Consider the following 55349-nt stretch of genomic DNA (forward strand, 5'->3'; position numbering starts at 1 on the left):
ACGGGAAGTAGTCCTGGCCACCGAGGTTCACGCCGTTGTGGCAGCTCACGCAGCCCGTATCCATGAACAGGCGGAGGCCCTCCTTCTCCTGGTCGTTCATCGCGACCTCGTTGCCGTCCAGGAACTGGTCGAAGCGGGCCGCCGGCGTGATCAGCGTCACCTCGAAGGCTTCGATCGCACGCGTGACGTTGTCGAAGGCCATGAGCGGCACCGCGAGCGGGAAGGCCGCGATGTCCTCTGGATGGTCTTCCTGGACGGAACGCTCGGCCGAGCCGCTCTTCCTCGCCTGCCGCTTCTCGAAGACCATCTCGGTCGGGATCCAGAACAGGAGCAGTCCCCCGGCGATGCGGAAGGCGGGAAGGGTTATGCCCAGCGCCTCCAGCATCGGCTGGCCGATGGCCGCGAAGGCGACGAGCACGACGGCGGCGATCAAGACGGAGCGCATGGCGACGCGACGCCGCTCCGCGGGCGCCATGCCGTGCGTCAGGCTGACGAAAATCGGCGCGATCCCGATCGGATCGATCACCACGAACAGCGTCACGAGCGCCGAGACGAGCGCCTCCGCCATCCCGTGTTCCTCACCCCGAAACCACGACGTCCTCGTGAAAACTGTTGCGTCATGATATTCCGATGCAAAATATCCCGCTAATGCACTGACAAGAATGAGGATTGTGCGCCACGCCACTGATTGCCGCACCTTGCGTATCGCAAGCGAATCCCCTACCTAGTCGATAGTCCAATCATCCCACGAGACCGTCTTGTCCGACACCGATCTGCCGCCCGGCGGCGGTACGCCCCCCGAGGACCCTTCCGGCGTCCGCCCCATCTCGATCGCCGAGGAGATGCGGCGGTCCTATCTCGACTACGCGATGAGCGTCATCGTGAGCCGCGCGCTGCCAGACGTGCGCGACGGCCTGAAGCCCGTTCATCGCCGCATCCTCTACTCGATGCACGAGAACGGCTACGACTGGAACAAGCCCTACCGCAAGTCGGCCCGCGTCGTCGGCGACGTCATGGGTAAGTACCATCCGCACGGCGACAGCGCGATCTACGACGCGCTCGTGCGGATGGCGCAGGACTTCTCGATGCGCCTGCCCCTCGCGGACGGGCAGGGGAATTTCGGCTCTGTCGACGGCGATCCGCCCGCGGCGATGCGCTACACGGAGGTGCGGCTCGCCAAGCCCGCGCATCTCCTGCTCGACGATCTCGACAAGGAGACCGTCGACTTCGTGCCGAACTACGACGGCGCCGAGCGCGAGCCGAGCGTGCTGCCGACGAAGTTTCCAAACCTCCTCGTCAACGGTGCCGGCGGCATCGCCGTCGGCATGGCGACCAACGTGCCGCCGCACAATCTCGTCGAGGTATGCGACGCCTGCATCGCGCTGATGGAGGATCCGGGACTGTCGGCGGAGCAGCTGATGGAGATCATCCCGGGGCCCGACTTCCCGACCGGCGCCACGATTCTCGGACGCGCCGGCATTCGCTCGGCCTACACGACCGGCCGCGGCTCCGTCGTCATGCGCGGCAAGGTGCACACCGAGACGGTGCGCAAGGAGCGCGAGGCGCTGATCGTCACCGAGATTCCCTACCAGGTGAACAAGGCGGCGATGATCGAGAAGATCGCCGACCTCGTCCGGGACAAGCGGGTCGAAGGCATCGCCGACATCCGCGACGAGTCCGACCGGCAGGGCATGCGCGTCGTCATCGAGCTGAAGCGGGACGCCGTGGCCGACGTCGTGCTGAACCAGCTCTACCGCTTCTCGCCGCTCCAGACGAGCTTCGGCGCCAACATGGTGGCGCTGAACGGCGGCAAGCCGGAGCAGCTGACGCTGCACGACATGCTGACCGCCTTTCTCTCCTTCCGGGAGGAGGTCGTTAGCCGGCGCACCAAGTTTCTCCTGCGCAAGGCGCGCGACCGGGCCCACGTGCTCGTCGGCCTGGCGATCGCCGTCGCGAATATCGACGAGGTCATCAGCCTCATCCGGAACGCGCCGAACCCGCAGACGGCGCGCGAGCAGCTGATGGAGCGCCACTGGCCGGCGAAGGAGATGGCGCCGTTCATCACGCTGATCGCCGATCCGCGCCACACGCTCGACGAGGACGGCAACTACCGTCTCTCCGAGACCCAGGCCCGCGCGATTCTGGACCTGCGCCTGCACCGCCTGACGGCGCTGGGGCGCGAGGAGGTCGGCGACGAGCTGACGAAGCTCGGCGAGGAGATCGCGGACTACCTCGACATCCTGCGCTCGCGCGCCCGCATCCAGGGCATCGTGCGCGAGGAGCTGATAGCCGCGAAGACCGAGTTCGGCACGCCCCGGCGCACCGAGATCAGCGAGGCCGAGGGCGACTTCGAGGACGAGGACCTGATCCAGCGCGAGGACATGGTCGTCACCGTCTCGCATGCCGGCTACATCAAGCGTGTGCCGCTCTCGACCTACCGGGCGCAGCGGCGGGGCGGCAAGGGCCGCTCCGGCATGTCGATGCGCGACGACGATTTCGTTAGCCGGCTGTTCGTCGCCTCGACGCACACGCCGGTGCTGTTCTTCTCGTCGCGCGGCTTGGTCTACAAGATGAAGGTCTGGCGCCTGCCCGTGGCGGCGCCGCAGGCGCGCGGCAAGGCGCTCGTCAACCTTCTGCCGCTACAGGAGAACGAGCGGATCACGACGATCATGCCGCTGCCGGAGGACGAGGAGAGCTGGGGCTCGCTCGACGCGATCTTCGCCACCACGCGCGGCACCGTCCGCCGCAACAAGCTGTCCGACTTCACGCAGGTCAACCGCAACGGCAAGATCGCGATGAAGCTCGACGCCGACGATGACGGCATTGTCGGGGTGGAGACGGCGACGGAATCCGACGACATCCTGCTGACGACGGCGTCGGGCCAGTGCATCCGATTCCCGGTCGTGGACGTGCGCGTCTTCAAGGGGCGCGACTCCATGGGCGTCCGCGGCATCTCGCTCGGCGCGGCCGACCGGGTGATCTCGCTCTGCATCCTCAGGCATTTCGAGGCGACGCCGGCGGAGCGGCTTCTCTATCTCAAGCAGTCCTCCGCCTTCCGCCGCGCGGCGACGGGCGAGGAGCAGGACGAGATCGCCGAGACGGACGACGTCGCCGAGGAGGTCGAGGCGAACGGCGAGGGGCAGCTGTCGCCCGAGCGCTACGCCGAGATGGGCGCGGCCGAGCAGTTCGTGCTCACCGTCAACCAGCGCGGCTACGGCAAGCGGTCGTCCTCCTTCGACTTCCGTGTCTCCGGCCGCGGCGGCAAGGGCATCAAGGCGACCGACCAGACGAAGCTCGACGAGATCGGCGCGCTCGTGGCGGCCTTCCCCGTGGAGGCGGGAGACCAGATCATGCTCGTGTCGGACGGCGGGACGCTGATCCGCGTTCCCGTCGAAGGCATCCGTTTCACGAGCCGCGCGTCGAAGGGCGTGCGCATCTTCCACACGGCGGCCGGCGAGAAGGTCGTCTCGGTCGAGCGGATCGGCGAGGAGAGCGCCGCGGAGGCGGAGGAGATCGAGAGCGGGGACGGCGGAGAGCTGCCGGATGCTCCCGAGGGGCCCGAAGGCGGGCCCGACAGCCCCGAGAGCTGACCGCCAGCGTTCCGTCGGCTCGCGCGACGGCGAGGCGGCGCGGAAGACGTGAAGGGTCGGTGGTCTGTCAGGACCCCGACCCTTCGTCGTTCATCGCTCCGCTTCGAGAGAGACGCGGGCGGCTCGTCAGTGACCTTCAGCGCGCCACCACCTCGACCTCCCGCCGCCGGTCGGGCTCGACGGTGAACTCGCTGTTGAAGATGCGGCCCTCGTGGCGCGCGACGACCGCGTAGGTTCCGGCGGCCAGCACGTGCTCGGGAAACGCGCCGAAACTCTCCTTCACCACGTCGCCGCCCGGCGAGAGGATGCTCCACGCCGTGTTGGCGAGGGCCTCGCCGCCCGGCTCGTTCACGAGCTTCAACGTGACGGCGGCTGCCTTGTGGGTCACCGCGGCCTCCGTGAGCTGCCCCGGCCTGACCCGCACGTCGGCGCGCACGATCGCATTGGCATCGCCGTAGCGGCTGACGATGTGATAGGTGCCCGGATTGAGGCGGATCGTGCGGTCGAGGGGGGCGTTCGCGAGGATCTGCTTGCGCTGGCCGTACTCATCGAGCTCCGAGGAGTAGATCGCGAGCGATATCCCGTTGGCCAGCGCGCCGCCGTCGGTGCTGACGGCCTTCACCCGCAGGCCTCCCGCCTCGAGCACGACCGCCTCATCCCGCGCCGTCTCGTGCAGTTCCACCTGGCGCGCCGTGAAGGCACGGCCATAGGCCGCGTGCACGATGTAATCGCCCTCCGGCAGGAAGAAGACGGGCTCGGGAACCTCGCTGCGCTCTAGCTCCGGGAAGCTGCCGTCCGGCATCGGACGCGCGTTGAAGACGCGCCAGATGACGCCGCCCGGCACCGCCGGCCCGTCGGCCGTGAGGTGAGCGGTCAGGCGCAGGGGCAGTCTCTTGCGGACCGCCTTGTCCTGCTTGTCTGGCTGGATCTGCAGGGGCCCGAGCGACAGCACCGTGGAAGGTTCGGCCGCCGCCGTCTCCGGATCCGGCCGGGGAGGCGGCATGGGGATCCCCGGCTGAGCCGTCTCCACCTCCGCCCCGGCGTCGTCGGCCGCCGACGCGCCGTCCGCGCCGCCGGCAGGATCGGCGGCTTCTTCTTCCGAAGAGGAAAGAGCGTCGCTGGCGGCCTCTTCCGACGCCGCCTCTGCCTCCGCGTCAGCGTCCGGCGCCGCGTCCGTCTCCGCTGGCCCATCCGGCTCCGCCTCCCCCGGCGCCGGGAGCACCTTCGCGATCTCGCTCCTGAAGGCCGCAGGGCTCGTGGCCACGGCGAAGCTGCCGCCGCCGGCCTCTGCCACGGAACCGAGCGGCCTCACCTTCTCCGGCTGGGTCGCGACGAAACCGATCACGTCGACCTTGCCGCCCGCGGCCTTCACCTTCGCGGCCGCGGCCGCCGCATCGCCGTTGCAGGTGTCCGTGCCGTCGGCGATGACCACCAGATGCAGCGGCTGGCGGTCGCGCCAGTCCTCGAGCGCGGATTCCATCGACGCGGCGAGCGGGGTCTGGCCCTTCGGGGCGATGCCGGTTATCGCCGCGTCCCGCGCCGCCTCGTCCATCTCGCCGTCAGGCGGCACGATCGTGGCGATGTCCTCGCAGGAGCTGGAGGAGGCGCCGCCGTAGACGACCAGGCCCAGCCGTTCCGCCCGCCCTTCGAACGCCTCCTTCATCGCCTCCTGGACGGTGGCGATCTTGCTGCGTCCGCCGACCTGCGAGCGCATGCTCGCGCTGCCATCGAGGATCACGATCGTCGCAGGCTCCGCCGAGGCCACGCCCGCGGTGCATATGGCAAGCAGCGCGACGAGGAGGGATCGGATGGAGACCGCGAGGTGGTTCATGAATATGGTCGTTCCGCTCTTGGCGCCCGAGGGATTCGCGATGCCGCGCATCATGCCATGCAATGTGGCGGCGTCGCGGCTGCCGGTGGTGCCACGTCATCTTGACCTCCACGAGACATGGATTGAAGTGAAATGCCGCGCTCCGAACCCGTTCTCGACCATCTGCGCGCGAGGCGCTCAGTGGCGGCCGTCACCCTCGTCGGTCCCGGGCCGTCTGCGGAGGAACTGCGCGACATCCTGACGATAGCGGCACGCGTCCCCGACCACGGGAAGCTCGCGCCGTGGCGCTTCATCCGGATCGAAGGCGAGGCGCTCGCGGCGTTCAGGCAGCGCCTCATGGAGCTCTGGCGATCGGATCATCCCGAGGCGAGCGAGGAGGCCGCGGAGGTCGAGGCGGGAAAGCGGCCGCAGGCGCCGCTCCTCCTGGTGCTCGTGTCGCGGGCGGGCGAGCATGCGAAGATCCCCGTCTGGGAACAGGAGCTTTCGGTCGGCGCCGCGGGCATGAACCTGCTCCACGCGCTCCACGCGCACGGCTATGCGGGTCAGTGGCTGTCCGGCTGGCCGGCCTATGACGGGCGTGTGGGGCGGCTCCTGGGGCTGCAGGAGGGCGAACGCGTGGCCGGCTTCGTCTATGCGGGCACCCCCGCCACGCCCCCGAGCGATCGCGACAGGCCCGACGTCGCGACCCTGCTCACCGACTGGCGGCCCGCCTGATCCCGAAACTCCGTCCCGAGGCGTTGGACATTCCGGGGCGCGATGGCATATCGGGCGGAGGCACCGACAGGAGACGGCATGTTCTACGACGCCCGCAGCAACGACCACGGACTGCCGCACGACCCCATGAAGGCGCTGATCGTGCCGCGCCCTGTCGGGTGGATCTCGAGCCTCGACGAAGGGGGCCGCGTCAACCTCGCCCCCTACAGCTTCTTCAACGCGGTCGGGGAGAGGCCATACATCGTCGTGATCGGCAGCACCGGCTGGAAGCACACCGCCGGCAACCTCGCCGCCACCGGCGAGTTCGTCTGCAACCTCGCGACCTACGACCTGCGGGACGCCGTCAACAGAAGCTCGGCGCCGGTGCCGGCCGGGGTGGACGAGATGGCGCTCGCCGGGCTGACGCCCGCTGCCTCGCGCCTCGTCAAGCCGCCGCGCGTCGGCGAGTCGCCGGTGGCGCTCGAGTGCAAGGTGCTCGAGGTGAAGCGCCTGGTCGATCTGGAGGGGACCGAAACAGCCAGCACGCTGCTGCTCGGTCAGGTCGTGGGCGTGCACATCGACGAAGGCCTGATCGTGGACGGTCTGGTCGACATCACGCGGGCGCGACCGATCTCCCGCCTCGGCTACATGGATTACGCCGTGATCGACGAGGTCTTCCAGATGCGGCGGCCGCAGAGCTAGCCGGTGAGGAGAGCGGGACCCATGGCCGTGCACATCATCAAGCTCTGCGTCGGGGCCGAGTCGATCGAGGACCTGCAAGGCTGGATCGCCGAGCGACTCGAGCAGCGCCGGCGCCAGGGGCAGCCGGCCGAGCAGGTGCACGTCACGCGCATGACGCCGAAGCGGGCGGACGAGATCCTCGCCGGCGGCTCGCTCTACTGGGTGATCCGGGGGCTCGTGCAGTGCCGCCAGCGGCTCCTGGATCTGCGGGCGGTGACCGGCGAGGACGGGATCACACGCTGCGCCTTCGTGCTCGAGCCGACGATCGTCCCCGTCGAGCCGCGCCCGCGCGCACCGTTCCAGGGCTGGCGCTATCTCAAGGCCGAGGAGGCGCCGCTCGACCTGGGCGATGGGAGCGGGGACGGGGGAATGCCGCCCGAGATGCGGCGGGAACTGCTCGAACTCGGGCTTCTCTGATCGACCCCGGCTTTGCAACAGGGCTGTGAGAGGCCATCTTTCCACCATGAGCGACGACAAGAAAGCACCGGTGCGGACGGAGGGGCTCGCGCCCGCGGAAGCGAGCTCGCGTGCCGAGATAGACCTCTTTCTCGAGCTGGTTCGGCGCGCGCCCGCAACTCCGCCAGCCGGCGAGCGGGGGCGGCTCGTCTTCGCCCTCGACGCGACCATGAGCCGCCAGCCGACCTGGGACCGCGCCTGCCGCCTGCAGGCGGAGATGTTCCAGGAGACCGCCTCCATCGGTGGTCTGTCGGTCCAGCTCGTCTATTTCCGCGGCTTCAACGAGTGCCGCGCCAGCAAGTGGACGGAGGATGCGACGCGGCTCGCCGATCTCATGTCCCGCATCGACTGCCGGGGCGGCACGACGCAGATCCGGAAGGTCCTGCGCCACGCTCGTGACGAGGCCGGACGCAAGCCCGTCCAGGCACTCGTCTATGTCGGCGACTGCATGGAGGAGAACGTCGACGAGCTCTGTGCGCTCGCCGGAGAGCTGGGCATGTTGCGCGTCCCCGCCTTCATGTTCCACGAGGGTCGGGAGCCCACCGCCGAACGGGCGTTCCGCGAGATCGCCCGCCTCACCTCCGGCGCCTATTGCTCGTTCGACAGCAGCTCTTCCGGCCAGCTGCGCGAGCTCCTGAGGGCGGTCGCCGTCTACGCTGCGGGCGGCCGCAAGGCGCTCGCCCGTTACGGCGACCGAGGAGCGCAACTCCTCCTCGAGCAGTTGAAGTAGCGGCGATGGGTGCGTTTCTGCTGGGGCTGATCGGCCTCGTCCTGCTCCTGGCCGGCCTTCAGGCCTTCGCCAACTCCGACCCCGCGAAGGTCGCGAAATGGGTGAAGATCGTCGGCGGGGTCGTTCTGCTCGCCGTGGCGGCGGTGCTCGGCGTGACGGGCCGCTGGGGCTTCGCGATCCCCCTGGGGATCGCAGGCATCAGCCTGCTGGGCCTCCGTGTTCCCTTCCAACCTCACCGGGGCACGAGTCGGCGAAGCGCGGGCAGCTCCTCGTCCGTGCGCTCGCCGTGGGTCGAGATGCGGCTCGATCACGACACGGGCCGCATGAGCGGCGAGGTGCTCGACGGCCGCTGGGCGGGACAGGCGCTCGACGATCTGTCGTTCGACGACGTCGTCGAGCTCCTCGCGGAGGTCGACGACGCGCAGAGCCGCCAGCTACTCGAAGCGTATCTCGACCGCCGGGAGCCCGGCTGGCGTGAAGACGGAGAGGCGGACGCGGCGGCGGGGCAGTCCCGACCGCGCCACACCGGCGAAATGACGGCGCAGGAGGCCTATGAGATACTGGGCGTTGCGCCGGGGGCCGACGCGGCCGCCATACGCCGCGCCCACCGGGATCTCATGATGAAGCTCCACCCGGACCGGGGTGGGTCCACCTACCTTGCCGCCAAGATCAACGAGGCCAAGGAGCTTCTGCTTCGCAAACATGGTCAGGCCTGAGGGGCTTTGATCAGTTGCGGGCCGGGAAGCAGCCGAAGGAGGCGCGCTTGAGCGCCGTGCACGCTGCTTCCGCGCCGCCGCGGTCGAAGCCGGCGAAGCGGGCTCGCCAGTACGTCTCGCCGTCGAGCTTCACGGTTTCGGTGTAGGCGGAGGCGTTGCGGAGGACGCTCGGCGCGCGCTCCTGAGCCCGGGAGAGGGCGGACATCGCGAGAGCCTCGCCGTTGAAGGCGCCGACCTGGATCACCCAGCTGTCGCTTCCCGGCGAGAGGGAGGCGGTGGTCACCTCGTCCAAGGGCGACGCGTCGCCCTGGCCGCTCACGGCCTCTTCGGAGAGGGCGATCTCGATCTTCTGCCCGATGGGATCGCCCGAGGCGGGGAAGTAGGGCATGGGCGCGGCGCTCGCGGAGACCATCGTGCCGGGCACGGTGGTCGACGGCACGTACATCGTCGTCACCGGGCGCTCCGGCCGCACGGGGGGAAGCGGCGCGTTGGAGGCGAGGAGAGGTGCGGCCGACGGCGTCGACCTCTTGATGTGGGCCTCGAGGAGCTCGCGCATATGCGCGTCGCGGCTGCTGCCGCTCTGGCCGCCCATGACCACGCCGATGATGCGGCGGTCGCCGCGCTGCATCGTGGCGAGCAGGTTGAAGCCCGAGGCGCGGATATAGCCGGTCTTGAAGCCGTCGACGCCGGCCACGCGGCCGAGAAGCTTGTTGTGGTTGCCGTAGGTCTGCCCCTTGTACGTGAAGGAGCGGATCGAGAAGTAGCCGAAGTAGTTCGGGAAGCGGCGCATGGTCACCTGGCCCAGGATGGCGAGGTCGCGCGCCGTGGAGATGTTGTTGGAGTTCGGCAGGCCGTGCGGGTTGGCGAAGGTCGTCTTCGTCATGCCGATCGACCGGGCGGTCCGCGTCATGCGCTGCGCGAAGGCGGGGACGCTGCCCCCGATGTTCTCCGCGACGACATGGGCCACGTCGTTCGCCGACTTCGTCAGCATGGCCTTGATGGCGTCCTCGACCGTGATCGTGGAGCCGGGCTTCACGCCGATCTTCGACGGCGGCTCGGCCGCCGCCGCGGCCGAGACCTTGAGCGGCGTGTCGAGCCGCAACCGGCCCGCTTCGAGCTCCTCGAAGACGATGAAGAGCGTCATGACCTTCGTGATCGAGGCGGGGTAGCGGGGAACATCGCCGTTGCGCGAGAACAGCACCTCGTTGGTGTTCGCGTCGATGATGTAGGCCGCATAGCGCTCGTTTGCATCGGCAGGCGCCGCCGCGATGCTGAGCAGCGCGACGAGAACCATGAGAGCGCGGAAAATATTGAGCCGGTGGATGGGGTTCCACACCGGGAGAACGCCGATCATGTGACCGATCTCCGACTAGCCTTGGCCGAACGGCGAGCAAGGTCGGGCGCTGACGATCCACTCGGGATCCATGCGTTGCCCCCCCCGTTGCGCCCCATCGGCATCTGCCAACAACACTTGGACGACACGACACAGTTCAAGCTCTCGCCCCAAATGTGGCCGTGTTCATCTCACTGATGGGGAGAATATGTCCGACGCGGTTAGGAAACGGTAAAGCCTGCCGGTGTGACCGAAGTGCGGCGGCAGCCATTGTGCGTCGCAGCAATCCCTTGACATCGATGGTGCGGTGCAGTATGTAGGGTGCATCGCAGTCGTGTGATGCGCCAAGGACGCTCCTGATAAGACGTCGCTATGCGCATGACGGAAACCCGAAGGAGCATCGACATGATCGGCAATGCAGACGAATTCCAGAAGCTGGCCAAGGACAACGTGGACGTGGCCATGCGCAGCTTCGGCACGCTCAGCCGCAACTTCCAGGGCATCGCCCTCGACACCGCGGACTACAGCAAGAAGTCCTACGAGGACGGCGCGGCGGCTCTCGAGAAGCTGATGTCCGCGAAGTCGCTCGACAAGGCTTTCGAGATCCAGGCCGACTATCTCCGCACGAGCTATGAGGGCTTCATCGCCCACGCCACGAAGCTCGGCGAGTACTACGTCGACATGACGAAGGACGCCTACAAGCCGTTCGAGAACCTCGCCGCCAAGGCGAAGTAAGCTCCGGCCCATAAGCCTCGGACGCCGAAGCCCCGGTCGCAAGACCGGGGCTTTTTGTGTTTGCGCCGGGGTGGCAGCGCCCGTCCCGCGGGCCTATCTTATTGTCTGGTGAAGAACACGCATACGACCTATCATCACGCTCGAGAGGCCGTGCGTCGGCCCGGCTCCGGGCTGAGCATCAAGGCGAACGTGAGGTTCGAGGAGGCCACTGGGAGCATGAGAGGGCAACTGTGGAATGCGCGGCCGAAGCCGCTGTCCACGACCGCTCAGTCGAACTCGGACGGGGACGGCGGTGACGGGGCCGGTACCGGCATCGTCACCCGGACCCGAACGAGAACCAAACGTCCGAGCCTTTACCGCGTCCTTATCCTCAACGACGACTACACTCCGATGGAGTTCGTGGTGCTCGTTCTGGAAAGGTTCTTCAACAAGGCCCGGGAAGATGCCACCCGCATCATGCTGCACGTACACCACCACGGGGTGGGAGAGTGTGGGATCTACACCTACGAGATCGCCGAGACGAAGGTGACGCAGGTGATGGACTTCGCTCGCAAGCACCAGCATCCGCTGCAGTGCGTCATGGAGAAGAAGTAGGAACCCCGATTTGCCATCATTCTCGAGAAGTCTGGAACAGGCGCTTCATCGCGCGCTCGCGCTCGCGAATGAACGTCATCACGAGTACGCCACGCTTGAACATCTGCTTCTCGCCCTGATCGACGATCAGGACGCGGCCGCCGTCATGCGGGCGTGCAATGTCGATCTGGACGTCCTGCGTCAGACGGTATCGGACTACGTCGACAGCGAGCTTGAGAACCTCGTCACGCAGACGGGGGAGGATTCCAAGCCGACGGCCGGTTTCCAGCGCGTCATCCAGCGCGCCGTGATCCATGTGCAGTCCTCCGGTCGCGAGGAAGTGACCGGCGCCAACGTCCTCGTCGCGATCTTCGCGGAGAGGGAGAGTCATGCCGCGTTTTTCCTGCAGGAGCAGGACATGACGCGCTATGATGCTGTCAATTACATCAGCCATGGCATCGCGAAGCGGCCTGGCTTCTCGGAGACACGTACCGTGCGGGGAGCCGAAGAGGAAGCAGCCGAAGGCGAGGACGCCGACAAGAAGAAGTCGGACGCGCTCGAGGCCTACTGCATCAACCTGAATCAGAAGGCCCGCGAGGGTCGCGTGGACCCGCTCATCGGCCGCGACGCCGAACTGCGCCGTACGGTGCAGGTCCTCTGCCGCCGCTCCAAGAACAACCCGCTCTTCGTGGGCGATCCCGGGGTGGGCAAGACGGCCATCGCCGAAGGCCTGGCGCGCCGGATCGTGCACGGCGAGGTGCCGGAGGTCCTGAAGAAGGCGACGATCTTCCAGCTCGACATGGGGACGCTGCTCGCCGGCACCCGCTATCGCGGGGACTTCGAGGAGCGCCTGAAGGCGGTCGTGAAGGAGATCGAGAAGTACGACGGCGCGATCCTGTTCATCGACGAGATCCACACCGTCATCGGCGCCGGGGCGACGTCCGGAGGCGCGATGGACGCCTCGAACCTCCTGAAGCCCGCGCTCCAGTCGGGCGAGCTTCGTTGCATGGGCTCGACCACCTACAAGGAGTACCGCCAGTACTTCGAGAAGGACCGGGCGCTGGTGCGCCGCTTCCAGAAGATCGACGTGAACGAGCCGACGGTGCCCGACGCGGTCAAGATCCTGAAGGGGCTGAAGCCGTACTTCGAGGAGTTCCACGGCCTGCGCTACACGAACGACGCCATCAAGACGGCGGTCGAGCTGTCGGCGAAGCACATTCACGACCGGAAGCTGCCGGACAAGGCGATCGACGTGATCGACGAGACCGGCGCCTCCCAGATGCTGCTCCCGCCCTCCAAGCGCAAGCGGGTGATCGGCGTGAAGGAGGTCGAGGCGACGGTCGCGACGATGGCGCGCATCCCGCCGAAGAGCGTCTCGAGGTCGGACTCCGAGGTGCTGTCGCATCTCGAGGAGAACCTGAAGCGCACCGTCTTCGGCCAGCAGGCCGCGATCGAGGCGCTCGCCGCGTCGATCAAGCTCGCGCGGGCCGGCCTTCGGGAGCCGGAGAAGCCGATCGGCAACTACCTGTTCTCGGGGCCGACGGGCGTCGGCAAGACCGAGGTCGCCCGCCAGCTCGCCTCGCTCCTAGGGGTCGAGCTCCTGCGCTTCGACATGTCGGAGTACATGGAGCGGCACACCGTGTCGCGGCTCATCGGCGCGCCGCCGGGCTATGTCGGCTTCGACCAGGGCGGCCTGCTGACCGACGGCGTCGACCAGCATCCGCACTGCGTGCTCCTGCTCGACGAGATCGAGAAGGCGCATCCGGACCTGTTCAACGTCCTCCTGCAGGTCATGGACCACGGCAAGCTCACCGACCATAACGGCAAGCGGGTCGACTTCAGGAACGTGATCCTGATCATGACGACGAATGCCGGTGCGGCGGAGATGGCGAAGCCGGCGATCGGCTTCGGCAGCTCGAGGCGGACGGGCGACGACGAGGAGGCGATCAACCGCATGTTCTCGCCGGAGTTCCGCAACCGTCTCGACGCGACGATCGCCTTCGGCAACCTGCCGCCCGAGGTCGTGGCGCGCGTGGTCGAGAAGTTCGTCCTGCAGCTCGAGGCGCAGCTCGCCGACCGCGGGGTGACGATCGAGCTGACCGAGGAGGCGAACGCGTGGATCGCCGATCGCGGCTACGACGAGCGCATGGGCGCCCGCCCGCTCGCCCGCGTGATCCAGGACCACATCAAGAAGCCGCTGGCCGACGAGGTGCTGTTCGGCAGGCTGAAGGCCGGTGGCGTGGTGCGCGTCGTGGTCGAGACGCCGGACGGAGAGCCGTCGAAGCTCGCCTTCGAGTTCCCCGAGCCCGCCGGTCGCCCGGACGCCGAACCGGCTCCGGCCAAGGGGGCGAAGAAGGGCTCCGGCAAGCGCTCAGTGCGTAAGAGCGAAGCCAAGGTGCCGCAGCCGAGCGAGTAGTGCCGATTTCTCCTGAAACCGACCACCGGCGCCCCGCGGGGCGCCGGTGACGTCTGGACGGCATTGGCGGACAGGCTACTCGGCCGGGGCGCGACGAGCGGTGTCGCTTCCCGGCCTCGTGCTGTTCTGCTCGTTCTTCGGCTTCGGCGCCTTCGCGCGCGCGATGGGCTTCTCCATGGGCGAGGCCGTGTTCACGAGCGGCGTCGTGTGGGCGCTTCCGGGGCAGGTGGTCCTGTTCAGCGGCCTGGCGGACGGGGCGCATCTGGCGGCGGCCTTCGTCGCCGTGACGCTGACCGCCGTACGCCTTCTGCCACTGACCGTGGCGATCCTGCCGCTGATGCGGCGTGACCGGCAGTCGTGGATCTCGCAGTACTTCCTTGCCCACTTCGTCGCGGTCACGGTGTGGGTGGAATCCATGCGCCGCTTCAACGACATGGAGCACGCGGAGCGCATACCGTTCTTCCTCGGCCTGTCGCTGACCGTGGTGCCGCTCAACCTCCTCGCCACGGCGCTCGGCCATGCGGCGTCCGCCACCGTGCCGCCCGCGGCGTCGGCGGCGTTGCTCTTCCTGACCCCGATCTACTTCATCCTCTCGATGACATCGGCCGCCAGGGCCCGGGCCGACCATCTCGCGATGGGGCTGGGGCTTGCGCTCGGGCCCGTCTTCTACCGCCTCGCCCCGGGTCTCGACCTTCTCTGGACCGGCCTCGTCGGCGGCACGCTCGCATGGCTCGCCGGACGCGCGATGGAGCGCCGGCGGTGACAGGCGGGCTCTCGACCTACCTCGTGATCCTGATCGCGGGATGGATGGCGACCGATGTCTGGCGTCTGCTCGGCGTCGCCTTCTCGGTCAGGCTCAACGCGGAGAGCCCGGTCCTGAAATGGGTGAGGGCGGTGTCTACGGCGCTGGTGGCCGGCCTCATCGCGAAGCTCGTGATCTATGCGCCGGGAGAGCTCGCCGACGTGGCGCTGTGGGTCCGCCTGTCGGCCGTGGCGGCCGGATGCGCGGCCTATCTCGCGGCGGGCGGCAACGTCTTCGCCGGAGTGGTGGCCGCCGAGGCGATGCTGCTCGGCGGCATCCTGTTCCTCACCTGACGCTCAGCCTTCGAGCGCCGCCCGGATGCGGTCGCCGTGACGGGCGATCTCGTCCATGTCGCCCATCTGGCCCGGCGGCTTCAGCTCCACACCCTCGAAGCGCGGCAGGATGTGGAAATGGGTGTGGTAGACCACCTGGCCGCTCGCCGGCTCGCTGAACTGCTGGATCATGACGCCGTCGGCCCGCATCGCCTCCATCGCCGCCCGCGCGACCTTCTGCACCGTCCCGATGACGGCCGCGAGATCTTGCGGGTCGATGTCGAGGAGGTTGCGCGACGGCGCCTTCGGGATGACGAGGCAGTGCCCGTCCCCACGCGGCATGATGTCCATGAAGGCGAGCGTCTGGTCGTCCTCGTAGATCCGGCTGCAGGGTATCTCGCCCCGCAGGATCTTCGCGAAGACGTTCTGGTCGTCATAGGCCGCCATTCGAACTCTCCCGGCAGTTCGTTCCAAGCCTTCTAGCTCTCAGAGCGGCGCGGGGGCGTCAAGCGGGGCCGCCGCGACGGTAGGGTGCGTGTTCGGCGAGGGCGCGGCCTTCCTCCTCGACATAGAGGCGCTCGTTCTCGAGATAGTCGGCGACGGCGCGCCGCAGTCCGGGGTGGGCGATGTGGTGCGCCGAGTGCGTGGTCACCGGCACGTAGCCGCGCGCGAGCTTGTGCTGCCCCTGCGCGCCGGCCTCGACCCAGGAGAGGCCGCGCTCGATCGCGAACTCGATCGCCTGGTAGTAGCAGACCTCGAAATGCAGGAACGGGTGGTCCTCGATGCAGCCCCAGTTCCGGCCGTAAAGCGCGCTGTCGCCGACGAGGTTGAGGGCACCGGCGATGTAGTCGCCCTCCCGTTTCGCCATGACGAGCAGGATCCGGTCGGTCATGCGCTCGCCGATCAGGCTGAAGAAGCGTCGGTTCAGGTACGGCCGCCCCCATTTGCGCGAGCCGGTGTCCATGTAGAACGCGTAGAACGCGTCCCAGTGGCCCTCCGTGAGGTCGGAGCCGGTGACCCGTTCGATCTCGATGCCCGCTTCGTGTGCCTCCCGCCGCTCCTTGCGGATCGCCTTGCGCTTGCGCGAGGCGAGGGCGCCGAGAAAATCGTCGAAGCTCCCATAGCCGTTGTTCCGCCAGTGAAACTGCTGGTCCGTGCGCTGGAGCATGCCGAGACGCGAGAGCACTTCCCGGTCCGGAGCCGAAAGGAAGGTCCAGTGCGCCGAGGAGATGTCGTGGCGACGGCAGAGCTCCGTCGCGCCGGCAACCAGCGCCTGCTTCAGCCTCTCGGTGTCCTCGCCCGCGCGCACGAGCAGGCGAGGGCCCGGCACCGGCGTGAAGGGGACCGAGATCTGGAGCTTCGGGTAATAGCGCCCGCCCGCCCGCTCGAACGCGTCGGCCCAGCCATAGTCGAACACGTATTCGCCCTGGCTGTGGCTCTTCAGGTAGGCGGGCATCGCGGCGACGAGCCGCCCCTCGCGCCGGATCGTCAGGTGCTGGGGCAGCCAGCCCGTCTCGGCGCGCACGCAGCCGCTCTCCTCGAGGGAGGAGAGGAAGGCGTGGCTGACGAAGGGGTTGTGCGTCTCGGCCTTCAGGCCGGACGCGTCCTCGAAGCCCGGCGTCACCGGCTCGCCGAAGGCGCAGGCATCCCATTCCGCCGGGTCCAGGGCCGAAAGCCGGTCCTCGACGCGGATCTCGATCGTGTCCTGATCCACGGGCCTCATCGTCCCTATTGCTGCGGGGCCGGCCGCCCGGTCAGGGCACGAACCCCTCGAAGATCATCTGGTCGGCGTGCTCCGCCGCCCGCATGCGTTGCTCCTCGGTCCTCACCGTCCATGTCAGCAAGGGGATCCCGAAGAGGCGGCGCATCACCGTGGGCGCGAGAGCCGGAAGGTCGTCGACCGAATATGCTACGAAATGTGGCCGTGACCGGACCGCATGGGCGAGATAGCGCATCGCCGCCCGGCCGCCCCGCGAGGTGTTCCTGGGCTTCCACGTGCGGTAGCCCTCAGCCGTGATGCCGCGCAGGACCGCCGGCGCAGCCAGGCGGACGGCGGTGACCGCACCCGGATCGAAGGACATGAGGGCGGCCCGCCCGCGATAGCGGGCGACGCGTTCGGCCACGCGCGCGCTGTAGGCGGCCTTGCCGGTGAAGTCGGTCTTGATCTCGATGACGAGCGGAGCCCGGTCGTCCACCTGTTCCAGCAACTCGTCGAGTGTCTGTATCCGGTCGGCGGTCTCCCGGAAGACCGCGGCCTTGAGCTCGGACGGATCGAGTGCCGCAACCGGGCCGCTGGCGTGTGTCAGTCGCTCGAGCGTGTCGTCGTGGAAGACGACGGGGGTCCCGTCCGCCGCTTCCTGGACGTCGACTTCGATGGCGAAGCCACCGGCGATCGCGGCCTCGACCGCGCTCGCCGTGTTCTCGACGATGCCGCGCGCCCGGTCGTGCAGCCCCCGGTGTGCCACCGGGCGTTCCGTCAGCCAGCCGGGCGCCGGCATCGAGCTCACTCGATCTCGAAGATGCCCTCGACCTCGACCGCCACGCCGAAGGGCAGTGCGGCGACGCCGACGGCGGAGCGGGAGTGGCGGCCGGCCTCGCCCAGCACGTCGACCATCAGGTCGGAGGCGCCGTTGACGACCTTCGGCTGGTCGCCGAAATCGGGAGCGGAATTGACGAAGCCGGTCAGCTTCACGCAGCGCAAAACCTGATCGAGGCTGCCCGCCGCCGCCTTGGCCTGGGCGAGCAGGTTGATCGCGCAGAGGCGTGCCGCGCGCTGGCCCTCCTCGACCTCCATGCCGGCGCCCAGCTTGCCCACGAACTCGATCCCGTTCCTGCCCATCGGGACCTGGCCCGAGATGAAGAGCAGGTTGCCGCTCTTGACGAAGGGCACGTAGTTCGCCGCGGGTGCGGCCGGGGTGGGGAGCTCGATTCCCAGTTCCTGCAGGCGTTGTTCGATGGCGGACGGCATGGTTTCTCTCCGGTCGGACAAGGTCGAGCCCGTTTGTGCCTTCTTCGATGGCGGGATGGCAAGTCGCCTTCTCCGGCGTCGCGCGCGGCGGCGGAACGTGCGATGGTCGCCCGGAACCCGAACGACGTGGGATCGATGATCAGCTCAGCCAAGTCGGCCGCCGCCTCCTGTCTCGCCGTGTTTCTTGCCGTGCCGGCCGCGGCGGCATCTTCCGTCGAAGTGGAGCTCGCACCGCACCTGGCGGTCTACGATGTGGGGCTCGAGCGCTCGACCGCGGCCTCCGGTGTGGAGGATTTCCGGGGGCGGCTGGTTTTCAGGATCGCCGGGTCGTCCTGCGCCGGATACGAGACGGAGACGCGGTTTCTCGGAGAGGTCTCGGGCGAGACCGGCGCGGCCGTCACCGACACCCGTTCCACGACGTCCGAATCGGCCGACGGGCGGCGCTTCTCCTTCCATTCCGAGCGCTACACGGGCGACGAGCTCCTCGAGGAGACGGAAGGGGTGGCGCGCCGAACGGGCGAGGGGGTTGCAGTGGAGCTGGAACGGCCCGACGGCGAGAGCTTCGCCCTTCCTGCGGACGTCGCCTTCCCGTCGCAACACATGGTGATGATCCTCGAGGCGGCGCTCGAAGGGCGCAGGATCGTCGTCTCCCAGGTCTATGACGGGTCGGAGTCGGGGCACTTCGCCTACGACACGACGACGACGATCGGCCGGAAGAAGTCGCCCATGCCGGAGGATCAGCCGAGAGATCTGCAGGGCAATGCGGGGTCGGCGATGTCCCGATGGACGAGCTGGCCCGTCACCATCGCCTATTTCGACCCGACCTCCGAGGACCCTTACCTTCCGGCCTACGAATTCACCTACGACCTGTTCGCGAACGGCATCAGCCGGTCGATCCGGCTCGACTATGGCGACTTCGTGCTGTCGGGCCGACTTGCGAGCCTCGAATTGGGCGATGCGCCGGACTGCGACCTCTAGATCACGATGATGTTCACTCGCCCTGAGTCTCGCGCTTGCGCGGCCGCGGGACGAAGGCGATGCCCCGCTGCACGAGGTCGCTGCCGAAGCGCTCGCGCAGGCGGTCTATGGCGGCTTCGGCGGCGCCGAGCTTCACCGGCCGCTGGTCGAGGAGATCCGGCAGATCGGCGCGGTCTCCCGTCACGAGGTCGGTCGCGCCGATGCCGAGAAGGCGGAACGCCCGGCGCCCGTCGGCCTCCGCGAGCAGCATGCGGCAGCCCTCCTCGAAGAGCCGATGGGCGAGCCGCGTCGGGTTGTCGAGGCGATGCGACCGCGTGATCGTGCGGAAGTCGGGCGTCTTCAGCTTCAGCGTGACGCTTCGACCCGACAGGCCGGCAGCCTTGAGGCGCGCGGAGACCTTCTCGCAGAGACGCCAGAGCGTCTGCATGAGAAGCTGCACGTCCGCCACGTCCTCCTCGAAGGTCGTCTCGCTGGAGATGCTCTTGGCTGGCCTGTCCGGCGTGACGCGCCGCCGGTCCTCTCCGTGCGAAAGTTCAGCGAGGCGCAAGCCCATTCGCGCCGTAGCGCCGGGCGAGATCGCCCCGGTCGGCACGCTGCAGGTCCGCGATCGTGCGCAGGCCGTCGGCCAAGAGGCGGTTGTGCAGCGACGGCCCGACACCCCAGATCGCGGAGACGGGCCGCGCGGCGAGGAAGGACCGCGCCTCCGCCCGCCCGACGACCGAGAAGCCGCGCGGCTTGTCGAGGTCGGAGGCCATCTTCGCAAGGAACTTGTTCGGCGCGAGGCCGATCGAGGCGGAGATGCCGACCTCCCGGTCGAGCCTGAGGATGAGCCGTGCCAGCGTCCGGGCTGGGGGCGCCCGGTGGAGGGACTGCGTGCCCGACAGGTCCATGAACGCTTCGTCGATCGAGAGCGGCTCGACGAGCGGCGTGAGCTCCAGCATCATCGCGCGGATCTGCCGGCCCACTTCGGCGTATTTCCTCATGTCCGGCGGCAGGACGACGGCATCCGGGCAGAGCTTCATCGCCTGGAACATGGGCATCGCCGAGCGGACGCCGCGGATCCTCGCGATGTAGCAGGCGGTGGAGACGACGCCGCGGCGGCCGCCGCCGATGATCAGCGGCCGGTCGGCGAGCGACGGATCGTCGCGCTTCTCGATCGCGGCGTAGAAGGCGTCGCAGTCGAGATGCGCGACCGACAGCTCGTTCAGCTCGGCATGGCGGACGAGGCGGGGGCTGCCGCAGCTTCGGCAGCGAGCGCCCGCTCCCGGATCGGACGCGCAGTCGAGGCACAGGCCCGGCAGGGCCGCGCCGACCGTGTCGCCCTGGGTCAAGTCTTCTCCCACAGCCGCGCGGCGCCGCGAACGCCGCTGGCGTCGCCGTAGCGTGGCGGCACGATCCTGACCTTCGGCTCGTCGGCGAACACCCACTTCTCCATGAGGGGCGGCACCTCCTCGTAGAGATGCGGCATCTGCGAGAGGCCGCCTCCGAGGACGATCATGTCAGGGTCGAAAATGTTCGTCATCATCGAAAGGCCGCGGGCGAGCCTGGAGACGTGGCGGTCGAGCGTCGCGCGGGCGGCCGCGTCGGTCGGAGCCTTGCGGGCGACCTCGATGGCGGGGAGGTTCTCGCCGGTGCGGTTCAGGTGGTCGAGCGCGAGGCCCGTGCCGGAGAGCCACAATTCCATGCAGCCGGGCCTGCCGCACCAGCAGGTCGGGCCCGGAAACTCGTCTTCGGAGGGCCAGGGCAGGGGCGTGTGGCCCCATTCGCCGCCGCAGCGATTGGGCCCCTCGACGATTTGCCCGTTGAACACGAGGCCGCCGCCGCAGCCTGTGCCCAGAATGACGCCGAAGACGCCGCGCGCACCGGCCGCGGCACCGTCGACGGCCTCCGAAAGGGCGAAGCAGTTCGCGTCGTTCGAGAAGCGCAGCGGCCGGCCGATCACCCGCTCCGCGTCCTGGGCCAGGGGCTTCTGGTTCAGCCAGACCGAGTTCGAGTTCTGCACGAGGCCGGAGACGGGCGAGAGGGACCCCGGCATGCCGATCCCGACCGTCCCGGAGGCGCCTGCCATACGCTCGACCTCGGCGATCACGATGGCGATCGTCTCGACCGTCTGCTCGTAGTGGTCGCGGGGCGTGGGGGCGCGGAACTCCGACAGGATCTCGTCGTCGGCTCCGAGCATGACGCCGGCGATCTTCGTGCCGCCCATGTCGATGCCGACGCGGCAGCCCGGTTTCAGCTCCATGTTCCGATCACTCCCTGGAAACTCGCTGTGGTGGGGGCGTCGATCCCGGTGCGCGGCTCAGGCTCCGCCGCCCCGGGCGGCGAGGCGCTGTCTCAGAACGGGGAGCCGGATCGGATCGATCCTCTCCTCCTCGCAGAAGACGAGGAGGAGCGCTTCGTCGGCCATCACGTGGTCGAGCACGGCCCGAAGGAATCCCGGCTCGCCGGCCACCTCCCTGATCGCCTCCGGCTCGATTCCCGTGAGCCTGAGGAAACGCAAGATGCGCTCCTGGTCGCGCGCGAGGAACGCGAACGCCAGAAGGCCGATCTCCTCGGCCTCCCGATCGGGCCCGGACCCCTGCGAGTCTGCGATCGAATTTGCTTTTCTGTAAGTTTTCACTTCTAGGTTCTCGAGCAGGACGCAAGGGCATTTGGCGCGGATCGCGAGCCCTCCCAACGGAAGCCGTTCAGAAGGCCCAAGGCCAGCCATAATGACCAAGACAGTTATGATCGTGGAGGACAACGAGCTCAATATGAAGCTCTTCAACGACCTCCTCATGGCCAACGGCTACACGACCGTCCAGACCCGGAGCGGGAGCGAGGTGATGGATCTCGCGCGCCAGCACAGGCCGGACCTGATCCTGATGGACATCCAGCTTCCGGAGATCTCGGGCCTCGACGTGACCCGCTGGCTGAAGGAGGACGAGGACCTCCACCGCATACCCGTCGTCGCCGTCACCGCCTTCGCCATGAAGGGCGACGAGGAGCGGATCCGCTCCGGAGGCTGCGAGGCCTATATCTCCAAGCCTATCTCGGTGACGAAGTTCCTGGAGACCGTCCGCTATTACCTTGGCGAAGAGGCTGGCAGATGACTGCGCGCGTGCTGGTGGTCGATGACATTCCGGCGAATGTCAGGCTCCTCGAGGCTCGGCTGAGCGCCGAGTATTTCGAGGTGGTCACCGCCTTCAACGGGCCGGACGCCCTGGAGATCATCGAGCGCGGCGAGTGCGACATCGTCCTCCTCGACATCATGATGCCCGGCATGGACGGTTTCGAGGTCTGCCGCCGCATCAAGGAGAACCCCGCGACCTTCCACATTCCGGTCGTGATCGTGACGGCCCTCGACGCGCAGGAGGACCGGGTGCGCGGCCTCGAGGCCGGGGCGGACGATTTCCTGACGAAACCGGTGAACGACATCGCGCTCCTTGCCCGCGTGAAGAGCCTCGTGCGGCTCAAGTTCCTCACCGACGAGCTGCGGATGCGGGCGACGACGAGCCGCGGCATGGGCATGGATGAGCAGGCGGTGATGCCGCTGGCGGTTCATTCCGACGGAGCCCGGGTGCTCCTCGTCGACGGCCGACGCAACTCCTCCGAGCGCATCCTGGCCGCGCTCGAGCCGCGCCATCACGTCGAGGTCGAGGCCGACCCGCGCGAGGCGCTCTTCCGGATCGCCGACGGCGGCTTCGACGTTGCCCTGATCAGCCTGGACTTCGACGATTTCGACGGGTTGCGGCTCTGTTCGCAGATCCGCTCGCTCGAGCGCACCCGCAACATCCCGATCCTGATGATCTCCAGTCCCGACGACGATGCGCGCCTGATGCGCGGGCTCGATCTCGGTGTGAACGACTACATCACTCGGCCGATCGACTACAACGAGCTCGTGGCCAGGGTGGCGACGCAGGTGCGCCGCAAGCGGTTCGCCGACAGGCTGCGCGACAACGTCCAGATGACCGTCGCGATGGCCCTCACCGACCCGCTGACGGGCCTGCACAACCGGCGCTACATGGAAAGCCACCTGGCCACCCTCATCGGCCAGGCGAAGGACCGGGGGCGCAGCCTCTCGGTGCTCGTGCTCGATATCGACTACTTCAAGGCCGTAAACGACGAGTACGGCCACGATGTCGGGGACGAGGTGCTCCGCGAGTTCTCGATGCGGCTGCGCAAGGCGATTCGCGGTATCGACCTGTGCTGCCGGCTCGGCGGAGAGGAATTCGTCGTGGTGATGCCGGAGACCGAGCTGCCCCAGGCGCTCCTCGTCGGCGAGCGGATCCGCCAGCGGATCGGCACGCAGCCGTTCCTCGTCGGTGGCCGGAAGCTCGAAATCACGGTGAGCGTGGGGGTCGCGGCGCTGGAGCGGAGCAGCGAAGATGGCGCGTCGATCCTGAAGCGCGCCGACCAGGCGGTCTACAGCGCCAAGCGGCACGGTCGGAACCGGGTGGTGTCGGAGGCCGCCTGACGCGTTCGTGATCGCGTTCGACCTTCCTGTCATAAATCTTTACCTTAACGCTTGATTAAAAGCGGTAATCCTTAAATTTGGATTGATTCTCTCGGGCGTGAGGATAATCTCACAACCGTGGATTTCGGTCGGGGTCAAGCGGCGGTGCCCGACCGGTAAGAGCTAACCCTGCGGAGTGCTCAGGTCCGCCGCATCTCCTGGGTCCGTAGGGTTCGGCCGGCCGGAGGCGGCTAGAGTGGCCTCCTCGTATAGGTCGTCTTCGGTCGGCCACCTCAGACTAACGGTTCCTGACCTCCTTGCAGGAGCCGGTCGGTGTCCCCGACCGGCTCCTTTTTTCTTTGCGAACGATCCGCAATATCGTCCCGCCTGCGACAATGCGCGCAAAGAAAAAGGGCACCGCCTTGGCGATGCCCTTCCAGAACGCTGGTGCGTCGGCAGGAAGCTACTTGATCTTCGCTTCCTTGAACTCGACGTGCTTGCGCGCGACCGGGTCGTACTTCTTGACCGTCATCTTCTCGGTCATCGTGCGCGAGTTCTTCTTGGTGACGTAGAAATAGCCCGTGTCGGCGGTGCTCACGAGCCGGATCTTGACCGTTGTCGGCTTGGCCATGTCGAAATCGTCCTGTCAGTTGGGTGTGGCGTCGCGCGCGAGAGCGGGCGCAGTCGTTGCCGAGAAACTACCCGCCGGCCGCCGTTTGTCAAGGAATCCCTGTCAGCCCCGACGCACGAAAGACGAGACGAAGCGGGTGAAGGGGACGAGCATGTAGAGACCGAACAGGCTCGCCATCACCCAGGCGAAGCCGTGGGGATCCCAGACGTCCATGGCCGCGCCCGCGCTGATCGGGCCGACGAGCATGCCGAACGAGTAGAGCATCACGAAGAGCGAGTTCGCCGCCGCCAGATCGGCGCCGGAGAATCGTGCAGCCAGATGGGTCAGCCCGATCGTGTAGAGCCCGCCCGTCAGCCCGCCCCAGATGAAGACCAGCGGCAGAACGAGCCAGAGGGAGCCGACGACGAAGGGCAGGAGCAGGGCGCCGATCAGCCCGGCGAGCGCGCAGACCGCCAGCGCCAGGGTGCGGTTCAGCCGGTCGGCCGCGAGCCCGATCGGGATCTGGAACAGCATGTTCCCGATGCCGACCACGGAGATGAGCATCGCGGCCGCGCCTTCGCCGAGGCCATTGCGCAGGCCGTAGAGGGCCGTGAGCGAAAAGGTCGTCTGTTCGAACGCGCCGAAGACGAGCGCGGCGAGCGTCGCCGACGGCGCGACGAAGAGGAGCGCCAGAAATCGAAAGCTCTGGGCGCGATCGACGGCGGGAGCCACGGCGCGGCCGAAGGCGACCGGAAGTGCTGCGGCGAGAAAGGTCGCGGGCACGAGGACGAAGAGGATCGGGTTCTCGCTCCCGAAGACCGCCAGCGCCCCCGGTCCGACCGCGAATCCGAAGGAGAGGACCGTCGCATAGATCCCCATCACGAAGCCGCGGCGGCCTTCGGGCGCGGCGGTCGCGATCCAGAACTCGCTCACGATGAAGAGGATCGTGACGGAGCTCGTGAAGAGGAAGCGGAGCGGGAACCACAGCCAGAAGTCGCTGACCGGGAACAGGGAGAAGGTAACCGCGCCGTTCGCCAGCGCGACGTAGATGAGGCGCTTCGTGCCGAGACGGCGGACGAGGCGGGGCACGAGCGGCGCCGTGACGAGGGAGGCGAAGCCCGCCACCGCCGTGTTCACGCCGATCATGGTGCTCGAGATGCCGCGGCTCTCCAGAAGCAGCGACAGGAGCGGCCCGGAGAGGCTGAGGCCGAAGCCGACGACCGATATGCAGATGATGGCGGCGATGATCCCGCGCCGCCGCATGGCGCTCTCGTCCGCCGCGGACCTCCGTTCGACCGCGACGCCGAACTCACCCTTCAAGACACTGAACCTCCACCGTCCGAGGGCTCCCTGTGCCACGGGGCTGAGGCTTCGGCAAGCTCCTGCGGCAGCGCCGAGGGGCCGCTCTCAGCCGTCAGGAGATCTCTTCGGCCACGTGCTTGCCCCGCACGGTCCGGCGGAACAGGACGGGTCGATGGGAGCGAAGCCCGCCCGGGGCCCCGAGCCGTTCGCGCAGCACCGTCAGCGCGACGCGCGTCACCCCCGGCATCTCCATGCCGAGCGCCCCGTCGATCGGCAGGTAGCGGCGCTCCTCCAGCTCCGCAGTGGGGCAGTCCTCCGGCGGCAGGGCATGGGCGATGCGATCGGCCCCAACGGCGAAGAAGCGGTTGTCGAAGCGGCGCGTCTGGCGTGGCGGCGTGATCGCCCGCATGAAGAGCGAGAGGCCCGAGAGATCGGGCGCGAACCCGTGGCCGAAGAACGCCTCCCAGCCGCGAGGGGGCGTGGCGGAGGCAGGGGCCGCGCCGCCGACGATGATCCCGGTCTCCTCGAAGAGCTCGCGGATCGCGGCACACGCGATGGCGTGCGGGCGGCGGGGCGACATCGGCTGCCGGGTGCGAAGGGTGAGAAGGCGCTCAACGGCCGGATCGAGATGACCGGCGGCCGGGACGGCGAAATCCGTCGGGTCGACCGCCCCGCCCGGAAATGCGAGCGCGCTCGGGAAGAACACGTGCCGTTTGCTCCGCACGCCCATGAGCACGTGCCAGTGCCCGCCTTCGCGCCTGCATACGGCGAGCGACGCGCTGTCGCGGGGGCGCCTGTTGGGTGCGACCGGGGCGTCGTGTTCGTCGGCCGCGAAGCCGCGCGGGTGGTCGTTCACCGAGGCGGCGTCCATGACACGAAGCCGACGCCGTCCCAGTCTTCCGCCCCGCCGGAGCGGGGATCGAAGCCGTGCATGTAATAGGCCCACTGGAGGCCGATCAGGGCGCCCTTGACCGGCGGCAGGAAGAGCAGGCAGAGGAGAATCGTCATCGGCAGGAAGATCGCCGAGTGGATCCAGAGGTCCGGCGCCCAGCCCCGCTCGACGATCAGGAGAAGCGGCACGACGATGTGGGCGACGATCGCGATGGTGAAATAGGGCGGTGCGTCGTCGGCCCGGTGGTGGTGGATCTCCTCTCCGCAATGAGCGCAGGCATCCACCGTCTTCAGGTAGCTGCGGAAGAGCTTTCCTTCACCGCAGGAGGGGCAGCGCCCCTTCATGCCGCGGCGCATGGCCGGCGCGAGCTTCCGCAGCGGCAGCTCGTCCGCGTCCCTCTGCCAGGTGATGGGCTTATCCGTCATCGCGTGATCCTCAGCGCTTGCCGCGCGTCTTGCCCTTGCCGGCGGGGGAGGGGCGCCCTTTCCGCACAGGTTTCCTCGCGCGGGGGCCGCCGGGCGCGGGGCGGTTCCTGCCGGAGAGATAGCGACCCTCGGAGACAAGTTCAAATCGCAGCGCCCCGGCCAGCGGCGCGGCCTCGACGAGTCGCACCGTCACCTCGTCGCCGAGCGTGTGGGCCTCGCCGGTGCGATCGCCCACCATGCGCTGCCTCACCTCGTCGTAGACGTAGTAGTCGTTGCCGATGGTCGACGCCGGAATGAACCCGTCGGCGCCCGTCTCCCTCAGCCGGACGAACAGGCCGGCGCGCGTCACGCCGCCGATCCGGGCGGCGAACGTGGCACCCACCTGGTCGGCCAGGAAGTTCGCGATCAGCCGGTCGACCGTCTCGCGCTCGGCCGCCATCGCGCGCCGTTCGGTCGCAGAGATCTGGGCGCCGATCTCCTCCAGCCGCTGGATCTCCTCGTCGCGCAGCCCGTCGCGTCCGAGGTCGAGGGCACGCACGAGGGCGCGGTGCACCACGAGGTCGGCATATCGGCGGATCGGCGAGGTGAAGTGGGCATAGCGCCTGAGGTTGAGCCCGAAATGCCCGAAATTCCCCGGGGCGTATTCCGCCTGCGCCTGGCTCCGCAGCACGACCTCGTGGACGAGCTGTTCGTTCTCGCTTCCACCGACCTTCTTCAGGATGCCGTTGAAATGCGAAGGCCGCAGAACCCCGGCCTTCGGCAGCTTGAGATCGAGGGAGGCGAGGAAGTCCGACAGCGCGGCGAGCTTCTCCTGTGACGGCGCGTCGTGGGCCCGGTAGAGGAGCGGCGTCCGCTCGCGCTCCAGCGTCTCGGCCGCGGCGACGTTCGCCATGATCATCGAGACCTCGACGAGCTTGTGGGCATCGAGGCGCGGCGGCACGACGACGCGCTCGACCTTGCCGTCCGCGCCGAGCACGAGCTTGCGCTCCGGTATCTCGAGCTCGAGCGGCTCGCGCGCGTCGCGCGCGGCGGCCATGCGCTCGTAGCACTGCCAGAGCGGCTTCAGGACCGGGTCGAGAAGCACGTCCGTGGCGGCATCCGGATGCCCGTCGATCGCCTGCTGCGCCTGGACGTAGTGAACGTTCGCCGCGACCCGGATCATGGCGCGGGTGAAGCGATGCCCGGTCATCCGCCCGTCGCCGCCGATCTTCATGACGGCGACGAGGGCCGGCCGGTCTTCCCTCTCCATGAGCGAGCAGAGGTCGCCGGAGAGGCGCTCGGGCAGCATCGGAACGACGCGGTCCGGGAAATAGACAGAGTTCCCCCGCTTCAGCGCTTCGCGGTCGAGCGCCGAGCCGGGCGTCACGTAGTGGGCGACGTCGGCGATCGCGACATAGAGAACGAAGCCGCCTTCGTTCTCCGGATCCGGTTCCGCGTAGATCGCGTCGTCGTGATCCTTGGCGTCGGGCGGATCGATCGTGACGAGCGGCACGTGCCGCAGGTCCTCGCGGTTCGCGAACGGCGCGGGCTCGGCCTCCTCGGCCTCGCGCAACACGTCGTCTGGGAACTCGATCGGGATGTCGTGGCTCAGGAGGGCGATCAGCGAGACGGCGTGCTCGCTCTGCATGTCGCCGATCCGGTCCGTCACCCGCGCGCGGGGCGGACCGAGCCGCGTGCCGCGCGTCAGCTCGACGGAGACGAGGTCACCGTCCCGCGCGCCACCCATGTCGGCGGGCGCGATGACGAGGTCACGGCGCTCCTTCTTGTCGACCGAGCGAAGGAGCCCGCCGCCGTCCTCCGTCGCGGCGACGACGCCGATCACGGATTTCGGCTTGCGGTCGATGACCTTGATGACGCGTCCGACGAGCGCGAACTCCCCGTGGCGGGCTTCCGCGATCCGTGCGAGCACGCGGTCGCCCACGCCCGGTGCGGGCGCGCGCGGCTTGCCGCGTCCGCCGCGGTCGTGCTCGATCAGGATCCTCGGCGCCGCGCCGTGGTCCTCCTCGTCCCAGTCGGTGGGTTCGGCGACGAGCTCGCCGTCGGCGTCCCGGCCCGTCACGAGGAGCACCTCGACGGGAGCCAGCGAGCCCGGGTGGCGCAGCCGCTTGCCGCGCTTCTCGATCTCCCCGTTCTCAGCCATCTCCCGCAGGAGCCGCTTCAGCGCGATCTTGTCGGCCGGCGCGACGTCGAACGCCTTCGATATCTCCCGCTTGCCGACCTTGCCGGGCTGCGAGCGCACGAACTCCAGGACCTGCTCGCGCGTCGGCAGGGTCGTGGCGACTGACGTCGTGTCGCGGCGCTTCTTCAAGCCTTATCGTCCGATGCGGCAGCGGCGGATTTCGACTTCGACTTCGCCGGGGCTCGCTTCGTCCCCGTCTTGGCGGAGGTCTTGGCGGCGGCCTTCGTCGTCGACTTGGTCGCGGTCTTGCCCGCCCCCTTCGACGCGGCGGTCTTCGACCCCGCGCGCTTCGCGCTCGCCTTCTTCGCCTTGCCCTTGGAGCCGGCCTTGGAGTTCAGAAGCTCGACCGCCTGCTCGACCGTCACCTCCTCGGGGTTGGCGTCCTTCGGCAGCGTCGCGTTGATCTTGCCGTCGGTCACGTAGGGGCCGTAACGGCCTGCACGGACGACGATCGGGCCGGCGAAGCCTTCGTGCTCGCCGAGCTCCTTCAGTGCCTGGGGCGTCGGGCGACGGCCGCCGCGCTCCTGCTTCTCGGCAAGCAGCGAGACCGCGCGATTGATGCCGACACTGAAGATCTCCTCGAAGGACTCAAGGTTCGCGAAGGTCTTCTGGTGCCGCACGAACGGACCGTACCGGCCGAGCCCGGCGACGATCTCCTCGCCCGTTTCGGGATGGAGACCGACGACGCGCGGGAGCGACAGCAGCTGGAGCGCCTTGTCGAGGTCGACATCGGCGGGCGCCAGCCCCTTGGGCAGGGAGGATCGCGGCGGCTTCGTTCCCTCTTCGGCCTCGCCGAGCTGGACGAACGGTCCGAAGCGCCCGGTCCGCAGCGTGACGGGCTTGCCGGTCTCGGGGTCCTGTCCGAGGAGCTTGCCCTCGGCGAGCTCGGGATCGGATTGCTCGGCGTCTATGCCGAGTTGCTTCGTGTAGCGGCACTCCGGGTAGTTCGAACAGCCGACGAAGGCGCCGTAGCGCCCGACCTTCAGGCTGAGGCGCCCATCGGCGCAGGACGGGCAGGCGCGCGGGTCGCCGCCGTCCTCGCGGGCCGGGAACACGGACGGGCCGAGGATCTCGTTCAGCGCCTCGAGCACCTCGGAGACCCGGAGGTCCTTGATCTCGTCGGTCGAGGCGATGAAGTCGCGCCAGAAGTCGCGCAGGACGTCGCGCCACTCGATCTCGCCGGCAGAGATCTCGTCGAGCTTCTCCTCGAGATCGGCCGTGAAGTCGTACTCGACGTAGCGGCGGAAGAAGCTCTCGAGGAACGCCGTGACGAGACGACCCTTCGGGTCGGGGATCAGCCGGCGCTTGTCCAGGCGGACATACTCGCGGTCCTGCAGCACGCCGAGCGTGGCGGAGTAGGTGGAGGGGCGGCCGATCCCGAGCTCCTCCAGCCGCTTGATGAGCGTGGCCTCGGTATAGCGGGGAGGCGGCTCGGTGAAGTGCTGGTCGGCGTCGACCTTCTTCAGGCCCGGCTTGTCGCCCTGCTCGATCGGCGGCAGACGCCGATCCTCCTCGGTTTCCTCGTCGTCGCTGCCTTCCTGGTAGAGCACCAGGAAGCCGTCGAAGACCAGAATGGATCCTGTCGCCCGCAGGCCCAGCACCCGGCCGTCGGCGCCGCGGGCCTCGATCTCGATCGTCGTCCGCTCGAGCTCCGCCGATGCCATCTGGCTCGCCACGGCCCGCTTCCAGATCAGGTCGTAGAGGCGTGCTTGGTCGTCGTCCAGCATCTTGCGGACGCGAGCCGGGTGCCGTGTCATGTCGGTCGGGCGGATCGCCTCGTGCGCCTCCTGGGCGTTTTTAGCCTTCGTCTTGTAGACGCGCGGGCTGTCCGGCAGATATCGCCCGCCGTACTCGCCGGCGACCATGTCGCGTGCCGCACCGATCGCCTCGTCGGCAATCTGCACGCCGTCCGTCCTCATGTATGTGATGAGGCCCATCGTCTCGCCGCCGATATCGACACCTTCGTAGAGGCGCTGCGCGACCTGCATCGTACGCTTCGGCGCGAAGCCGAGCTGGCGCGAGGCATCCTGTTGCAGCGTCGAGGTCGTGAAGGGTGGCTGCGGATTGCGGCGAACGGGTTTCTTCTCGACGGAGACGACGCGGTAGGCCGCACCTTCAAGGCTCGTTTTGAAGGCTGCCGCCTCTGCTTCGTTGCCGACCGACAGCCGGTCGAGTTTCGTGCCGTCGGCGTTGACGAGGCGCGCCTGGAACTCGCCGCCGCGCGCGCCCAGCGTCGCGGCGATCGACCAGTATTCCTGCGCCACGAAGCGCTCGATCTCGGACTCGCGGTCGCAGACGAGCCGCAGCGCGACCGACTGGACGCGCCCCGCCGAACGGGCGCCCGGCAGCTTGCGCCACAGAACCGGAGACAGCGTGAAGCCCACGAGGTAGTCGAGCGCCCGGCGGGCGAGATACGCGTCGACGAGTGGCACGTCGATCTCGCGGGGCTTCTTCATCGCGTCCAGCACGGCGTCCTTCGTCACCGCGTTGAAGACGACGCGCGAGACGGGCTTGTCCTTGAGCGCTCCCTTCCGGCGCAGGAGCTCGAGCACGTGCCAGGAGATCGCCTCGCCCTCGCGGTCGGGGTCGGTCGCGAGTATCAGACGCTCGGCCGACTTCACGGCCTTTGCGATCTCGTCGACGCGCTTCTTCGACTGGGTGTCGACCTCCCAGTCCATCGCGAAGTCCTCGTCGGGACGCACGGAGCCGTCCTTCGAGGGCAGGTCGCGCACATGCCCGTAGGAGGCCAGCACCTGGTAGTTGCTGCCAAGGTACTTGTTGATCGTCTTCGCTTTGGCAGGCGATTCGACGACGACGACGTCCATTGAGAGGAATTCCGGATCTGTTCGGGACTGGGTCGCCTCGGCTGGCGAAGCGCTTGCGGAGGGAATGTGGTGGAGGCCCGCCGTCCTGTCAAACGACGTGCGACCGCATCTGCAATCTTCACGTGTGTTTCCAGAAGAACGCGATTATAAGATGTAGAGGTCGTATCCTCTGGTTGGCTCAGCTTCGATAGTGATGATGATGAGTGGCGATCGCAAAGTCAGTCGGAGGAAAGATGCCCTCCACCCGCCCCTGAACGCTGGCCAGGCGGCGGACTATCTCGCCGATGTTCTTCCCGCCCTTGCGGGCATAGCCGACAGGGCAGGCCTCGGCGAGCTCGCCTTCCTCATCGAGATGGCGATGATCGAGGCGGCGAACCAGCGGCAGCACCGGCGCAAGTCGGGCTAGGTGGACCGGGTCCTTCAGGTCAGCGAGACCCGCTGGCCCGCATGCCGTTCGAGGCGCCCGGCCAGTTCGAGCTCGACGAGGCACATCTGAACTGCCGCCGGCGCGAGCCCCGTCTGCCGGATGATCTCGTCGACCTCGGTCGGCGTGGGCGACAGGGCTTCGAGAACGTCAGCCCGCTCCCGGTCGCCCGGGTCGGCAGGGGCGGCCGAAGGCTCGTCTTCCTCGAGAACCCGAGGCGCGGCACGCACCTCTCCGACGAGCGGCGACACCGCCTCGAGCACGTCTTCCGCCGACCTCGCCAGCGTCGCGCCCTGCCGAATCAGCATGTTCGTGCCTTCGCAGCGCGGGTCGAGCGGCGATCCCGGGACGGCGAGGATCTCGCGCCCCATCTCGCCCGCGAGCCTCGCGGTGATGAGCGAGCCCGACCGCCTGGCCGCCTCGACGACCACCGTCGCGAGCGCGAGGCCGGCGATGATCCTGTTGCGGCGAGGGAAATCCTGCGCACGGGGCACCCAGTTCGGCGGCATCTCTGTGAGCAGCGTGCCTTGCTCGGCGATCTGGCGCGCAAGGTCGGCATGCTCCGGCGGATAGATGTGACCGATCCCGCCGGCGAGAACCGCGACTGTCCCCGTCCGCAGGCTTGCGGCATGTGCGGCACCGTCGACACCGCGCGCGAGACCGGAAACGACGACATGTCCACGCTGGCCGACGCCCGCCGCGATCTCGGCGGCTATCCTTCGGCCACCCGCAGAGGCGTTGCGGGCGCCGACGATCGCGATCATCGGGAGGCGGAGGAGATCGGCTCGCCCGAGAATGTAGAGCAGGGGAGGGGCAGCCTCCACATGGGCGAAGATCGGCGGATAGCCTTCATCGCCCCAGGCGACGAGCTCCGCGCCGAGTGCCTCGGCGGCCGCGAGCTCCCGCTCGGCCTCCTCGTGCGGGGCGAGGCGTATGGGACGGTTGAGGCCGCCGCGTGAGGAGAGCCCGGGAAGGGCGGCGAGGGCCTCGCCGGCGCCACCGTAGCGGTTGATCAGGGCGCGGAAGGTCACCGGCCCGACATTCTCGCTCCGCAGGAGGCGAAGCCAGTCGAGCTTCTGCTCGCGGGAGAGGCCGGGAGCCCGGCTCGCCCCCGCACCGCTCATCCCCGCTGCCCGATCCTGCTCTCCTCGCCCCTGACGAGCTTGGAGATGTTGGTGCGGTGGGCGGCGTAGAGCATCGCGGTGAGCACGAGGAAGAGCGCTGCCCGGTCCGTCGCTCCGGTCGCGAGGAGGAGCGCGGGCGTCGCCCCGCTGGCGACGAGCGCCGAGAGGGAGGAGTAGCGCGTGAGGTAGGCGGTCGCGCCCCACAGGGCCGCGAAGGCGAGCGCGATCGGCCAGGCGAGCGCGATCAGGATGCCGAGATAGGTCGCGACGCCCTTGCCGCCCTTGAACCCGAGCCAGACCGGGAAGAGATGGCCGACGAACGCGCCGAGGCCCGCGGCGAGCGGAGCGCCTTCCGCCCAGAAGGCCGCTATGAAGACCGCGACGGTGGCCTTGAGGGCGTCGCCCAGCAGCGTGAGGGCGGCCAGGTCCTTGCGCCCCGTGCGCAGGACGTTCGTCATCCCGATATTGCCGGAGCCGATCTTCCGGATGTCGCCGAGCCCGGAGAGGCGCGTGACGATCACGCCGAACGGGATGGACCCCATCAGGTAGCCGAAGGCCAGGGCGGCGAACAGCGCGATCACGTGCTCGGAGGTCATCGGCGGCAGCGTACCTCTCCTGCGACTCAGGCCTCAGAGTCGTAGCTGTAGACCGTGCGTCCCGCAACGACCGTGCGCTCGACGCGCCCCTGCATGCGGGCGTTCTCGAAGCAGGTGTTCTTCGAGCGGGAGCAAAGCCGCTCGCGCTCGACGACCCACGGCGCGTCCGGATCGAAGAAGACGAGATCGGCCGGCGCGCCGCGCGACAGTCCTCCCCCCGGCAGCCCGAGCAGCCTGGCCGGGGTGGTCGACATCGTCTCGATCAGGCGCAAGAGCGAGACGTCCTCCGAGTGGTAGAGCCGCAGCGCCGCAGCGAGAAGCGTCTCCACGCCGATGGCACCGTCCGCCGACTCCTCGAACGGCTGGCGCTTCGTCTCGGCATCCTGGGGATCGTGATTCGAGACGATCACGTCGATCGTTCCGTCGGCAATGCCCTGCACGAGAGCCTGCCTGTCGTCCTCGGTGCGCAGCGGCGGCGACAGCTTGTAGAAGGTCCGGTAGGGGCCGATATCGGTCTCGTTCAAAGCGAGGTTCGCGACCGAGACGCTGGCCGTCACGCGGAAGCCGCGCTCCTTGGCGATCCTCAGGAGGGGAAGCGAGGCCCGGCACGAGAGGCAGGCGGCGTGGTAGCGGCCACCCGAGAGGCCGGCGAGGGCGAGGTCGCGCATCAGCATGATCGTTTCCGCCTCGTCCGGGATTCCGGGGAGGCCGAGGCGCGAGGCCATCTCGCTTTCGTTCACGACACCACCGGCCGCGAGGTCGGGATCCTCCGGCTGATGGACCACGAGAGCGTCGAAGTCGCGGGCATAGGTCAGGAGGCGCCGCATCATGCGCGCGCTCGTGATCTTGCGCCGCCCCTCCGTGAACGCGACCGCGCCGGCTTCGGTCAACAGGCCGAACTCCGTCATCTCCCGGCCCTCGAGACGCTTCGAGAGGGCCGCCATCGGCTTCACGTTGACGATGGCCGTGTCCCGGGCGAGCCGCATCACGAAGTCGACGAGCGCGACGTCGTCGATCACCGGATCGGTGTCGGGCATGCAGACGATGGTCGTCACGCCGCCGGCGGCCGCGGCGCGGCTGGCGGACGCGATCGTCTCGCGGTGCTCGTAGCCCGGTTCGCCGACGAAGACGCGCATGTCCACGAGGCCCGGCGCCAGCGCGCGGCCGCGGCCCTCGATGACCTCGGCGCCTTCGGGCAGGCCGTCATTCCCGACGAGCGGGCCCCGGTCCGCGATCTCGCCTCCGACGACGAGCAGGTTGCCGGCCTCGTCCGTGCCGCTCGAGGGGTCGAGCAGGCGCACGTTGCGAAACAGCATCGGCGCATGCGGCCGCGGCTCGAAGCTCTCCGGGGTGGCCCAGGTCGGCATGTCCAGTGTCCTCTCCTTTGGAGATGTCGACCGCGTCTCAGGCGTTCGGCAGATGTGCGGCGAGAGCCTCGAGCACGGCCATCCGGACGGCGACGCCCATCTCGACCTGCTCGGTGATCACGCTCTGCGCACCGTCCGCCACCTCGCTGTCGATCTCGACGCCGCGGTTCATGGGCCCGGGATGCATCACGAGCGCGTCCGGCGCTGCGAGGGCGAGCTTCTCGGCGTCCAGCCCGAAATAGCGGAAGTACTCGCGTACCGAGGGGACATAGGCCCCGTTCATGCGCTCGCGCTGAAGGCGCAGCATCATCACGACATCGGCTCCGCGGATACCCTCCCGCAGGTCGCGATAGACCTCGACGCCGAAGCGGTCGATGCCGGTCGGCAGGAGCGTCGACGGCGCGATCACGCGCACCCTCGCCCCCAGCGCCTGCAGGCAGATGATGTTCGACCGCGCGACCCGGCTGTGCGCCACGTCGCCGCAGATCGCCACCACGAGGTTCTCGAACGAGCCCTTGTGCCGGCGGATCGTCAGGGCATCGAGCAGGGCCTGGGTGGGGTGCTCGTGCGAGCCGTCACCCGCGTTCACTACGGAGCACCCGACCTTGCGGGCGAGGAGGTCGACGGCGCCCGAGGAATGGTGGCGCACGACGAGGATGTCCGGCCGCATCGCGTGCAGCGTCATCGCCGTGTCGAGCAGCGTCTCACCCTTCTTCACGGAGGACGATCCGACCGACATGTTCATGACGTCCGCGCCGAGGCGCTTGCCGGCCAGTTCGAACGAGCTCTGGGTGCGGGTCGACGCCTCGAAGAAGAGGTTGACCTGGGTCCGGCCGCGAAGGGTCGAGAGCTTCTTCTCGACCTGGCGGTTCACCTCGACCGCCTTGTCGGAGAGGTCGAGCAACGCCTCGATGTCGAAACGGGACAGGCCTTCGATGCCCAGGAGGTGGCGATGGGCAAAGCCGATGGGGGAGGTGGCGAGCGCTGAGGTCATCAAAGTCGGTCTCTTACGGAGCTTCTGCGCCGGCGGCAAGTCGGTAGCATTCCCCGCGTCCGGTTGCCCACAATCTGTCAGACGGCGCCGACGAGGGCGATCCAGAGGGGAAGCGTCAGCATGGCGCAGATCGTCTGCAGGGTTATGAGCTCCGCCATCAGCTCGGCATCGCCGCCCATCTGCCGCGCGAGGAGGTAGGACGCCGGCGCCGTCGGGACGGCGAGGGCGATGAGGGCGGCGCCCAGCGCGGTGCCGGACAGGCCGAAGGTCATCGCGAAGGCGAGGCCGACGGCAGGCATCAGCACGAGCCGCAGCGCGCACCCTGCCCAGTGCGCCAGGCGCGGCCGTCTGAGGGCGGAGAGGTCGAGCCCCATGCCGACGGCGAGGAGGCCGACGCCGAGGGCGCCGCGGCCGAATATGTCGAGGGTCGCCCCGATGACGTTGTCGAGGCCGAGCCCGAGCCCGGCCGCCGCAAGCCCGACGACGCAGGCGGCGATGAGCGGGTTTCGCGCGATTTCCCGGCCGAGCGAGGCGAGGGATGGTGTCGTCGATCCGGTGTTCTGCGCGAGGACGGCGACGGCCATCACGTTGAGGACCGGGATCATCGCGACCATCGCGACGGCGATCAGCGCAAGCCCCTCGCCGCCGTAGAGGCTGCCGGCGAGCGCCAGGGCGATGAAGGTGTTCCAGCGCGTCGATCCCTGGAAGATCGAGGTGAAGCCGGGCCCGTCGAGGCGGAGCCGACGCTGCAGCGGCTTCTTCAAGAGAAGGCAGACGCCGGCCATGACCACGACGGAGAGGAAGAGCGTCGCCCCGAGAGCCCGCCACGGCAGCGCGCCGAGCTCGGCGCCGGCGAGGGTGCCGACGATGAGGCAGGGGAAGAGCACGAAATAGGCGAGCTTCTCGATCCCGCCGCGCTGCATCGGCGGAATGATGCCGCTGCGTGTCAGGCCCCAGCCGGTGGCGATGACGAGCAGCACCGGCGCGAGGCCCTGGACGGTGCTCATCATGTCAGTCGGCCCGCCGCGCGGCGATGGCGTCGAGCGCGCCCTGCAGGATGTAGGACGCGGCGATCTTGTCGACGATCTCGGCGCGCTTCCTGCGGCTCGTGTCGGCCTCGATCATGCCGCGCGTCACGGCGGCCGTCGTCAGCCGCTCGTCCCAGAGGAGCACCGGAAGGTCGAGCAGGCCGGCGAGGTTGCGGGCGAAGGAACGGGCGGCCTGCGCGCTCGGCCCCGTCGTGCCGTCCATGTTGAGCGGCAGCCCCACGACGAGGCCCTTCACCCCGTTCCTGCTGACGAGATCGGCGATCTCGGCGCCGTTCCTCGAAAACTTCGCCTTCCTGAGGCCGAGGAGCGGGCTGGCAATCCGCCACTGTGCATCGCAAACCGCAATCCCGATCGTTTTCGAACCGGGATCGAGCCCGAAAAGGGCTCCCCGGGCGGGAAGTGCGGCGCAAAACTCCGCGATATCGGTCGTCACGAGCATCATCGCGCCCGCTCTACCATGTGCACGGCTGTGGCGGCGAGCGGTTGTTGCGGGCACGGCGCCACCTATAGTTCGTTGGCGATCTGAGAGCGCCGCCTCGTCGCGGCTTCACCTGGAAGGGGAGAGGACTCCATGCGCATCACCTGGTTCGGGCATTCCGCCTTTCGCGTCGAGACCGGCGGCAGCGTCGTGCTCATCGACCCGTTCCTGACCGGGAACCAGACCTTCACAGGGACGGTGGACGAGGCGAGTGCCGGCGCCACGCATGTCGTCCTCACGCACGGGCATGACGACCACATCGGCGACACGATCGACATCCTGAAGAAGACGGGGGCGACGCTTGTCGCCAATGCCGAGATCTGCACCTGGATGTCGAGCCAGAAAGGCATCGAGAAGGTGAGTCCCGGGAATCACGGCGGTCGGCAGAGCTTCGAGGACTTCGACGTCGCCTTCGTTCAGGCCTGGCACTCCTCGTCCTTCATGGGAGAGGGAACGCCGGTCTATCTCGGCAATCCCGCCGGCGTCGTCCTGATCCCGAAGGACGGCGGCAGGACGCTCTATCACATGGGCGACACGGACATCTTCTCCGACATGGCGCTGATCAACGAGATCTACAGGCCGAAGATCGGCATCGTGCCCGTGGGCGACCGCTTCACGATGGGCGGCGAGCTAGCGGCGATGGCGTGCCGGAAGTTCTTCGAGTTCGAGACCGTCATCCCGTGCCACTACGGCACCTTCCCGATCATCGACCAGACGCCCGACAAGTTCGTCGAGGCGATGGGCGGCAACACCGTCTTCGTGCCGGAGCCGGGCAAGGCCTTCGACGCCTGAGGGCGCATCCGGTTGCCGCATCGGCGAGGGCGGTGCTATAGGCGCCGGATCAGCCTTCATCGCCTTCGCGAACGGAAAGTCACTCGGACATGTCGGTCGACGTCGCAACCGTCAAGCGCATCGCCCATCTCGCCCGCATCGCGGTCACCGAGGAGGAGGCGGCCGCCCTGCAGGGTGAGCTCAACACGATCCTCGACTGGGTCGAGCAACTCGGCGAGGTGGACGTGGCCGACGTCGAGCCGATGACGAGCGTCGTCGCGACCACGATGCGCAAGCGCAGGGACGAGGTGACGGACGGCGGGCGGGCCACCGATGTCACGGCGAACGCACCCGAGACGGAGGACGGTTACTTCATCGTCCCCAAGGTCGTGGAATGAGGCGTCGATGCCCGTCACGGTCGCCGTCGAGAGCCCGCTCCAGGACGAGGTGCGGGCGCTGATCCGGGAACTGAACGAGACGCTTCTCGAGCTGACGCCGCCGGAGTTCTGCTTCCACATGACCGCCGAGGAGATGGCCGCGCCCGACACGACCGTCTTCGTCGCGGGACGCAGGCGAAGCGGTGGGATGCGGCGCGCTGCGACGGCATGGCGGCGTTGTCGGCGAAGTGAAGCGCATGTACACGAGGCCCGCCCATCGCGGCCGCAATGTCGGCGGCCTGGCCCTCGACGCCATCGAGGCCCGCGCGCGGCAGGACGGGCTCGACCGGCTCGTGCTCGAGACCGGCGACCGGCACCCCGCCGCATGGCGCGTCTACGAGCGCGCGGGCTTCACCCGCTGCGGCGCCGTGCTCGACTACCCCGACTCACCCTATTCGGTCTTCTACGAGAAGGCCCTGGCACCGAACGATCCGGATGGATGCCGTGACTGATCTCACCAGACTGACGATCGCCGAGGCGCGCGAAGGCCTCGACAAGAAGTCGTTCTCCGCGCGCGAGCTCACGCAGGCCTACCTCCAGGCGATGGAGGCCGCGCGCGATCTCAACGCCTACATCGTCGAGACGCCGGAGAGGGCGCTTCAGATGGCGGAGGCGAGCGATCGGCGGATCGCGGAAGGAACGGCCGGGCCGCTCGAGGGCATCCCGCTCGGCATCAAGGATCTCTTCTGCACGGAGGGCGTCCACAGCCAGGCCGCGAGCCACATCCTCGACGGCTTCGAGCCGCGCTACGAGTCGACGGTGACGTCCAATCTCTGGCGCGACGGCGCCGTCATGCTCGGCAAGCTCAACATGGACGAGTTCGCGATGGGCTCGTCGAACGAGACCTCGTATTACGGCCCGGTCAAGAACCCCTGGCGGTCGAAGGAGTCGAACGCCGATCTCGTGCCGGGCGGCTCGTCGGGCGGCTCGGCCTCGGCCGTCGCGGCCTTCCTCTGCGCCGGTGCGACCGCGACCGACACCGGCGGCTCGATCCGGCAGCCGGCCGCCTTCACGGGCACGGTCGGCATCAAGCCGACCTACGGCCGCTGCTCGCGCTGGGGCATCGTGGCATTCGCCTCCTCGCTCGACCAGGCCGGCCCGATCGCGCGCTCGGTGAAAGATGCGGCGATCCTCATGAACTCCATGGCGTCGGTCGATCCGAAGGACACGACGTCCGTCGACGTGCCCGTGCCCGACTACACCGAGGAAATCGGCCTGTCGCTCAAGGGCATGAAGATCGGCCTGCCGAAGGAGTACCGTCTCGACGGGATGCCGGAGGAGATCGAGCGGAAGTGGGCCGAGGGCGCCGCGTGGCTGAAGGACGCCGGCGCCGAGATCGTCGACATCTCGCTGCCCCACACGAAATACGCGCTGCCTGCCTACTACATCGTCGCGCCCGCCGAGGCCTCCTCGAACCTCGCCCGTTACGACGGCGTCCGCTACGGCCTCCGTGTCGACGGCGAGGATATCGCCGGCATGTACGAGAACACGCGCTCGGCAGGTTTCGGCGCGGAGGTGAAGCGGCGTATCCTGATCGGCACCTACGTGCTGTCGGCCGGCTACTACGATGCCTACTACCTCAAGGCGCAGAAGGTCCGCACGCTCATCAAGCGCGACTTCGAGCAGGCCTTCGAGGCGGGCGTCGACGCCATCCTGACGCCTGCCACCCCGAGCGCCGCCTTCGGTCTCGGCTCCATGGCGACCGCCTCGCCCGTCGAGATGTACCTGAACGACATCTTCACCGTGACGGTGAACATGGCGGGCCTGCCCGGCATCGCGGTGCCCGCCGGGCTCAACGCCTCGGGCCTGCCGCTCGGCCTGCAACTCATCGGGCGGCCCTTCGACGAATCGACCCTCTTCCGGGCCGGGCAGGTCATCGAGGACGCCGCGGGGCGCGTCTCGCCCGAAGCCTGGTGGAAGGTCGCCTGATCCCCGTCCGCGCGAGCGGCTCGGTGCGCCGATAGGCCTCATGCGACGAAGGATGTCGCGCCTCTGCCGGCGGCGTCCGGGCGGGTAGGGTAGGGCGCCCGGCACGAGCCGGCGCAGCCGGGACGCCGTGGTCTCGCAAGGGAGAGGTTGAGATGTTCGTACTCGTTCTCGGGCTCGTTCTGTTCCTGGGCGTCCATTCCGAGCGCATCGTCGCGCCGGGCTTCCGCGAGGCCTTCATCGCGCGCCGTGGCGACAATGCCTGGAAGGGCCTCTACTCCCTCCTGTCGCTTCTCGGCATCGTCCTCGTCGTCTGGGGCTACGGCCTCGCGCGCCTCGATCCGGTGGTGATCTACTCGCCGCCCGTCTGGATGCGGCACATCTCGCTCGTGCTCCTGATGCCCGTCTTCGTGCTGATCGTGTCGGCCTATGCGCCGGGGCACATCAAGGCGAAGGCGAAGCACCCGATGCTCGCCGCGGTGAAGCTCTGGGCGTTCGCGCATTTGCTCGCGAACGGCACCCTCGCGGACGTGCTGCTGTTCGGCTCCTTTCTCGCCTGGGCGGTCGTCGACCGCATCTCGCTCAAGCGGCGCCCGGCCTCCAAGCCCGGGCACGAGGTGAAGGGCCAGCCGAACTGGGCGAACGACGTCATCGCTCTGGTCGTCGGCGCGACGATCTACGTCGCGTTCCTGCTTTTTCTGCACGAGTGGCTCATCGGCGTCTCCCCGCTGGCATGACGCGCCGGGAGCCTTGATCTCGCCGCACGGAAAACGTAAGCACGGCAGCAGACTGCGCGGGTTCCTGGAGAGCCGGCGGAAGCTCCTGACTGTCTGAAAGCCCACCACGCCAGCACGGGGATCCGAGGCGCCTCTTCATGTCGGACATTTTTCGTGAAGTCGATGAGGAGGTGCGCCGTGAGCAATATACCGCCCTCTGGAAGCGCTTCGCTCCGTTCATCATCGCCGTCGCCCTCCTGATCGTCGCCGGTGTCGGCGGCTGGCGCGCCTGGGAATGGTACGAGGCTCGCCGCGCGGCGGAGGCGGGAAGCCTCTATTTCGAGGCTGTCGGCCTCGCCACGCAGGGCCAGCACGAGCCGGCGAGCCAGGCCTTCGCGGAGATCGCGCGAGACGGTGGCGCCTACTCCGCCCTCGCGTCGCTCCGCCATGCCTCGGAGCTGGCGGCTGCGGGCGATCGTGACGGTGCGGTCGCGGCCTACGACGCCGTGGCGAACGATGCCTCGGTGCCGCGCCTCATGCGGGGGCTCGCGAGCATCAGAGCCGGCTATCTTCTCGTGGACAGCGCGGAGCCGCTGCAGCTCAGCGAACGTCTCGGCCCCTATCTCGGCGACGACGAGAGCCCCTGGCGCAACTCGGCCCTCGAGATCGTCGGTCTCGCCCAGTACCGGGCCGGCGACTACGATGCGGCATCGTCCTCCTTCGAGCAGGTCCTCGCCGACCCAGCGGCTCCCCCGAGCCTGCTGCAGCGTGCCGAGATGATGTTCACGCTCCTGGCGGCCGGTGCGCCGGACGCGATCACCGCAGCGGAGCCCGCGCCCGAGCCTGTCACGCCGAATGCGTCAGGCGTCCCCCTCACGCCGGCGGCGCCCGGAGCGCTGTCCGTTCCGGGCACGTCCGGCACCTCCGACCCCTTCGAGGTTCCGTCCGCACCTTCTGATCTCGACGAGCGGGCGAACGATCCCGCTCCCGCCGGCGACCCCGAAGGCGAAGCGGCGCCCGAGCCGGCTCCGCTTCCGGCGACGGAAGAGACGCCGACGCCTCAGGCGGAGGAAGCTCTGCCGTCCGAACCGACTTCGCCCGAAGATCCGTCCGCAGCCGGCACAAACGGGGACACGCAATGACGTCTTCAAGATCCTATGCCGCCACGCGCGCCTGTGCAGCAGCCCTTGCCTGCGGGATGCTCCTCTCGGGTTGTTCCGACTCGCTCGAGAACTTCAACCCCGTCAACTTCAACCCCTTCAAGCAGCCGGAGCAGAGGCTTCCGGGGGAGCGGCGCGGCATCCTCGCCGACACGGCCGCGACCGCGCCGGACCAGGCAGCCGGTGGAAACGTCTCGATACCCGGCCCCTCCGGCCTGTCGGCCTGGGCCCAGCCGGGCGGCGTGCCGAGCAATGCGCCGGGCAACGTGTCGCTGACGCCGGGCCAGCCCTGGAGCGCGCGTGTCGCCGAGGTCGAACGGCGGGGCCGGCTCGCCGCGTCTCCGGTCGTCGACGACGGGCGCGCCTATGTGATGGCCACGGACGGGACCGTCTCCGCCTTCTCGATTTCCGGCGGCGGCCGGGCCTGGTCGGTCAGCACCCGCCCCGAGGGCGAGCGCGGCCGGGGCTATGGCGGCGGTCTCGCATCCGGCAGCGGCGTGCTCGTCGTCGCGACGCCCTACAAGTCCGTGGTCGGGCTCGATCCGGCGACCGGCGGCGTCGTGTGGACGTCGAACGTTCCCGCGCCTCCTCGCGGGGCCCCCACGGTGGCAGACGGCACGGCTTATGTCGTGACCTCCGACAACGTCCTCGTCGCGCTGAACGTCGCCGACGGCTCGGAGAAGTGGCGGCATCGCGGGATCGGCGAGGCGACAGGCGTCTTCGGCAGCGCCAGCCCCGCGGTCAGCGGCGGCAAGGTGGTGGTGCCGTACAGCTCCGGCGAGATCATCGTCTTCAACGCGTCCGACGGCACGCCGGCCTGGCTCGACGCGCTGACGGGCGCGAGCCGGCTTACCTCCGTCTCGGGAATCGACGACGTGTCCCGCCCGGTCGTCTTCGACGGCACGGTCTACGCCGTCAGCGTTTCCGGGCGGATGATCGCCACGAGCCTGTCCAACGGCGAGCGCCGGTGGGCCCAGAGCGTCGCGAGCTCCCACACGCCCGCCGTCGCCGGCAACTCGATCTTCGTGGCGACGCTCGAAGGTGCCGTCGTGGCTCTCGACCGGGCCACCGGCAAGATCCGCTGGCGGACGCCCGTCACGAACGACAGGGGCAGCCGCGTCGACCTCGCCGGCCCGCTCCTGGCCGGTAGCCAGCTCTGGGTCGGGACGTCCGACGGCCGGGTGCTGATCATCGATCCTGCGTCGGGCCAGCTGACGGGGGCGCAGAATGTCGGCAACCCGGTCTTCCTCCCGCCGATCGCGGCTGGCGGGCGCGTCCTCGTCCTCGACAATGCCGGCAATCTGTCGGCGGTCAACTGACGGCGTTCAAGGTCGCGAAGGACGTGCCGATGAGGGATGATCCCCGGTTGACGGTCGCCATCGTCGGCCGACCGAACGTCGGCAAGTCGACGCTGTTCAACCGCCTTGTCGGGCGGCGCCTCGCGATCGTCCACGACGAGCCAGGCGTCACGCGCGACCGCCGGGAAGGCGAGGGCCGCATCGGCGACCTGAGGTTTCGCGTCATCGACACGGCGGGACTGGAAGATGCCCCGGCCGACAGCCTCGCCGGCCGGATGCGGACGCAGACCGAGGCGGCGATCGAGGACGCGGACGTCGCGCTCTTCCTCGTCGACGCGCGCTCGGGGCTCATGCCCGACGACCACTATTTCGGCGAGGTGCTGCGCCGCGCTGGCAAGCCGGTCATCCTGATCGCCAACAAGAGCGAGGGCAGTGCCAGCGACGCGGGCTACTACGAGGCCTTCTCGCTCGGGCTCGGCGAGCCGGTGGCGCTCTCGGCGGAACACGGGCTGGGCCTCGCGGATCTCGCCGATGCACTCGAGCGGCAGGCGGAGGAGCACGCGCAGCGCGTCGAGCCCGCCCCCGCCGAGCAGGCAGCGTCGGAGGAGGACGAGACGGGGCCGATCCGCATCGCGATCGTCGGCCGGCCGAACGTGGGCAAGTCCACGCTGATCAACCGCCTGATCGGCTCGGAGCGGCTTCTGACCGGCCCGGAGGCCGGCATCACGCGCGACGCCATCACGCTCGACTGGGAGTGGAAGGGCAGGCCGGTCCAGCTCGTCGACACGGCCGGCATGCGGCGCAAGGCACGCGTGCAGGAGAAGCTCGAGAAGCTGTCGGTCGCCGATACGCTGCGGGCGGTCCGGTTCGCGCATGTGGTCGTCGTCGTGATCGACATCGACCAGCCCTTCGAGAAGCAGGACCTGCAGATCGCCGACCTCGTCGTGCGGGAGGGCAGGGCGCTCGTCATCGCGTTCAACAAGTGGGATCGTGCGGAGGATGCCGACGCGCAGCTGCGCGACCTGCGGCTCGAGGCCGACCGGCTCATCGCGCAGGTGCGGGGCATGCCGACAGTCCCCGTCTCGGGCCTGGCCGGCCGCGGCCTCGACAACCTGATGAAGGCGGTCTTCAAGACCTACGAGCGCTGGAACCGCCGCGTCTCGACGGGCGAGCTCAACCGCTGGTTCGCCGAGCTTCTCGAGCACCACCAGCCGCCGGCCGTGGCGGGTCGCCGGATCCGCCTGCGCTACATCACGCAGGTCTCGTCGCGGCCGCCGACCTTCGTGTGCTTCTGCTCACGGCCCGAAGCCCTGCCCGAATCCTACAAGCGCTACCTCGTGAACGGGCTGCGCGAGACCTTCGACCTCGAGGGAATCCCGGTGAGGCTTCTCCTGCGCAAGCAGGAGAACCCGTACGACAAGTCATAGAGGCGGGCGGAAGGACCGCGGAGGCAGCGCGCGGCCTCAGGCCGCGGGGCCGGGCGACATCCAGCTGCGGCTCGGCCAGTCATAGACCTCGCCGTTGCGGTCGAGTTCCGGCGAGAGCATATCGACGATCGCCGGGGCGAGCTCGCTCGGGTGCGGCAGGCTCTGCGGATCCTCGCCCGGCATGGCCTTCGCGCGCATCGCCGTGCGCACCGGGCCCGGGTTGAAGAGGTTCGCCCTCAGCGGCGTCATCGCCACTTCCTGCGAGTAGATCCGGACCATCATCTCGAGCGCCGCCTTCGACACGCTGTAGGGCCCCCAATAGGCCTTCGCGCGCCGGGCCGCGCCGGAGGTCATGAAGACCGCGCGCCCGGCGTCCGACTTTCTCAGAAGCGGATCGAGCGAGCGCAGGAGCCGCCAGTTGGCCGTGAGGTTCACGGTCATCGTCTGCTCCCAGTCCTTCGCCTTGACCTGCGAGAGCGGCGCGAGGACACCCAGCACCCCGGCATTGGCGATCAGCGCGTCGAGCCGCCCCCAGCGCTCGTGGATCGAGGCGCCGAGCCGGTCGAGGGCCTGCATGTCCGTGATGTCGAGCGGCACGAGGGTCGCGCTGCCCCCGAGAGCGCGAACCTCGTCGTCGAGCTCCTCGAGCCCCCCCACCGTCCGGGCGACGAGCACCTGGTGGATGCCCGTCTTGGCGAGTTCCTTGGCGACGGCGTATCCGATGCCGCGCGAGGCGCCGGTCAGGACGGCGACGCGGTTCTTGAGGTCGAGGGTCATGTGGTCTCGGGCTTAGGCTCTTGGATCAGGCGGTCTCGGCGAGAAGCGACAGCTGCTGCGCGCGTTCGGCTGCGGTGATGTCCCGCAGCGGCGTGGGATAGTCCCCGGTGAAGCAGTGGTCGGTATATTGCGGGCTGTCGTTGTCGCGGCGCTCGTGACCCATCGCGCGGTAGGTCCCGTCGACGGACAGGAAGGAGAGCGAGTCGGCGCCGATGAAGTCGCGCATCTCCTCGAGCGTCATCGTCGCGGCGAGGAGCTTCTCCCGCTCCGGCGTGTCGATACCGTAATAGTCGGAGTGCGTGATCGGCGGGCTCGCAATCCGCATGTGAACTTCGGTTGCGCCGGCCTCCCGCATCATGCGGACGATCTTCACGGACGTCGTCCCGCGCACGAGGCTGTCGTCGATCAGGACGACACGCTTGCCGGCCACCTGTGAGCGGTTGGCGTTGTGCTTCAGGCGGACGCCGAGCGCACGGATCTGCTGGGTCGGCTCGATGAAGGTGCGGCCGACATAGTGGTTGCGGATGATGCCGAGCTCGAAGGGGATACCGGATTCCTGGGCGTAGCCGATGGCGGCGGGGACGCCCGAATCCGGAACGGGCACGATCACGTCGGCATCTGTCGCCGTCTCGCGGGCGAGCTCGACGCCGAGCTTCTTGCGGACCTCGTAGACGCTCTTGCCCCCGACGACGGAGTCGGGCCGGGCGAAGTAGATGTACTCGAAGATGCAGGGGCGCGGGTTGCGCGGGGCGAAGGGCCGGTGGCTCTCGATGCCGTCCTGCGAGATGACGATCACCTCGCCGTTCTCGATGTCGCGGACGAACTTCGCGCCGATGATGTCGAGCGCGCAGCTCTCCGAGGCGAGGATCGGCGTGCCGTCGAGATCGCCGAGGCAGAGCGGGCGGATGCCGAGGGGGTCGCGCGCGCCGATCAGCTTCTTGTTCGTCATCGCGACGAGCGAATAGGCGCCCTCGATCTGCTGGAGCGCGTCGAGGAACTTGTCGACGAGCTTCGCCTTCGGGCTGCGCGCCACGAGGTGGAGGATCACCTCGGTGTCCGACGTCGACTGGCAGATCGCGCCGTCGCGGATCAGCTGCTTCCTGAGCGTGAGCGCGTTCGTCAGGTTGCCGTTGTGGCACACCGCGAAGCCGCCGCCGGCGAGATCGGCGAAGAGCGGCTGCACGTTGCGGAGGATCGTCTCGCCGGTCGTCGAGTAGCGGACATGGCCGATCGCCATCTCGCCCGCCAGCCGCTCGATCACGGAGCGTTTCGAGAAATGATCGCCGACGAGGCCGAGCCGGCGCTCGGACTGGAAGCGCTGGCCGTCGAAGGAGACGATGCCCGCCGCCTCCTGCCCGCGGTGCTGCAGGGCGTGGAGGCCGAGGGCCGTCAGGGCCGAGGCGTCCAGATGCCCGAACACGCCGAAGACGCCGCATTCCTCGCGGAGGCGGTCCTCGTCGGGATCGAACGGTGACGAAAGCTCGTGTGCGTCGCTCGAATGCATCGAGGACTCCTCAGATCAAGAGACAAAACCCTCGCGGCCCGGCGCTACCGGGCGCCGGCCGTGCTGTCGAGGAGCTGGTCGAGGTCGCCGCGCTCGTTCGGCGCGTAGCCCTGCTCGGTCGGCTGTTCCAGGGCCTCCGGATCCTCGCCCGGCTGCGGCGCGCCGGAGGGGGGCACGTCGTCCCCGCGGCCGCGGTTGCGCAGCCGGTCGAGAATGGCCTCCTCCGGATCCTCCGGAAGCAGCGCGATGATCGCGGCGCCGGTGTCCTGCAAGAGGTCCTTCGACCGGGCCTCGACCACCCATCTAGGCTGATTTTCCTCCGGCACAAGCCAGGCGAAGAAAAGATAGCCGATGACGACGATCAGAAGCCCGCGCGCGAGCCCGAAGACGAAGCCGAGGCTGCGGTCGACCGCGCCGATTCGGCTGTCGAGAATGAAATCGGAGATCCGCATCGTGATGAACGACACGATGATCAGCGTCAGCACGAACACGCCGAGCGCGAGCGAGATGTCGGCCAGCCAGTCGGGCTGCAGCTGCTCGCGCACCATGCCCTGGAAGCGCGGGAACGTGTAGAGCGTCACGAGAGCGGCGGCGACCCACGAGGCGATTGACAGCACCTCCCGCGTCAGTCCGCGAACCATAGCCAAGAGCCCGGATATGAGCATCACTATGACGACGATGAAATCCAGGCCGGTGATGACCATAAAGGCGTGTCCCTTCTGTGCGCCCGCTCGTCCCGGGGCGGTGACTAAATAAGCTGAATCCGCACACTACGCAAAGTCATTGCCGCAGCGCTTCCGACCCGGCCGCGATCCGCGCGACGAGCTCCGCCAGCGTCTCCACCGACTCGATCGGCAGATCGCCCTTTTCGCCGTCCTCCGAGTTGCCCTTCGGCGCGACGGCGGCCTCGAAGCCGAGCTTCAGGGCTTCGCGGAGCCTCGCCGGCGCATGTGGCACCGGGCGCACACCGCCCGACAGGCTGATCTCGCCGAAGAAGACCCGCCCCTGCGGCAGGGGCGCCTGGGCGAGCGAGGAAACGAGCGCCGCGGCCGCGGCGAGGTCTGCCGCCGGCTCGGCGATGCGCAGCCCGCCGGCGATGTTCAGGTAGATGTCGTGCCCCCCGAGCTTCAGGCCGCAATGGGCGTCGAGAACGGCGAGCACCATCGACAGGCGGCTCGAATCCCAGCCGACGACCGCCCGCCGAGGCGTCCCGAGCGGCGAGGGCGCGACGAGCGCCTGGATCTCGACGAGCAGCGGGCGGGACCCCTCCATGCCGGCGAAGACCGCGGCCCCGGGTGTCGCTGCGTCGCGCTCGCCGAGGAAGAGCTGCGAGGGATTGCCGACCTCCTCGAGCCCGCCGCCCGTCATCTCGAAGACGCCGATCTCGTCGGTCGGGCCGAAGCGGTTCTTGACCGAGCGCAGGATGCGGAAGCGGTGGGCCGAGTCTCCCTCGAAGTACAGCACCGCGTCGACCATGTGCTCCACGACCCGCGGGCCCGCGATCGTGCCTTCCTTCGTGACGTGCCCGACGAGCACCACCGTCGTCCCGCTCTTCTTGGCGAAGCGGATGAGCGCCTGCGCGACGGCGCGGATCTGGGTCACCGTTCCGGGAGAGGGATCCGCCGCGTCGGTCCACATCGTCTGTATGGAATCGATGACGACGAGGTCCGGCGGGCTGTCCTGGAGGGTCGCCAGGATGTCCTCGATCCGGGTTTCCGCGCCGAGACCCACCTTCGCCTGCGCCAGCCCGACCCTGCTCGCGCGCAAACGGACCTGTCCGATCGCCTCCTCGCCGGAAATGTAGACGACCTTGCCGCCGCGGTCGGCCAGACGCGCCGCCGCCTGGATCAGGAGCGTCGACTTGCCGATGCCGGGATCGCCGCCGATCAGAACCGCCGAGCCGCGCACGAAGCCGCCGCCGGTCACCCGGTCGAGCTCGGCGATGCCCGTCGGCGTGCGCGGCGCGTCCTCGTCCTCGCCGGAGAGGGGCACGAGCTCGAGCACCCTGCCGCGGCCGATCGTCTTGCCGGCCGCCGTCACGGGCGCGGGCGCGTCCTCCTCCACGATCGAGTTCCACGTGCCGCAGGCCTCGCACCGGCCGGCCCAGCGCGGCGTGACGTTGCCGCAGGCCTGGCAGACGAATTGCGGGCTGCGCTTCGCCATCAGGTCGCGGGTCCGCCGGCATACTGGCGAAGGAAGCGCGGGCCGAGACGGGTGAGGATCTCATAGCCGATCGTGCCGCAGAGCCGCGCCACGTCGTCGACCGTGAATTCCTCGCCGATCAGCACGACTTCCCGGCCCGGGGCCACGGCGTCCTCGGGAAGGTCGGTCACGTCGACGGCGACGAGGTCCATCGAGACGCGTCCCACGAGCGGGGCCGGAGTGCCGTCGATGAACGCCGATCCGCCGGCGCGCGCGTCCGATCCGCCGGCCAGCCTGACATAGCCGTCGGCATATCCCGCGGAGAGGATCGCGAGCCGGCTGTCGCGCCTGAGGTGCTGGACCGCGCCGTAGCCGACGGCCTCGCCCGCCTTCGCGTCGCGCAGCTGCACGATGCGAGCCGTCACTGTCACGACGTTGCGCATCGGGTTCTGCGCGCCGTTAACAGCAGCTCCCCCGTAGAGCGCGATGCCGGGTCGGACGAGATCGTAGTGGAACGCAGCATCGCGCAGGGTCGCCGCCGAGTTCGCGAAGGAGGCGGGGGCGGCCGGCAGCAGCGCCCGCGCCTCGTCGAAGCGGCGCCTCTGCGCCTCGGTCGCGGGGTCGGAGAGGTCGTCGGCGCACGCGGGGTGCGTCATCACGAGGGCGATCTCGAACTGGTCGAGCGCTCCCGATCCGGAGAGGGCGCGGCATTGCTCGAGCGAGAGGCCGAGCCTGTTCATGCCTGTATCGGCATGAAGGGCCGCGGCGAGCGGCTTCCCGTGGGAGCGGCAGAACTCCGCCCACTCCTCTATCTCCGGCGGCGATCCGAGCACCGGCCGCACGCGCGCCTCCGCGAAGGCGCCGGCGCAGCCGGGCGCGAGCCCCCCGAGCGCATAGACGGTCGCATCGGGCGCGAGCGCCTTGACGCGCCGCGCCTCGGCGAGGATCGCGGTGAAGAACGTGCGGCAGCCCGCGGCGGAGAGCGCGGGAACCGCCCCCTCGACCCCCGTGCCGTAGGCATCGGCCTTCACGACGGCGGCGGCCTCGGCCGGGCCCGCGCGCGCGGCGAGGGCGCGATAGTTCTCCGCGAGGGCGTCGAGGTCGACGATCAGGCGCCCGGCATGCGCGCTGAGCTCCTCGGGCGATACCCGCGTTGGAGGCAGGCTCATTCGAAGCTCACGGGCATGCGGCTGTCGTGGGCGAGGTTCTCGAATCGGGTGAACTCGCCCTGGAAGGCGAGGTTCACCGTGCCCGTCGGGCCGTGGCGCTGCTTGCTGATGATCACCTCGGCGAGGCCGGCGACGCGCTCCATCTCCTCGCGCCACGTCTCGAACTCGGGCGTGCCCTCCCGCGGCTTCTTGTTCTTGAGGTAGTACTCCTCCCGGTAGACGAAGAGCACGACGTCCGCGTCCTGCTCGATCGAGCCGGATTCGCGGAGGTCGGCGAGCTGCGGACGCTTGTCCTCTCGGGATTCGACCTGGCGGGAGAGCTGCGACAGGGCGAGGATCGGGGTGCTGAGCTCCTTCGCCAGCGCCTTGAGGCCCGTGGTGATCTCGGTGATCTCCTGCACGCGGTTGTCGGAGCGCTTGCCCGAGCCCTGCAGGAGCTGCAGGTAGTCGATGACGAGGAAGTCGAGACCCTTCTGGCGCTTCAGCCGCCTCGCCCGTGCGGCGAGCTGCGCAATCGAGAGGCCGCCGGTCGCGTCGATGAAGAGCGGCACCTGCTGGAGCCGGCCGGCCACCTCCACGAGGCGCTGGAACTCGGCCTCGGTCGTCTTGCCCCGGCGGATGGTCTCCGACGAAACCTCGGCCTGCTCGGAGATGATGCGGGTGGCGAGCTGCTCCGCCGACATCTCGAGGGAGAAGAAGCCGACGATGCCGCCGTTGATCGTCTCCGTCCGCCCGTCCTGCAGCGTCTGCGCCTGGTAATGCTCGGCGACGTGGAAGGCGATGTTGGTGGCGAGCGACGTCTTGCCCATGGCCGGACGGCCGGCGAGGATGATCAGGTCCGAAGGCTGCAGGCCGCCCATCAGGTCGTCGAGATCGGCGAGGCCCGTCGAGATGCCCGAGAGGTGGCCGTCGCGCTGGTAGGCCTTCGACGCCATGTCGATGGCATCCTTCAGAGCGTCGGAGAACCTGAGGAAGCCGGCGCCGTACTTGCCCGTCTCCGCGACCTTGAAGAGGCGCTGCTCGGCAAGCTCGATCTGGTCGCCAGGCGTCGTGTCGACCGGCGCGTCATAGGCGAGGTTCACCATCTCCTCGCCGATCGAGATCAGCTGCCGGCGCATGGCGAGGTCGTAGATCGTCCGGCCGTAATCCTCGGCATTGATGACGGTCGTCGCGTCCGCCGCCAGCCGCGCGAGATATTGCGGCAGCGTGATCTCGCCGATCGGCTCCTCCTTCTCCACGAAGGTCTTGAGCGTGATCGGCGTCGCCGTCTTGTTCGCGCGGACGAGGCGTCCCGCGATATCGAAGATCCGGGCGTGGATCGTCTCGAAGAAGTGCTCCGGAAGCAGGAAGTCCGAGACGCGGTAGAAGGCCTCGTTGTTGACGAGGATCGCGCCCAGCAGAGCCTGCTCGGCCTCGATGTTGGCGGGGGGCGTCCGGTAGTCGGAATCGGGACTCGGCGCGGGACCGCGGAATAGGGGCTCTATGCTCATGGCCGACATGGTGTTCAGAATCTTAACGGCGGCGCATCAGCAGGGCGGTCACAGACCACAGGAATCAGCGCTATGCACAGGCATGCCAGAATCGCCGCCGCCGCGGCTTGACTCCCGGCAGCTTACTCCGCGGCGCGCCCCACCTCCAGAATCGCGGCGTCCTTCAGCCGCAATTGCTGCTCCACGGTCTCCATATATGTGCGGGTGATGGGCAGCGTGTCGACCTTCTTCGAGAGCTGAAGCTGGAAATTCACCATCCCGTCGCGCCGGAACGACATCTCGGACCCTGCGAGATAGAACTCCCACATGCGGCAGAACCGCTCGTCATAGAGGTCCCGGGCGGCGTCCCGATTCGCTTCGAACCGGTCGCGCCAATGGCGGATCGTCTCCGCATAATGGAGGCGCAGCACCTCTATGTCGCTGACGTAGAGGCCCGTCGGCTCGATCGCCTCCATGACCTCGGAGAGGGCGGGGATGTAACCGCCGGGAAAGATGTACTTCGCGATCCACGGGCTCGTGCTGCCGGGCGGCGCGTTGCGGCCGATCGTGTGGATGAGCGCGATCCCGTCTTCGGTCAGGAGATCCCGCACCTTCTCGAAGTATGTGTGGTAGTAGCCTATGCCCACATGCTCGAACATGCCCACCGACACGATGCGGTCGAAGGGCCCTTCGAGGCTGCGATAGTCGGCGAGCTCGAAAGAGACCCGGTTCGAGAGATCCCGCTCCGCCGCCCGGCGTCGGGACAGGTTGAGTTGCTCCTCGCTCAGCGTGATGCCGACGACCTCGGCGCCGAACCGCTCGGCGATGTAGAGGGCGAGACCGCCCCACCCCGATCCGATGTCGAGAACGCGCTGGCCGGGCCGGATGTCGAGTTTCGCCGCGATGTGCCGCTTCTTGGCGAGTTGCGCCTCCTCGAGGCTCGTCTGGGGATCCTCGAAATACGCACACGAATATTGCCGGTCCTCATCGAGGAACAGATCGTAGAGGCGGCCGTCGAGGTCGTAATGGTGGGCGACATTCCGGCGTGCGCGCAATCCCACGTTCAGCTGGTCGAGCCGTCGGCGCAGGAAACGAAGGCCCCGGCGGACCGCGATCAGCGCTGGCATCACCCGCGCGCGGTCCTGTCGCATGAGAATGTCGATCAGGTCGTAGACGGAGCCGTGCTCCATCACGATCCGCCCGTCCATGTAGGCTTCGCCGAAAGCGAGTTCGGGATTGGCGAACAACTTGTATTCGGTGGCGCGGTCGGTGATGCGTGCGGCCACCGGCTCGCCCGTGCCGTCGCCGAAGCGATCGCGCCGCCCCCGAGCGTCGATGATCGTCAGGTCGCCACTCTCAACGAGCCGTGAGAGCGCGGCCCTGAGGATCCTGTTCATGGTCACCTCACGCCTTACACTCTATCGATCGAATATAACCACCATTTCCGGGCGGTCTTCAACGGCGTGTGATGCACGCAACGCATGCTGAGAGCGTGAAGCCTCCTGACAAAGTCCGATGAGCCGTCCGATCACTGGCGAAACCTCCGGAGAAGCTCCTGGTTCGTCTGCCGCGCCGGTGGCTCGACGACGGGCTTCATTGCGCTGCCGGTGCCGGCGCACGGCACAACGAAAAAGGCCCGCCCTCACGGGCGAGCCTTCTCGACCTGGCCGGTGGGCCGGCTTGCTCGTCTCTGGGATCAGCCGCCGCTCGCCACCGGGTTCACCAGCGGCGTGATTCGCCGCACCGTGACGCGTCTGTTCTGGCGCTCGGCCGCCTGCGTGTTGATCTTCAGATACTGCTCGCCGTAGCCCTGCGTCACCAGGTTCTCCGGCGGAATGCCGTAGACCTCCGTGAGGGCGGACGCGACCGACTCGGCCCGCCGGTCCGAAAGGGCGAGGTTCGAGTTGTCACTTCCCACGGCGTCCGTGTGTCCTTCGATGAGGAAGGTCTCGGCCGGGTCGTCGTCGATCATGCGTTCCATCGCGTAGGCGAGATCCGACAGCTTGTCGACTTCGCTCCGCGTGATCTGCGCGCTTCCCGTGTCGAAGTTGATGGTGTTCAGGTCGATGCGCGGCATGAGATCCCGCACCCGCTCCGAATAGCGCACGTCTTCGATGGAGAACGTCCGGTCGACATGCTGCACCGGCTGACGTTCCAGCGTCCTGTAGTACGCGTCGCGGTCGGCGCGTTCGGCCTCGAGGACGTACTCGTTGCGCGGGATCGTCACCTGGATCGGGGGCAGGTCGATCGCGGGATCGCGCCAGCGCGGGCGGTCGCGGCCACGCTCGCGCCGGTCGTAATACTCGCGCGGCGCCGAGAAGAGGACGACCTGCCGACCGTTCCGCTCGATGCGCGTGCGCTCGATCAGGTTGCCGTAGCGGTCCTCGATCGTGACGATCCGCACACCGCCCGGGCGCTCGATCGTGGTGCGCACGAAGCCGTTCGGAAGCCTGTCGTAGTAGACCTCCTCCGCGCGCCGGCGCAGCCGCTCCGTCTCGTCGTGCCGGACGACGATCTCGCCGCCGCCGAGATCGAAGATGACCCGGTTGCGGTCCTGCTCGACCCGGCGGGCATCCGGGGGCGCGTCGAAGCGCGGCTCGCGTTCGAGCCTCTCGCCCCGCTCGCTCAGCCAGCGCTGCATGCGCTCCCGATCGAAGTCTCCGTCCGGTCCACGGCGATCCCGGTCGGCCCGGCGTCGGTCGCGATCACCATCGCGGTCGTCTCCTCTGCGCCGCTCCTCGGCGTTCCGGCGGTCGTCGTCGCGGCGACGTTCACCGGTCCGCCGCTCCTCCTCACGTCGCCGATCCTCGGCGCGTCGCTCCTCCTCGCGGCGGCGTTCCTCGGCCTGCCGCTCGTCCTCGCGGCGCCGGTCGTCGGCCTGCTCCTGCTCGCGCCGACGCTGGTCCTCGGCGCGCTGGCGCTGCTGGTCCTCGGCCTGGCGACGCTCTTCCTCGGCGCGCTGGCGCTGCTGCTCCTCGACCTGGCGGCGCTCTTCCTCGGCGCGCTGGCGCTGCTGCTC

At 68.6% G+C, this 55349-nt stretch carries 51 protein-coding genes and 2 pseudogenes (1 of these 53 running past the window's edge); 23 read left to right on the plus strand and 30 right to left on the minus strand.

Annotated elements, in window-relative coordinates; genetic code table 11:
* Window positions 1-568: the 5' portion of a MarC family protein gene (locus N177_RS22265; protein WP_023433754.1), read on the minus strand. It extends 350 nt beyond the left edge of the window; only the first 568 of its 918 coding nucleotides appear in the window; the start codon lies at window positions 566-568; the stop codon falls past the left edge of the window.
* A 190-nt stretch (window positions 569-758) separates the two neighbouring features.
* On the opposite strand from N177_RS22265, the gene gyrA reads away from it, so the two are divergent.
* Window positions 759-3590 (plus strand): DNA gyrase subunit A, encoded by a 2832-nt coding sequence (gene gyrA / locus N177_RS17595; protein WP_023433755.1) that lies wholly within the window; start codon window positions 759-761, stop codon window positions 3588-3590.
* A gap of 136 nt (window positions 3591-3726) precedes the next feature.
* Here gyrA and N177_RS20750 read toward each other — a convergent pair whose 3' ends face one another.
* Window positions 3727-5421: a vWA domain-containing protein gene (locus N177_RS20750; RefSeq protein WP_160170942.1), complete on the minus strand. Its 1695-nt coding sequence runs from the start codon at window positions 5419-5421 to the stop codon at window positions 3727-3729.
* A gap of 132 nt (window positions 5422-5553) precedes the next feature.
* On the opposite strand from N177_RS20750, the gene N177_RS17605 reads away from it, so the two are divergent.
* The 5 genes from N177_RS17605 (at window position 5554) to N177_RS17625 (ending at window position 8757) form a co-directional block, all read left to right on the plus strand.
* The gene (locus tag N177_RS17605; RefSeq protein WP_023433757.1) at window positions 5554-6135 is read left to right on the plus strand and encodes a nitroreductase family protein; all 582 of its coding nucleotides are present in this window, start codon (window positions 5554-5556) and stop codon (window positions 6133-6135) included.
* 78 nt (window positions 6136-6213) lie between these two features.
* Entirely contained in the window at window positions 6214-6816 is a 603-nt protein-coding gene (locus N177_RS17610) for a flavin reductase family protein (RefSeq protein ID WP_023433758.1), read from the plus strand.
* 21 nt (window positions 6817-6837) lie between these two features.
* Complete coding sequence (locus N177_RS17615; RefSeq protein ID WP_023433759.1) at window positions 6838-7272, plus strand: DUF1489 family protein; 435 nt, start codon at window positions 6838-6840, stop codon at window positions 7270-7272.
* Between the two features lie 46 nt (window positions 7273-7318).
* Window positions 7319-8041, plus strand: coding sequence for a vWA domain-containing protein (locus N177_RS17620; RefSeq protein ID WP_040485982.1), 723 nt, complete (start codon window positions 7319-7321; stop codon window positions 8039-8041).
* 5 nt (window positions 8042-8046) lie between these two features.
* Window positions 8047-8757 carry a DnaJ domain-containing protein gene (locus tag N177_RS17625; RefSeq protein WP_023433761.1) on the plus strand — a complete coding sequence of 237 codons (711 nt, stop codon included), beginning with the start codon at window positions 8047-8049 and terminating at the stop codon, window positions 8755-8757.
* A gap of 10 nt (window positions 8758-8767) precedes the next feature.
* Here the strand turns inward: N177_RS17625 and N177_RS17630 are convergent, their stop codons facing one another.
* The gene (locus N177_RS17630) at window positions 8768-10111 is read right to left on the minus strand and encodes a D-alanyl-D-alanine carboxypeptidase (RefSeq protein WP_023433762.1); all 1344 of its coding nucleotides are present in this window, start codon (window positions 10109-10111) and stop codon (window positions 8768-8770) included.
* A 384-nt stretch (window positions 10112-10495) separates the two neighbouring features.
* Here N177_RS17630 and N177_RS17635 point away from each other — a divergent pair, with 384 nt between their 5' ends.
* From N177_RS17635 to N177_RS17655, 5 genes are all read left to right on the plus strand, one after another.
* Window positions 10496-10825, plus strand: coding sequence for a phasin family protein (locus N177_RS17635; RefSeq protein ID WP_023433763.1), 330 nt, complete (start codon window positions 10496-10498; stop codon window positions 10823-10825).
* Window positions 10826-11041: 216 nt separating this feature from the next.
* Window positions 11042-11419 (plus strand): ATP-dependent Clp protease adapter ClpS, encoded by a 378-nt coding sequence (gene clpS / locus N177_RS17640; RefSeq protein WP_051402475.1) that lies wholly within the window; start codon window positions 11042-11044, stop codon window positions 11417-11419.
* A gap of 10 nt (window positions 11420-11429) precedes the next feature.
* Window positions 11430-13814, plus strand: a complete 2385-nt coding sequence (gene clpA / locus N177_RS17645) for an ATP-dependent Clp protease ATP-binding subunit ClpA (RefSeq protein ID WP_023433765.1) — start codon at window positions 11430-11432, stop codon at window positions 13812-13814.
* 100 nt (window positions 13815-13914) lie between these two features.
* Window positions 13915-14577 carry an AzlC family ABC transporter permease gene (locus N177_RS17650; protein ID WP_023433766.1) on the plus strand — a complete coding sequence of 221 codons (663 nt, stop codon included), beginning with the start codon at window positions 13915-13917 and terminating at the stop codon, window positions 14575-14577.
* Complete coding sequence (locus N177_RS17655; protein WP_023433767.1) at window positions 14574-14909, plus strand: AzlD domain-containing protein; 336 nt, start codon at window positions 14574-14576, stop codon at window positions 14907-14909. Before N177_RS17650 ends, N177_RS17655 begins: the two co-directional genes overlap by 4 nt.
* Window positions 14910-14912: 3 nt before the next feature.
* Here the strand turns inward: N177_RS17655 and N177_RS17660 are convergent, their stop codons facing one another.
* From N177_RS17660 to N177_RS17675, 4 genes are read right to left on the minus strand one after another with little or no spacing between them, the layout of a single operon-like run.
* Window positions 14913-15335: an HIT family protein gene (locus N177_RS17660; RefSeq protein WP_023433768.1), complete on the minus strand. Its 423-nt coding sequence runs from the start codon at window positions 15333-15335 to the stop codon at window positions 14913-14915.
* A gap of 58 nt (window positions 15336-15393) precedes the next feature.
* A complete protein-coding gene (locus N177_RS17665; protein WP_040485984.1) occupies window positions 15394-16611 on the minus strand; it encodes a GNAT family N-acetyltransferase in 1218 nt (405 codons plus the stop codon).
* Window positions 16612-16642: 31 nt separating this feature from the next.
* A complete protein-coding gene (locus N177_RS17670) occupies window positions 16643-17386 on the minus strand; it encodes a glycerophosphodiester phosphodiesterase family protein (protein WP_023433770.1) in 744 nt (247 codons plus the stop codon).
* Between the two features lie 5 nt (window positions 17387-17391).
* Entirely contained in the window at window positions 17392-17856 is a 465-nt protein-coding gene (locus tag N177_RS17675) for a RidA family protein (RefSeq protein ID WP_023433771.1), read from the minus strand.
* A gap of 135 nt (window positions 17857-17991) precedes the next feature.
* On the opposite strand from N177_RS17675, the gene N177_RS17680 reads away from it, so the two are divergent.
* The gene (locus N177_RS17680; protein ID WP_160170943.1) at window positions 17992-18834 is read left to right on the plus strand and encodes a cell envelope integrity EipB family protein; all 843 of its coding nucleotides are present in this window, start codon (window positions 17992-17994) and stop codon (window positions 18832-18834) included.
* A 13-nt stretch (window positions 18835-18847) separates the two neighbouring features.
* On the opposite strand, the pseudogene N177_RS17685 reads toward N177_RS17680, so the two are convergent.
* The 3 genes and pseudogenes from N177_RS17685 to N177_RS17695 all read right to left on the minus strand — a co-directional run bounded on the left by N177_RS17685 (window position 18848) and on the right by N177_RS17695 (window position 21454).
* Window positions 18848-20135: pseudogene (locus tag N177_RS17685) on the minus strand (DNA polymerase IV).
* 26 nt (window positions 20136-20161) lie between these two features.
* Window positions 20162-21076, minus strand: a complete 915-nt coding sequence (locus tag N177_RS17690; protein WP_023433775.1) for an ROK family protein — start codon at window positions 21074-21076, stop codon at window positions 20162-20164.
* A 57-nt stretch (window positions 21077-21133) separates the two neighbouring features.
* Window positions 21134-21454 carry a DUF3572 domain-containing protein gene (locus tag N177_RS17695; protein WP_023433776.1) on the minus strand — a complete coding sequence of 107 codons (321 nt, stop codon included), beginning with the start codon at window positions 21452-21454 and terminating at the stop codon, window positions 21134-21136.
* A 91-nt stretch (window positions 21455-21545) separates the two neighbouring features.
* Between N177_RS17695 and N177_RS17700 the strand changes: the two genes are divergently transcribed.
* Together N177_RS17700 and N177_RS17705 are read left to right on the plus strand one after the other, a co-directional pair.
* The gene (locus tag N177_RS17700; RefSeq protein ID WP_040485985.1) at window positions 21546-21926 is read left to right on the plus strand and encodes a response regulator; all 381 of its coding nucleotides are present in this window, start codon (window positions 21546-21548) and stop codon (window positions 21924-21926) included.
* Window positions 21923-23290: a PleD family two-component system response regulator gene (locus N177_RS17705; protein ID WP_023433778.1), complete on the plus strand. Its 1368-nt coding sequence runs from the start codon at window positions 21923-21925 to the stop codon at window positions 23288-23290. Before N177_RS17700 ends, N177_RS17705 begins: the two co-directional genes overlap by 4 nt.
* Before the next feature lie 442 nt (window positions 23291-23732).
* On the opposite strand, the gene rpmG is transcribed toward N177_RS17705, so the two are convergent.
* The 6 genes from rpmG to topA all read right to left on the minus strand — a co-directional run bounded on the left by rpmG (window position 23733) and on the right by topA (window position 31502).
* The gene (gene rpmG, locus N177_RS17710; protein ID WP_023433779.1) at window positions 23733-23900 is read right to left on the minus strand and encodes a 50S ribosomal protein L33; all 168 of its coding nucleotides are present in this window, start codon (window positions 23898-23900) and stop codon (window positions 23733-23735) included.
* Between the two features lie 102 nt (window positions 23901-24002).
* A complete protein-coding gene (locus N177_RS17715; protein WP_023433780.1) occupies window positions 24003-25199 on the minus strand; it encodes an MFS transporter in 1197 nt (398 codons plus the stop codon).
* Between the two features lie 94 nt (window positions 25200-25293).
* Complete coding sequence (locus N177_RS17720; protein WP_051402443.1) at window positions 25294-26052, minus strand: NUDIX hydrolase; 759 nt, start codon at window positions 26050-26052, stop codon at window positions 25294-25296.
* Entirely contained in the window at window positions 26034-26498 is a 465-nt protein-coding gene (locus N177_RS17725) for a DUF983 domain-containing protein (protein WP_023433782.1), read from the minus strand. The genes N177_RS17720 and N177_RS17725 overlap by 19 nt, the downstream gene beginning before the upstream one ends.
* Before the next feature lie 10 nt (window positions 26499-26508).
* Window positions 26509-28806 (minus strand): ribonuclease R, encoded by a 2298-nt coding sequence (rnr, locus tag N177_RS17730; protein ID WP_023433783.1) that lies wholly within the window; start codon window positions 28804-28806, stop codon window positions 26509-26511.
* Window positions 28803-31502 carry a type I DNA topoisomerase gene (gene topA, locus N177_RS17735; RefSeq protein ID WP_023433784.1) on the minus strand — a complete coding sequence of 900 codons (2700 nt, stop codon included), beginning with the start codon at window positions 31500-31502 and terminating at the stop codon, window positions 28803-28805. Before topA ends, rnr begins: the two co-directional genes overlap by 4 nt.
* Window positions 31503-31698: 196 nt before the next feature.
* On the opposite strand from topA, the gene N177_RS17740 reads away from it, so the two are divergent.
* The gene (locus N177_RS17740; RefSeq protein WP_210163438.1) at window positions 31699-31908 is read left to right on the plus strand and encodes a hypothetical protein; all 210 of its coding nucleotides are present in this window, start codon (window positions 31699-31701) and stop codon (window positions 31906-31908) included.
* Between the two features lie 14 nt (window positions 31909-31922).
* On the opposite strand, the gene dprA is transcribed toward N177_RS17740, so the two are convergent.
* The 6 genes from dprA to ruvX form a co-directional block, all read right to left on the minus strand.
* Window positions 31923-33050: a DNA-processing protein DprA gene (gene dprA / locus N177_RS17745; RefSeq protein ID WP_023433786.1), complete on the minus strand. Its 1128-nt coding sequence runs from the start codon at window positions 33048-33050 to the stop codon at window positions 31923-31925.
* Window positions 33047-33646, minus strand: coding sequence for a glycerol-3-phosphate 1-O-acyltransferase PlsY (plsY, locus tag N177_RS17750; RefSeq protein WP_023433787.1), 600 nt, complete (start codon window positions 33644-33646; stop codon window positions 33047-33049). Before plsY ends, dprA begins: the two co-directional genes overlap by 4 nt.
* A 26-nt stretch (window positions 33647-33672) precedes the next feature.
* On the minus strand, window positions 33673-35013 hold the full coding sequence (locus tag N177_RS17755) for a dihydroorotase (protein WP_023433788.1): 1341 nt from the start codon (window positions 35011-35013) through the stop codon (window positions 33673-33675).
* A 37-nt stretch (window positions 35014-35050) separates the two neighbouring features.
* Window positions 35051-36007 (minus strand): aspartate carbamoyltransferase catalytic subunit, encoded by a 957-nt coding sequence (locus tag N177_RS17760; RefSeq protein WP_023433789.1) that lies wholly within the window; start codon window positions 36005-36007, stop codon window positions 35051-35053.
* 77 nt (window positions 36008-36084) lie between these two features.
* Window positions 36085-37017 carry an AEC family transporter gene (locus N177_RS17765; protein ID WP_023433790.1) on the minus strand — a complete coding sequence of 311 codons (933 nt, stop codon included), beginning with the start codon at window positions 37015-37017 and terminating at the stop codon, window positions 36085-36087.
* 1 nt (window position 37018) lies between these two features.
* Window positions 37019-37498 (minus strand): Holliday junction resolvase RuvX, encoded by a 480-nt coding sequence (ruvX, locus tag N177_RS17770; RefSeq protein ID WP_023433791.1) that lies wholly within the window; start codon window positions 37496-37498, stop codon window positions 37019-37021.
* Between the two features lie 129 nt (window positions 37499-37627).
* Between ruvX and N177_RS17775 the strand changes: the two genes are divergently transcribed.
* The 8 genes and pseudogenes from N177_RS17775 (at window position 37628) to der (ending at window position 45269) form a co-directional block, all read left to right on the plus strand.
* Window positions 37628-38326: a metal-dependent hydrolase gene (locus tag N177_RS17775; protein WP_023433792.1), complete on the plus strand. Its 699-nt coding sequence runs from the start codon at window positions 37628-37630 to the stop codon at window positions 38324-38326.
* 89 nt (window positions 38327-38415) lie between these two features.
* Entirely contained in the window at window positions 38416-38703 is a 288-nt protein-coding gene (gene gatC, locus N177_RS17780) for an Asp-tRNA(Asn)/Glu-tRNA(Gln) amidotransferase subunit GatC (RefSeq protein WP_023433793.1), read from the plus strand.
* Between the two features lie 7 nt (window positions 38704-38710).
* A pseudogene (locus N177_RS17785) lies at window positions 38711-39194 on the plus strand (GNAT family N-acetyltransferase).
* Entirely contained in the window at window positions 39187-40671 is a 1485-nt protein-coding gene (gene gatA, locus N177_RS17790; RefSeq protein WP_040485988.1) for an Asp-tRNA(Asn)/Glu-tRNA(Gln) amidotransferase subunit GatA, read from the plus strand. The pseudogene N177_RS17785 and the gene gatA overlap by 8 nt, the downstream one beginning before the upstream one ends.
* Window positions 40672-40823: 152 nt before the next feature.
* Window positions 40824-41405, plus strand: a complete 582-nt coding sequence (locus tag N177_RS17795) for an NnrU family protein (protein ID WP_023433796.1) — start codon at window positions 40824-40826, stop codon at window positions 41403-41405.
* A 137-nt stretch (window positions 41406-41542) separates the two neighbouring features.
* Complete coding sequence (locus N177_RS20755; RefSeq protein ID WP_023433797.1) at window positions 41543-42526, plus strand: tetratricopeptide repeat protein; 984 nt, start codon at window positions 41543-41545, stop codon at window positions 42524-42526.
* The gene (locus tag N177_RS17805; protein WP_040485989.1) at window positions 42523-43863 is read left to right on the plus strand and encodes an outer membrane protein assembly factor BamB family protein; all 1341 of its coding nucleotides are present in this window, start codon (window positions 42523-42525) and stop codon (window positions 43861-43863) included. The genes N177_RS20755 and N177_RS17805 overlap by 4 nt, the downstream gene beginning before the upstream one ends.
* A 29-nt stretch (window positions 43864-43892) precedes the next feature.
* Entirely contained in the window at window positions 43893-45269 is a 1377-nt protein-coding gene (der, locus tag N177_RS17810; protein WP_023433799.1) for a ribosome biogenesis GTPase Der, read from the plus strand.
* A 36-nt stretch (window positions 45270-45305) separates the two neighbouring features.
* Here der and N177_RS17815 read toward each other — a convergent pair whose 3' ends face one another.
* From N177_RS17815 to N177_RS21155, 8 genes are all read right to left on the minus strand, one after another.
* Window positions 45306-46046 (minus strand): SDR family NAD(P)-dependent oxidoreductase, encoded by a 741-nt coding sequence (locus N177_RS17815; RefSeq protein ID WP_023433800.1) that lies wholly within the window; start codon window positions 46044-46046, stop codon window positions 45306-45308.
* Window positions 46047-46071: 25 nt separating this feature from the next.
* On the minus strand, window positions 46072-47550 hold the full coding sequence (gene purF, locus N177_RS17820; protein ID WP_023433801.1) for an amidophosphoribosyltransferase: 1479 nt from the start codon (window positions 47548-47550) through the stop codon (window positions 46072-46074).
* A 44-nt stretch (window positions 47551-47594) separates the two neighbouring features.
* Window positions 47595-48254 (minus strand): CvpA family protein, encoded by a 660-nt coding sequence (locus tag N177_RS17825; RefSeq protein WP_023433802.1) that lies wholly within the window; start codon window positions 48252-48254, stop codon window positions 47595-47597.
* A gap of 76 nt (window positions 48255-48330) precedes the next feature.
* Complete coding sequence (gene radA / locus N177_RS17830; RefSeq protein ID WP_023433803.1) at window positions 48331-49713, minus strand: DNA repair protein RadA; 1383 nt, start codon at window positions 49711-49713, stop codon at window positions 48331-48333.
* Window positions 49713-50861 (minus strand): alanine racemase, encoded by a 1149-nt coding sequence (gene alr / locus N177_RS17835; RefSeq protein WP_023433804.1) that lies wholly within the window; start codon window positions 50859-50861, stop codon window positions 49713-49715. The genes radA and alr overlap by 1 nt, the downstream gene beginning before the upstream one ends.
* The gene (locus N177_RS17840) at window positions 50858-52351 is read right to left on the minus strand and encodes a replicative DNA helicase (RefSeq protein WP_425280803.1); all 1494 of its coding nucleotides are present in this window, start codon (window positions 52349-52351) and stop codon (window positions 50858-50860) included. The genes alr and N177_RS17840 overlap by 4 nt, the downstream gene beginning before the upstream one ends.
* A gap of 122 nt (window positions 52352-52473) precedes the next feature.
* Window positions 52474-53727: a cyclopropane fatty acid synthase gene (locus N177_RS17845; RefSeq protein ID WP_023433806.1), complete on the minus strand. Its 1254-nt coding sequence runs from the start codon at window positions 53725-53727 to the stop codon at window positions 52474-52476.
* Between the two features lie 299 nt (window positions 53728-54026).
* On the minus strand, window positions 54027-55349 hold a 1323-nt coding region (locus N177_RS21155), incomplete at its 5' end, for an OmpA family protein (RefSeq protein ID WP_081718644.1).

Source organism: Lutibaculum baratangense AMV1 (assembly GCF_000496075.1).
Taxonomy (GTDB): domain Bacteria; phylum Pseudomonadota; class Alphaproteobacteria; order Rhizobiales; family Tepidamorphaceae; genus Lutibaculum; species Lutibaculum baratangense.

Excerpts from the sequence above, each read along its gene's own strand:
- N177_RS20750 (WP_160170942.1), bottom strand. The coding sequence starts at position 5,421 with ATGAACCACCTCGCGGTCTCCATCCGATCCCTCCTCGTCGCGCTGCTT.
- N177_RS17605 (WP_023433757.1), top strand. The coding sequence starts at position 5,554 with ATGCCGCGCTCCGAACCCGTTCTCGACCATCTGCGCGCGAGGCGCTCA.
- N177_RS17610 (WP_023433758.1), top strand. The coding sequence starts at position 6,214 with ATGTTCTACGACGCCCGCAGCAACGACCACGGACTGCCGCACGACCCC.
- N177_RS17615 (WP_023433759.1), top strand. The coding sequence starts at position 6,838 with ATGGCCGTGCACATCATCAAGCTCTGCGTCGGGGCCGAGTCGATCGAG.
- N177_RS17620 (WP_040485982.1), top strand. The coding sequence starts at position 7,319 with ATGAGCGACGACAAGAAAGCACCGGTGCGGACGGAGGGGCTCGCGCCC.
- N177_RS17625 (WP_023433761.1), top strand. The coding sequence starts at position 8,047 with ATGGGTGCGTTTCTGCTGGGGCTGATCGGCCTCGTCCTGCTCCTGGCC.
- N177_RS17630 (WP_023433762.1), bottom strand. The coding sequence starts at position 10,111 with ATGATCGGCGTTCTCCCGGTGTGGAACCCCATCCACCGGCTCAATATT.
- N177_RS17635 (WP_023433763.1), top strand. The coding sequence starts at position 10,496 with ATGATCGGCAATGCAGACGAATTCCAGAAGCTGGCCAAGGACAACGTG.
- clpS (WP_051402475.1), top strand. The coding sequence starts at position 11,042 with ATGAGAGGGCAACTGTGGAATGCGCGGCCGAAGCCGCTGTCCACGACC.
- N177_RS17660 (WP_023433768.1), bottom strand. The coding sequence starts at position 15,335 with ATGGCGGCCTATGACGACCAGAACGTCTTCGCGAAGATCCTGCGGGGC.
- N177_RS17665 (WP_040485984.1), bottom strand. The coding sequence starts at position 16,611 with ATGAGGCCCGTGGATCAGGACACGATCGAGATCCGCGTCGAGGACCGG.
- N177_RS17670 (WP_023433770.1), bottom strand. The coding sequence starts at position 17,386 with ATGCCGGCGCCCGGCTGGCTGACGGAACGCCCGGTGGCACACCGGGGG.
- N177_RS17675 (WP_023433771.1), bottom strand. The coding sequence starts at position 17,856 with ATGCCGTCCGCCATCGAACAACGCCTGCAGGAACTGGGAATCGAGCTC.
- N177_RS17680 (WP_160170943.1), top strand. The coding sequence starts at position 17,992 with ATGATCAGCTCAGCCAAGTCGGCCGCCGCCTCCTGTCTCGCCGTGTTT.
- N177_RS17690 (WP_023433775.1), bottom strand. The coding sequence starts at position 21,076 with ATGGAGCTGAAACCGGGCTGCCGCGTCGGCATCGACATGGGCGGCACG.
- N177_RS17700 (WP_040485985.1), top strand. The coding sequence starts at position 21,546 with ATGACCAAGACAGTTATGATCGTGGAGGACAACGAGCTCAATATGAAG.
- N177_RS17705 (WP_023433778.1), top strand. The coding sequence starts at position 21,923 with ATGACTGCGCGCGTGCTGGTGGTCGATGACATTCCGGCGAATGTCAGG.
- rpmG (WP_023433779.1), bottom strand. The coding sequence starts at position 23,900 with ATGGCCAAGCCGACAACGGTCAAGATCCGGCTCGTGAGCACCGCCGAC.
- N177_RS17720 (WP_051402443.1), bottom strand. The coding sequence starts at position 26,052 with ATGGACGCCGCCTCGGTGAACGACCACCCGCGCGGCTTCGCGGCCGAC.
- N177_RS17725 (WP_023433782.1), bottom strand. The coding sequence starts at position 26,498 with ATGACGGATAAGCCCATCACCTGGCAGAGGGACGCGGACGAGCTGCCG.
- topA (WP_023433784.1), bottom strand. The coding sequence starts at position 31,502 with ATGGACGTCGTCGTCGTCGAATCGCCTGCCAAAGCGAAGACGATCAAC.
- N177_RS17740 (WP_210163438.1), top strand. The coding sequence starts at position 31,699 with ATGATGAGTGGCGATCGCAAAGTCAGTCGGAGGAAAGATGCCCTCCAC.
- dprA (WP_023433786.1), bottom strand. The coding sequence starts at position 33,050 with ATGAGCGGTGCGGGGGCGAGCCGGGCTCCCGGCCTCTCCCGCGAGCAG.
- plsY (WP_023433787.1), bottom strand. The coding sequence starts at position 33,646 with ATGACCTCCGAGCACGTGATCGCGCTGTTCGCCGCCCTGGCCTTCGGC.
- N177_RS17755 (WP_023433788.1), bottom strand. The coding sequence starts at position 35,013 with ATGCCGACCTGGGCCACCCCGGAGAGCTTCGAGCCGCGGCCGCATGCG.
- N177_RS17760 (WP_023433789.1), bottom strand. The coding sequence starts at position 36,007 with ATGACCTCAGCGCTCGCCACCTCCCCCATCGGCTTTGCCCATCGCCAC.
- N177_RS17765 (WP_023433790.1), bottom strand. The coding sequence starts at position 37,017 with ATGATGAGCACCGTCCAGGGCCTCGCGCCGGTGCTGCTCGTCATCGCC.
- ruvX (WP_023433791.1), bottom strand. The coding sequence starts at position 37,498 with ATGATGCTCGTGACGACCGATATCGCGGAGTTTTGCGCCGCACTTCCC.
- N177_RS17775 (WP_023433792.1), top strand. The coding sequence starts at position 37,628 with ATGCGCATCACCTGGTTCGGGCATTCCGCCTTTCGCGTCGAGACCGGC.
- gatC (WP_023433793.1), top strand. The coding sequence starts at position 38,416 with ATGTCGGTCGACGTCGCAACCGTCAAGCGCATCGCCCATCTCGCCCGC.
- N177_RS17795 (WP_023433796.1), top strand. The coding sequence starts at position 40,824 with ATGTTCGTACTCGTTCTCGGGCTCGTTCTGTTCCTGGGCGTCCATTCC.
- N177_RS20755 (WP_023433797.1), top strand. The coding sequence starts at position 41,543 with ATGTCGGACATTTTTCGTGAAGTCGATGAGGAGGTGCGCCGTGAGCAA.
- N177_RS17805 (WP_040485989.1), top strand. The coding sequence starts at position 42,523 with ATGACGTCTTCAAGATCCTATGCCGCCACGCGCGCCTGTGCAGCAGCC.
- der (WP_023433799.1), top strand. The coding sequence starts at position 43,893 with ATGAGGGATGATCCCCGGTTGACGGTCGCCATCGTCGGCCGACCGAAC.
- N177_RS17815 (WP_023433800.1), bottom strand. The coding sequence starts at position 46,046 with ATGACCCTCGACCTCAAGAACCGCGTCGCCGTCCTGACCGGCGCCTCG.
- purF (WP_023433801.1), bottom strand. The coding sequence starts at position 47,550 with ATGCATTCGAGCGACGCACACGAGCTTTCGTCACCGTTCGATCCCGAC.
- N177_RS17825 (WP_023433802.1), bottom strand. The coding sequence starts at position 48,254 with ATGGTCATCACCGGCCTGGATTTCATCGTCGTCATAGTGATGCTCATA.
- radA (WP_023433803.1), bottom strand. The coding sequence starts at position 49,713 with ATGGCGAAGCGCAGCCCGCAATTCGTCTGCCAGGCCTGCGGCAACGTC.
- alr (WP_023433804.1), bottom strand. The coding sequence starts at position 50,861 with ATGAGCCTGCCTCCAACGCGGGTATCGCCCGAGGAGCTCAGCGCGCAT.
- N177_RS17840 (WP_425280803.1), bottom strand. The coding sequence starts at position 52,351 with ATGAGCATAGAGCCCCTATTCCGCGGTCCCGCGCCGAGTCCCGATTCC.
- N177_RS17845 (WP_023433806.1), bottom strand. The coding sequence starts at position 53,727 with ATGAACAGGATCCTCAGGGCCGCGCTCTCACGGCTCGTTGAGAGTGGC.